This window comes from Noviherbaspirillum galbum, from assembly GCF_010974945.1.
Classification (GTDB): Bacteria; Pseudomonadota; Gammaproteobacteria; order Burkholderiales; family Burkholderiaceae_D; genus Noviherbaspirillum; species Noviherbaspirillum galbum.
Genome location: NZ_JAAIVB010000079.1, coordinates 1 through 55,530, shown reverse-complemented (window position 1 = coordinate 55,530; position 55,530 = coordinate 1). Strand labels below are relative to the sequence as shown.

General features: G+C 63.3%; 56 protein-coding genes, 1 pseudogene and 1 riboswitch (1 of these 58 only partly in view). Of the genes and pseudogenes, 20 read left to right on the top strand and 37 right to left on the bottom strand.

Annotation, left to right across the window (positions count from 1 at the left end):
* Positions 1-957: the 5' portion of a GGDEF domain-containing protein gene (locus G3574_RS24685; protein ID WP_163968223.1), read on the bottom strand. Its footprint begins 138 nt before the window's first position; only the first 957 of its 1,095 coding nucleotides appear in the window; it begins with the start codon at positions 955-957; its stop codon lies off the left edge, out of view.
* A gap of 247 nt (positions 958-1,204) precedes the next feature.
* Between G3574_RS24685 and G3574_RS24680 the strand changes: the two genes are divergently transcribed.
* Positions 1,205-1,534 (top strand): EF-hand domain-containing protein, encoded by a 330-nt coding sequence (locus G3574_RS24680; RefSeq protein WP_163968222.1) that lies wholly within the window; start codon positions 1,205-1,207, stop codon positions 1,532-1,534.
* A 27-nt stretch (positions 1,535-1,561) separates the two neighbouring features.
* Here G3574_RS24680 and phhA read toward each other — a convergent pair whose 3' ends face one another.
* A complete protein-coding gene (gene phhA / locus G3574_RS24675; RefSeq protein ID WP_163968221.1) occupies positions 1,562-2,455 on the bottom strand; it encodes a phenylalanine 4-monooxygenase in 894 nt (297 codons plus the stop codon).
* A 137-nt stretch (positions 2,456-2,592) separates the two neighbouring features.
* On the opposite strand from phhA, the gene G3574_RS24670 reads away from it, so the two are divergent.
* Positions 2,593-3,084, top strand: coding sequence for an Lrp/AsnC family transcriptional regulator (locus G3574_RS24670; protein WP_163968220.1), 492 nt, complete (start codon positions 2,593-2,595; stop codon positions 3,082-3,084).
* A 13-nt stretch (positions 3,085-3,097) separates the two neighbouring features.
* Here the strand turns inward: G3574_RS24670 and folE2 are convergent, their stop codons facing one another.
* The 4 genes from folE2 to G3574_RS24650 form a co-directional block, all read right to left on the bottom strand.
* The gene (folE2, locus tag G3574_RS24665) at positions 3,098-3,904 is read right to left on the bottom strand and encodes a GTP cyclohydrolase FolE2 (RefSeq protein WP_163968219.1); all 807 of its coding nucleotides are present in this window, start codon (positions 3,902-3,904) and stop codon (positions 3,098-3,100) included.
* A gap of 62 nt (positions 3,905-3,966) precedes the next feature.
* Positions 3,967-5,841 (bottom strand): 1-deoxy-D-xylulose-5-phosphate synthase, encoded by a 1,875-nt coding sequence (gene dxs, locus G3574_RS24660; protein ID WP_163968218.1) that lies wholly within the window; start codon positions 5,839-5,841, stop codon positions 3,967-3,969.
* A gap of 19 nt (positions 5,842-5,860) precedes the next feature.
* On the bottom strand, positions 5,861-6,760 hold the full coding sequence (locus tag G3574_RS24655) for a polyprenyl synthetase family protein (RefSeq protein ID WP_163968217.1): 900 nt from the start codon (positions 6,758-6,760) through the stop codon (positions 5,861-5,863).
* The gene (locus G3574_RS24650; protein ID WP_163968216.1) at positions 6,757-7,035 is read right to left on the bottom strand and encodes an exodeoxyribonuclease VII small subunit; all 279 of its coding nucleotides are present in this window, start codon (positions 7,033-7,035) and stop codon (positions 6,757-6,759) included. Before G3574_RS24650 ends, G3574_RS24655 begins: the two co-directional genes overlap by 4 nt.
* A gap of 429 nt (positions 7,036-7,464) precedes the next feature.
* Here G3574_RS24650 and G3574_RS24645 point away from each other — a divergent pair, with 429 nt between their 5' ends.
* The 3 genes from G3574_RS24645 to G3574_RS24635 all read left to right on the top strand — a co-directional run bounded on the left by G3574_RS24645 (position 7,465) and on the right by G3574_RS24635 (position 10,438).
* Positions 7,465-8,568 carry an aromatic ring-hydroxylating oxygenase subunit alpha gene (locus G3574_RS24645; RefSeq protein ID WP_163968215.1) on the top strand — a complete coding sequence of 368 codons (1,104 nt, stop codon included), beginning with the start codon at positions 7,465-7,467 and terminating at the stop codon, positions 8,566-8,568.
* 93 nt (positions 8,569-8,661) lie between these two features.
* Positions 8,662-9,585: a DMT family transporter gene (locus G3574_RS24640; protein WP_163968214.1), complete on the top strand. Its 924-nt coding sequence runs from the start codon at positions 8,662-8,664 to the stop codon at positions 9,583-9,585.
* Between the two features lies 1 nt (position 9,586).
* Positions 9,587-10,438, top strand: a complete 852-nt coding sequence (locus tag G3574_RS24635) for a sulfurtransferase (RefSeq protein WP_163968213.1) — start codon at positions 9,587-9,589, stop codon at positions 10,436-10,438.
* Positions 10,439-10,594: 156 nt separating this feature from the next.
* On the opposite strand, the gene G3574_RS24630 is transcribed toward G3574_RS24635, so the two are convergent.
* The 3 genes from G3574_RS24630 to polA form a co-directional block, all read right to left on the bottom strand.
* Complete coding sequence (locus G3574_RS24630; protein ID WP_328804847.1) at positions 10,595-11,305, bottom strand: ZIP family metal transporter; 711 nt, start codon at positions 11,303-11,305, stop codon at positions 10,595-10,597.
* A gap of 261 nt (positions 11,306-11,566) precedes the next feature.
* Positions 11,567-12,463 carry a dienelactone hydrolase family protein gene (locus tag G3574_RS24625; protein ID WP_163968212.1) on the bottom strand — a complete coding sequence of 299 codons (897 nt, stop codon included), beginning with the start codon at positions 12,461-12,463 and terminating at the stop codon, positions 11,567-11,569.
* Between the two features lie 24 nt (positions 12,464-12,487).
* Positions 12,488-15,262, bottom strand: coding sequence for a DNA polymerase I (gene polA, locus G3574_RS24620; protein WP_163968211.1), 2,775 nt, complete (start codon positions 15,260-15,262; stop codon positions 12,488-12,490).
* Between polA and G3574_RS24615 the strand changes: the two genes are divergently transcribed.
* The 4 genes from G3574_RS24615 to G3574_RS24600 all read left to right on the top strand — a co-directional run bounded on the left by G3574_RS24615 (position 15,263) and on the right by G3574_RS24600 (position 18,379).
* Positions 15,263-16,000, top strand: coding sequence for an LOG family protein (locus tag G3574_RS24615; RefSeq protein WP_163968210.1), 738 nt, complete (start codon positions 15,263-15,265; stop codon positions 15,998-16,000).
* Between the two features lie 111 nt (positions 16,001-16,111).
* On the top strand, positions 16,112-16,582 hold the full coding sequence (locus G3574_RS24610) for a DUF2782 domain-containing protein (protein WP_163968209.1): 471 nt from the start codon (positions 16,112-16,114) through the stop codon (positions 16,580-16,582).
* Between the two features lie 43 nt (positions 16,583-16,625).
* The gene (locus G3574_RS24605; protein WP_163968208.1) at positions 16,626-17,582 is read left to right on the top strand and encodes a homoserine kinase; all 957 of its coding nucleotides are present in this window, start codon (positions 16,626-16,628) and stop codon (positions 17,580-17,582) included.
* A 2-nt stretch (positions 17,583-17,584) separates the two neighbouring features.
* The gene (locus G3574_RS24600) at positions 17,585-18,379 is read left to right on the top strand and encodes a BPSS1780 family membrane protein (protein WP_163968207.1); all 795 of its coding nucleotides are present in this window, start codon (positions 17,585-17,587) and stop codon (positions 18,377-18,379) included.
* A 59-nt stretch (positions 18,380-18,438) separates the two neighbouring features.
* Here G3574_RS24600 and G3574_RS24595 read toward each other — a convergent pair whose 3' ends face one another.
* A complete protein-coding gene (locus tag G3574_RS24595) occupies positions 18,439-20,724 on the bottom strand; it encodes a UvrD-helicase domain-containing protein (protein WP_163968206.1) in 2,286 nt (761 codons plus the stop codon).
* A gap of 97 nt (positions 20,725-20,821) precedes the next feature.
* Between G3574_RS24595 and G3574_RS24590 the strand changes: the two genes are divergently transcribed.
* From G3574_RS24590 to G3574_RS24580, 3 genes are all read left to right on the top strand, one after another.
* Complete coding sequence (locus tag G3574_RS24590) at positions 20,822-20,986, top strand: hypothetical protein (RefSeq protein ID WP_163968205.1); 165 nt, start codon at positions 20,822-20,824, stop codon at positions 20,984-20,986.
* Positions 20,987-21,117: 131 nt separating this feature from the next.
* Positions 21,118-21,978, top strand: coding sequence for a 4-hydroxy-tetrahydrodipicolinate synthase (dapA, locus tag G3574_RS24585; protein WP_163968204.1), 861 nt, complete (start codon positions 21,118-21,120; stop codon positions 21,976-21,978).
* 54 nt (positions 21,979-22,032) lie between these two features.
* A complete protein-coding gene (locus G3574_RS24580) occupies positions 22,033-23,205 on the top strand; it encodes an aminotransferase class V-fold PLP-dependent enzyme (RefSeq protein WP_163968203.1) in 1,173 nt (390 codons plus the stop codon).
* 136 nt (positions 23,206-23,341) lie between these two features.
* Here the strand turns inward: G3574_RS24580 and thiE are convergent, their stop codons facing one another.
* The 6 genes from thiE to thiC form a co-directional block, all read right to left on the bottom strand.
* On the bottom strand, positions 23,342-23,959 hold the full coding sequence (gene thiE / locus G3574_RS24575) for a thiamine phosphate synthase (protein ID WP_163968202.1): 618 nt from the start codon (positions 23,957-23,959) through the stop codon (positions 23,342-23,344).
* A gap of 22 nt (positions 23,960-23,981) precedes the next feature.
* On the bottom strand, positions 23,982-24,776 hold the full coding sequence (gene thiD, locus G3574_RS24570; protein ID WP_163968201.1) for a bifunctional hydroxymethylpyrimidine kinase/phosphomethylpyrimidine kinase: 795 nt from the start codon (positions 24,774-24,776) through the stop codon (positions 23,982-23,984).
* Positions 24,773-25,567, bottom strand: coding sequence for a thiazole synthase (locus G3574_RS24565; protein ID WP_163968200.1), 795 nt, complete (start codon positions 25,565-25,567; stop codon positions 24,773-24,775). Before G3574_RS24565 ends, thiD begins: the two co-directional genes overlap by 4 nt.
* Positions 25,564-25,956 carry an endonuclease domain-containing protein gene (locus tag G3574_RS24560; RefSeq protein ID WP_163968199.1) on the bottom strand — a complete coding sequence of 131 codons (393 nt, stop codon included), beginning with the start codon at positions 25,954-25,956 and terminating at the stop codon, positions 25,564-25,566. The genes G3574_RS24565 and G3574_RS24560 overlap by 4 nt, the downstream gene beginning before the upstream one ends.
* Before the next feature lie 178 nt (positions 25,957-26,134).
* Positions 26,135-26,335 carry a sulfur carrier protein ThiS gene (gene thiS / locus G3574_RS24555; protein ID WP_163968198.1) on the bottom strand — a complete coding sequence of 67 codons (201 nt, stop codon included), beginning with the start codon at positions 26,333-26,335 and terminating at the stop codon, positions 26,135-26,137.
* A gap of 11 nt (positions 26,336-26,346) precedes the next feature.
* Entirely contained in the window at positions 26,347-28,260 is a 1,914-nt protein-coding gene (gene thiC, locus G3574_RS24550) for a phosphomethylpyrimidine synthase ThiC (RefSeq protein WP_163968197.1), read from the bottom strand.
* A gap of 58 nt (positions 28,261-28,318) precedes the next feature.
* Positions 28,319-28,418, bottom strand: a riboswitch (TPP riboswitch).
* A gap of 206 nt (positions 28,419-28,624) precedes the next feature.
* Here thiC and G3574_RS24545 point away from each other — a divergent pair.
* Together G3574_RS24545 and G3574_RS24540 are read left to right on the top strand one after the other, a co-directional pair.
* Positions 28,625-31,426: a valine--tRNA ligase gene (locus G3574_RS24545; RefSeq protein ID WP_163968196.1), complete on the top strand. Its 2,802-nt coding sequence runs from the start codon at positions 28,625-28,627 to the stop codon at positions 31,424-31,426.
* Positions 31,427-31,510: 84 nt separating this feature from the next.
* Entirely contained in the window at positions 31,511-31,975 is a 465-nt protein-coding gene (locus tag G3574_RS24540) for a DUF2147 domain-containing protein (protein ID WP_163968195.1), read from the top strand.
* An 82-nt stretch (positions 31,976-32,057) separates the two neighbouring features.
* On the opposite strand, the gene G3574_RS24535 is transcribed toward G3574_RS24540, so the two are convergent.
* From G3574_RS24535 to ruvA, 3 genes are all read right to left on the bottom strand, one after another.
* On the bottom strand, positions 32,058-32,876 hold the full coding sequence (locus G3574_RS24535; protein ID WP_205609909.1) for a 2-keto-4-pentenoate hydratase: 819 nt from the start codon (positions 32,874-32,876) through the stop codon (positions 32,058-32,060).
* A 335-nt stretch (positions 32,877-33,211) separates the two neighbouring features.
* A complete protein-coding gene (gene ruvB / locus G3574_RS24530; RefSeq protein ID WP_163968194.1) occupies positions 33,212-34,279 on the bottom strand; it encodes a Holliday junction branch migration DNA helicase RuvB in 1,068 nt (355 codons plus the stop codon).
* 3 nt (positions 34,280-34,282) lie between these two features.
* A complete protein-coding gene (gene ruvA, locus G3574_RS24525; protein ID WP_163968193.1) occupies positions 34,283-34,861 on the bottom strand; it encodes a Holliday junction branch migration protein RuvA in 579 nt (192 codons plus the stop codon).
* Positions 34,862-34,984: 123 nt separating this feature from the next.
* Between ruvA and G3574_RS24520 the strand changes: the two genes are divergently transcribed.
* On the top strand, positions 34,985-35,512 hold the full coding sequence (locus tag G3574_RS24520; RefSeq protein WP_163968192.1) for a hypothetical protein: 528 nt from the start codon (positions 34,985-34,987) through the stop codon (positions 35,510-35,512).
* 26 nt (positions 35,513-35,538) lie between these two features.
* Here G3574_RS24520 and ruvC read toward each other — a convergent pair whose 3' ends face one another.
* The 8 genes from ruvC to tyrS form a co-directional block, all read right to left on the bottom strand.
* Positions 35,539-36,081 carry a crossover junction endodeoxyribonuclease RuvC gene (ruvC, locus tag G3574_RS24515; RefSeq protein ID WP_163968191.1) on the bottom strand — a complete coding sequence of 181 codons (543 nt, stop codon included), beginning with the start codon at positions 36,079-36,081 and terminating at the stop codon, positions 35,539-35,541.
* Between the two features lie 57 nt (positions 36,082-36,138).
* Entirely contained in the window at positions 36,139-37,704 is a 1,566-nt protein-coding gene (gene purH, locus G3574_RS24510; RefSeq protein WP_163968190.1) for a bifunctional phosphoribosylaminoimidazolecarboxamide formyltransferase/IMP cyclohydrolase, read from the bottom strand.
* 121 nt (positions 37,705-37,825) lie between these two features.
* On the bottom strand, positions 37,826-38,059 hold the full coding sequence (locus tag G3574_RS24505) for a Fis family transcriptional regulator (protein ID WP_163968189.1): 234 nt from the start codon (positions 38,057-38,059) through the stop codon (positions 37,826-37,828).
* A gap of 69 nt (positions 38,060-38,128) precedes the next feature.
* A complete protein-coding gene (gene dusB, locus G3574_RS24500) occupies positions 38,129-39,145 on the bottom strand; it encodes a tRNA dihydrouridine synthase DusB (protein WP_163968188.1) in 1,017 nt (338 codons plus the stop codon).
* Between the two features lie 94 nt (positions 39,146-39,239).
* On the bottom strand, positions 39,240-39,908 hold the full coding sequence (locus tag G3574_RS24495; RefSeq protein WP_163968187.1) for a histidine phosphatase family protein: 669 nt from the start codon (positions 39,906-39,908) through the stop codon (positions 39,240-39,242).
* Positions 39,905-40,570, bottom strand: coding sequence for a YbhB/YbcL family Raf kinase inhibitor-like protein (locus G3574_RS24490; RefSeq protein WP_163968186.1), 666 nt, complete (start codon positions 40,568-40,570; stop codon positions 39,905-39,907). The genes G3574_RS24495 and G3574_RS24490 overlap by 4 nt, the downstream gene beginning before the upstream one ends.
* A gap of 64 nt (positions 40,571-40,634) precedes the next feature.
* Positions 40,635-41,084 carry a D-aminoacyl-tRNA deacylase gene (dtd, locus tag G3574_RS24485; protein WP_163968185.1) on the bottom strand — a complete coding sequence of 150 codons (450 nt, stop codon included), beginning with the start codon at positions 41,082-41,084 and terminating at the stop codon, positions 40,635-40,637.
* On the bottom strand, positions 41,084-42,346 hold the full coding sequence (gene tyrS / locus G3574_RS24480) for a tyrosine--tRNA ligase (RefSeq protein ID WP_163968184.1): 1,263 nt from the start codon (positions 42,344-42,346) through the stop codon (positions 41,084-41,086). Before tyrS ends, dtd begins: the two co-directional genes overlap by 1 nt.
* A gap of 364 nt (positions 42,347-42,710) precedes the next feature.
* Between tyrS and G3574_RS24475 the strand changes: the two genes are divergently transcribed.
* A complete protein-coding gene (locus G3574_RS24475) occupies positions 42,711-44,078 on the top strand; it encodes a M23 family metallopeptidase (protein WP_163968183.1) in 1,368 nt (455 codons plus the stop codon).
* A gap of 116 nt (positions 44,079-44,194) precedes the next feature.
* A complete protein-coding gene (locus G3574_RS24470) occupies positions 44,195-45,310 on the top strand; it encodes an anhydro-N-acetylmuramic acid kinase (RefSeq protein ID WP_163968182.1) in 1,116 nt (371 codons plus the stop codon).
* A gap of 82 nt (positions 45,311-45,392) precedes the next feature.
* On the opposite strand, the gene erpA is transcribed toward G3574_RS24470, so the two are convergent.
* From erpA to rplM, 6 genes are all read right to left on the bottom strand, one after another.
* Positions 45,393-45,743 carry an iron-sulfur cluster insertion protein ErpA gene (erpA, locus tag G3574_RS24465; RefSeq protein WP_163968181.1) on the bottom strand — a complete coding sequence of 117 codons (351 nt, stop codon included), beginning with the start codon at positions 45,741-45,743 and terminating at the stop codon, positions 45,393-45,395.
* An 82-nt stretch (positions 45,744-45,825) separates the two neighbouring features.
* Positions 45,826-46,215: a bactofilin family protein gene (locus G3574_RS24460; RefSeq protein ID WP_163968180.1), complete on the bottom strand. Its 390-nt coding sequence runs from the start codon at positions 46,213-46,215 to the stop codon at positions 45,826-45,828.
* An 11-nt stretch (positions 46,216-46,226) separates the two neighbouring features.
* Positions 46,227-46,985 carry a DUF6776 family protein gene (locus G3574_RS24455; protein ID WP_235953610.1) on the bottom strand — a complete coding sequence of 253 codons (759 nt, stop codon included), beginning with the start codon at positions 46,983-46,985 and terminating at the stop codon, positions 46,227-46,229.
* A 12-nt stretch (positions 46,986-46,997) separates the two neighbouring features.
* Entirely contained in the window at positions 46,998-48,041 is a 1,044-nt protein-coding gene (gene argC, locus G3574_RS24450) for an N-acetyl-gamma-glutamyl-phosphate reductase (RefSeq protein WP_163968179.1), read from the bottom strand.
* 138 nt (positions 48,042-48,179) lie between these two features.
* On the bottom strand, positions 48,180-48,572 hold the full coding sequence (gene rpsI, locus G3574_RS24445) for a 30S ribosomal protein S9 (protein ID WP_163968178.1): 393 nt from the start codon (positions 48,570-48,572) through the stop codon (positions 48,180-48,182).
* 9 nt (positions 48,573-48,581) lie between these two features.
* A complete protein-coding gene (rplM, locus tag G3574_RS24440) occupies positions 48,582-49,010 on the bottom strand; it encodes a 50S ribosomal protein L13 (RefSeq protein ID WP_163968177.1) in 429 nt (142 codons plus the stop codon).
* A gap of 330 nt (positions 49,011-49,340) precedes the next feature.
* Here rplM and G3574_RS24435 point away from each other — a divergent pair, with 330 nt between their 5' ends.
* Positions 49,341-49,796: an OsmC family protein gene (locus G3574_RS24435; RefSeq protein WP_163968176.1), complete on the top strand. Its 456-nt coding sequence runs from the start codon at positions 49,341-49,343 to the stop codon at positions 49,794-49,796.
* 33 nt (positions 49,797-49,829) lie between these two features.
* Here G3574_RS24435 and coq7 read toward each other — a convergent pair whose 3' ends face one another.
* Positions 49,830-50,456, bottom strand: coding sequence for a 2-polyprenyl-3-methyl-6-methoxy-1,4-benzoquinone monooxygenase (gene coq7, locus G3574_RS24430; RefSeq protein WP_163968175.1), 627 nt, complete (start codon positions 50,454-50,456; stop codon positions 49,830-49,832).
* 409 nt (positions 50,457-50,865) lie between these two features.
* On the opposite strand from coq7, the gene G3574_RS24425 reads away from it, so the two are divergent.
* Both G3574_RS24425 and G3574_RS24420 read left to right on the top strand, forming a co-directional pair.
* The gene (locus tag G3574_RS24425; protein WP_163968174.1) at positions 50,866-51,909 is read left to right on the top strand and encodes a porin; all 1,044 of its coding nucleotides are present in this window, start codon (positions 50,866-50,868) and stop codon (positions 51,907-51,909) included.
* Between the two features lie 351 nt (positions 51,910-52,260).
* The gene (locus G3574_RS24420; RefSeq protein WP_163968173.1) at positions 52,261-53,340 is read left to right on the top strand and encodes a porin; all 1,080 of its coding nucleotides are present in this window, start codon (positions 52,261-52,263) and stop codon (positions 53,338-53,340) included.
* A gap of 95 nt (positions 53,341-53,435) precedes the next feature.
* Here G3574_RS24420 and G3574_RS24415 read toward each other — a convergent pair whose 3' ends face one another.
* The 3 genes and pseudogenes from G3574_RS24415 to G3574_RS28550 all read right to left on the bottom strand — a co-directional run.
* Positions 53,436-54,233 carry a DUF3025 domain-containing protein gene (locus G3574_RS24415; RefSeq protein ID WP_328804843.1) on the bottom strand — a complete coding sequence of 266 codons (798 nt, stop codon included), beginning with the start codon at positions 54,231-54,233 and terminating at the stop codon, positions 53,436-53,438.
* Between the two features lie 3 nt (positions 54,234-54,236).
* The gene (gene pyrC, locus G3574_RS24410; RefSeq protein WP_163968172.1) at positions 54,237-55,316 is read right to left on the bottom strand and encodes a dihydroorotase; all 1,080 of its coding nucleotides are present in this window, start codon (positions 55,314-55,316) and stop codon (positions 54,237-54,239) included.
* 88 nt (positions 55,317-55,404) lie between these two features.
* Positions 55,405-55,530: pseudogene (locus G3574_RS28550) on the bottom strand (amino acid ABC transporter ATP-binding protein); the annotation flags it as partial.

Below are 55,530 nucleotides of genomic sequence, written 5' to 3'. Positions count from 1 at the left end.
GCCGGCTGAAAAATGTACGTCGAGTCCCGGCGCGATGCTGCCCCAGTCGTGATCGTTGACTGCCTCGCGCAGCCTCTCCATGGAGATCGTTCCTTCCTCGGCACGCGTGTCGGGAAGCAGGATTCCGAATTCCTCGCCGCCGAGGCGGCCGATGCGGTCGATTCCCCTCAGGGTCCGCACCGCGATGTCGCACACGGTCTTCAGCACCTCGTCGCCGACCGGATGGCCATGCGTGTCGTTGACCTTCTTGAAGTGGTCGATGTCCAGCATCACGAAGCAGAATGGCGCGCCGGTGCGCGCGCTGCGCTGCGCCTCGTCCTCCAGCATCTTCATGAATGTCCCGCGGTTATTGATGCCAGTCAGGTGATCGTGACTGGCGAGTTCCTCGATCTGGCGCAGCGAAGCTTCGAGCTGCCGGTTCTTTTCCGACAGCTTGGCGCGCAGCCGGAAGAAGCGCGCGCTGGCGAGCGTCAGGCTGCGCAGCGCGAGGAAGAAGAACAGCCAGGTGGCGAAGATTTCCAGCCCCGACGCGCCGGGAAAGCGGAATCGGTCGCGCACCAGCCAGATCGCCGCGCCGGTGAGCACGCCGAAGACGAGCCAGCCGTTCGTGAAGCTGCGCGGCGAAAACTCGGGTGCGGCATAACCCGAGAAGGCGATCATGGTCAGCATGAAGAAGACGGCGAGCTGCGGCGCCAGCATCAGGAAGATCAGTTGCGCGGCGGCGTTGACGGCGAGCTGGGGAACCAGCAAGCCTTTTTCCTTGAGCCTGAGGTTGAGCCCGATCCTGAACATCAGGTGAATGGCGATCGACACCGGCACGACGGTACCGGCGAACGCCACCACGATCCACGGCTTGATGGTGCCGGCCAGTGCGAACAGGCCCAGCATGCCGGTTTCGATCAGCATGTTGAATACCACCAGCCCCGACATGTAGATGCGGTGTGGCTGGCGGCGCATGTCCTTTTGATCGGGCGGATTGGCCTGCTGCGATTGCATTAGCTGGGAGTAAGGAAACGATACTGCCACTTTATAGTGCAAGTTTCTTTACGGCAAGTGAATCACGGTACGAGTCGTGGCGCAGCGCAGCATCCGCACCAGACTTGCCTCCTGTAAAACCTGTAACACAGGGTAAATCCGGTCAGCCACCAAATGTATATCCCGCAACATGAGGAGGCATCATGAGAAAGACATGAGGTAAAGGACCATGAAACCGATATTGATCTGCGCACTGCTCGGCGGCCTTCTTGGCAGCGGGCTTGCGTACACCCAGACCCAGGCCCAGGCTGATGGCGTGCCGCAAGCCACCCGCCCCGCGCAGGGATCGCCGGCCCGCGCATCAAAGCGCCTGGCAAAATTCGAAGAGCAATTCAGCGCGGCCGACACCGATCACGACGGCGCCTTGACACGCGAGGAAGCAGAGGCCGCGGGCCTGAAGCGCATCGTCGACAATTTCGACCGGCTCGATGCCAACAAGGATGGCAAGGTCACGCGCGAGGAAATCCGGGCCCTGATCCGCAGCCGGATTTCCAGCTGATCAAGCTGATCAAGCTGGTGCGGCGGATCAGCCGCCCGCCGCCGGATTGGGCGGCACGTTGCTCTCGCCCGGCAGCAAGGTATCTGCGGGCAGCGCCTCTTCCGTCTTCAGGATCTCGTACAACGGCGTAAAATCCGGTTCCGTAGTCGAAAACAGATGCGCGAAGTCGCGGATCACGAAATAGGTTTCCTGGTAGGAATCGATCTTGTAAAGCGTACGCATCGTGCGCTCCGCATCCAGCATGACCCGGCGCGGTTTGGGGCTGGTCAGGCAGTAGTCGATTTCGCCGCCGGACGACAGGATGCCGGCGCCGTAGGCCCGCAAGCCTTCCGGGCTCTGGATCAGCCCGAATTCCACCGTGTACCAGTAAAGGCGCGCCAGGTATTTCAGGGCATCGTGCTCCAGCGCCTTCATGCCGCCCCGGCCGTATTCCTGGAGGTAGTCGGCGAACAGCGGATTGAACAGCAGCGGCACATGGCCGAAGAAGTCATGGAAGATGTCGGGTTCGACGATGTAGTCGAACTCTTCGGGTTCGCGCAGCCACACCGTCACCGGAAAGCGTCGCGCGGCAAGATGCTCGAAGAAGGTCAGGTCGGGAATCAGGCCGGGAACGGCGACCAGTTCCCATTTCGTCGCGCGGTACAGCGATTCGCTCGCGCGCTGCAGGTCGGGGATGCCGCCCGAGGCATCCAGGCCGGCCAGCGCCTCGATGAAGACATCGCAGGCCCGGCCCGGCACCAGTTTCGCCTGGCGTTCGTACAGGCGCCGCCACAAGGCATGCTGCTCCGGCGTGTAGGCGTTCCAGTCCTGCTTCACGACATAGCGTTCATCGGCATTCTCGTAATTGCCGCGCAGCGTGCCGCCATCGGACTTCTCTTCCAGGGTCTTGAAAAAATCGGCGTGGTCAACGGTGGTATTCATGCCTGTCCCCTCGGCTCGGGTTGTTAGTGTATCCAGGAAGTATAGTCAAGCCGGGCAGGCATAAAATTGCGAAATATGGCTGACGCAAAGAAAAATTGGCAATAAAATTGCCGTATATTTTTCATCGAGGGCAGACCATGCCAAAACTGGAACTCGACAAGACGGATCGCAAGATCCTCGCGATCCTGCAGGCGGACGGCCGCCTCAGCAACCAGGAAATCGCGGAAAAGGTCAGTCTTTCGCCGTCACCCTGCCTGCGGCGCATCAAGCGCCTGGAAGATGCCGGCGTGATCCGGCAATACGTGGCCTTGCTGGATCCGGACAAGATCGGCCTCGGGCTGCTGGCCTATGTGAACGTGCGCCTGGAAAAGCATAGCGACACGCCGGGCAGCAGCAACCGGTCGCCGCGGGCGGCATTCGCCGCCGCGGTCGACACCTGGCCGGAAGTGGTGGCCTGCTATGCGATGACGGGAGAAATGGATTACCTGCTGCGGGTCCATGTGGAAGACATGGAGCACTTCTCCCACTTCATGATGGAGACGCTGCTCAAGCATCCCGTGGTGCTCGAGGTGAAATCCAGCTTCGCGCTGCAGCGCATCAAGGATACGACGGCGCTGCCGCTGGTCTGACGCCGGCCGCCGGTCACTTCACGCGCTTGTCGTTCTCGATCAACGCGTATGCCGAGTGATTGTGGATGGATTCGAAGTTTTCCGCCTCGAGCGTGTAGGCCAGGATGCGGGTCTCGCCATTGAGCATGCCGGCGACGTCGCGCACCAGGTCTTCGACGAACTTCGGGTTGTCGTAGGCGCGCTCGGTGACGTACTTTTCATCCGGGCGCTTGAGCAGGCCGAAGAGTTCGCAGGAGGCTTGCGCCTCGATGCCGGCGATGAGTTCGTCGACCGGCAGCTCGCCGTCCAGCAGGGCGCTGACGGTGATGTGCGAGCGCTGGTTGTGCGCGCCGTATTCGGAAATCTTTTTCGAGCAGGGGCAGAGGCTGGTGACGGGGACCAGTACCTTGAGCGTGATCTCGAGGCGGCCGTCGCGCATCTCGCCGACGTAGCCGACTTCGTAATCCATCAGGCTCTGCACGCCCGAGATCGGCGCGGTCTTGTTGATGAAGTAGGGAAAGCTGACCTCGATCCGGCCGGAATCGGCTTCCAGCAGCTTGACCATGTCCCGCATCAATGCGCCGAAGCGGGAGGCATCGAGCGGCACGCGGTTGTCCTCGAGCAGCGCGATGAAGCGGGACATGTGCGTGCCCTTCTGGTCTTCCGGCAGATGCACATACATGTTCCAGGTGCCCACCGTGGGCATGACGCCGGACGGGGAGGCGATCGTGACCGGATAGCGCACTCCCTTGACGCCGACGCGCTGGATGGCCAGGCGGCGGGTATCGACGGTGCTTTGCACGTCGGGGATGCTCATCAGGTTCAGGTCGCGGGTATTCATGTTCAGCCTATCGGTTGTGGCTGCCGGACCTTGCTGGACGAGGCTTGCGGCTGCCGGATTTCTCAGTGGTTGACGTTGTTCACGACGAGGCGCGGTTCGCCCTTGCCAAAGCGTTTCCTGATCGCGGCGGCGATGCCTTTCGCGTCCAGGCCGCAGGCGGCGAGCAACTGCGCCGCATCCCCGTGGTCGATGAAGCGGTCCGGCAGGCCGAGGTGAAGGATGGGCTTGACGATACCGGCATCGGCGAGCGCCTCGGCGACGGCGGAACCGGCGCCGCCCATAACCGCACCCTCTTCCACGGTGACCAGCGCCTCGTGGCTTTCGGCGAGCCGCTTCACCAGTTCGGTGTCGAGCGGCTTGACGAAGCGCATGTCGGCGACGGTGGCGCCCAGTTCCTCGGCCGCGCCCAGGCTGGGAGCGACCATCGTGCCGAAGGCGAGGATGGCGATGCCCTTGCCTTCGCGCCGGACGAGGCCCTTGCCCAGCGGCAGAGGCTGCAAGTCTTTCTCCACCTTGGCGCCGATGCCGGCGCCGCGCGGGTACCGGACCGCGGCCGGACCATTATATTGGAAAGCCGTGGTCAGCATTTGGCGGCACTCGTTTTCGTCGGAGGGCGCCATCACCACCATGTTGGGAATGCAGCGCAGGTAGGCCAGGTCGTAGTTGCCGGCGTGGGTTGCGCCGTCCGCGCCGACGAGGCCGGCGCGGTCGAGGGCGAAGGTCACGTCCAGGTTCTGCAGCGCCACGTCATGGATCAGCTGGTCGTAGGCGCGCTGCAGGAAGGTGGAATAGATCGCCACCACCGGCTTCATGTCTTCGCAGGCCAGGCCGGCGGCAAAGGTGACCGCATGCTGCTCGGCGATGCCGACGTCGAAGTAGCGGCCGGGGAAGCGGCGCTCGAACTCGACCATGCCGGAGCCCTCGCGCATCGCGGGCGTGATGCCGACGAGCCGTCGGTCCTTCTCGGCCATGTCGCACAGCCAGTCGCCGAAGACCTGGGTGTAGGTCTGCTTGCCCGCCGCCGCCGGCTTGATGCCTTCGGCCGGGTTGAACTTGCCGGGTCCGTGGTACAGCACCGGATCGGCCTCGGCGAGCTTGTAGCCCTGCCCTTTCTTCGTCACGACGTGCAGGAACTGCGGCCCCTTCAGGTCCTTCAGGTTCTGCAGCGTCGGGATCAGCGATTCCAGGTCGTGGCCGTCGATCGGGCCGATGTAATTGAAGCCGAATTCCTCGAACAGCGTGGCGGGAACGACCATGCCCTTGGCATGCTCCTCGATGCGCTTGGCCAGTTCCAGCATGGGCGCGGGCAGGACGGTCTTGCCGACGTTGCGCGCCGCCGCGTAGAACTTGCCGGACATCAGGCGGGCAAGATAGCGGTTGAGGGCGCCGACGGGCGGCGAGATCGACATGTCGTTGTCGTTGAGGATGACCAGCAGGTTGACGTCGTTGTAGACGCCGGCGTTGTTGAGGGCCTCGAAGGCCATGCCGGCGGTCATCGCGCCGTCGCCGATCACGGCGATCGCGTGCCGCTTCTCGCCCTTGGTGCGGGCGGCGAGCGCCATGCCGAGCGCGGCGGAAATCGAGGTCGAGGAGTGGGCGGTGCCGAAGGTATCGAATTCGCTTTCGACGCGGCGCGGGAATCCGGAAATGCCGTTGAGCTGGCGCAGCGTCGGCATGCGGTCGCGCCGGCCGGTGAGGATCTTGTGCGGATAGGTCTGGTGTCCGACGTCCCAGACGATGCGGTCTTCGGGCGTATTGAAGACGTAGTGCAGCGCGATGGTCAGCTCGACCGTACCGAGGTTGGACGACAGGTGCCCGCCCGTCTTGGAAACCGAATCGAGCAGGTAGGCGCGCAGCTCGTCGGCCAGCGGTTTGAGTTGGGTGCGCGGCAAGGCGCGCAGGTCAGCCGGGCTGTCGATCAGGTTGAGCAGGTTCATGGTGAGTGTCTTGTTTGCCTTATGCCTTGCGTTGCACGACCAGGTCCGCGATGTCGCGCAGCCGCCGCGCCTTGTCTCCAAAAGGTGCGAGCGCCTCGTGGGCGTCGCGCCGCAACCGTTCCGCCAGCGCCTGCGACCGGTCGAGTCCGAGGATCGACACATAGGTCGGCTTGTTGTCCGCCGCGTCCTTGCCGGCTGTCTTGCCCAGCGTCGACGAATCGGCGGTGGCATCGAGCACGTCGTCGACCACCTGGAACGCCAGACCGACCGCCTTCGCGTAGGCGTCCAGGGCGGCGGCCTCGGCGGTCGAGGGAAGCTTGGCGGCGAGCGCGCCGAGCACGACCGACACCCGCAGCAGCGCACCGGTCTTCATGCGGTGCATCCGTTCGAGCTCGTCCAGCGCCAGCGGCAGGCCCACGCTCGCAAGGTCGATCGCCTGGCCGCCGCACATGCCGAGCGAACCCGAGGCATGGGCCAGTTCGCGCACCATCGCCAGGCGGTTGGCCTCGGCCGCGCCGGCTTCGCCATCGGTCAGCACCAGGAAGGCCTGGGACTGCAGCGCGTCGCCCACGAGCAGGGCCGTGGCTTCGTCGTACTTCACGTGCACCGTCGGCTTGCCGCGGCGCAGGGCATCGTCGTCCATGCAGGGCATGTCATCGTGCACCAGCGAATAGGCATGGATCATTTCCACGGCGGCGGCGGCGCGTTCGAGCATCTCCGGGGCCGCACCGAAAAGGTCGCCGGCCGCGAAGACCAGCAGCGGGCGCACGCGCTTGCCGCCGTCGAGGACCGCGTAGCGCATGGCCTCGTGCAGCCGCGCGGGTGTCTCGACCGGGGCGGGCAGGAAAGCGGCGAGCGCATCTTCCATGCGCGCCTGGACCTGCTTCATCCAGGCGCCGAAATCGGATTGCGATGTCATTCGTCCGCCTCGTCGTCGGTCTGTGCCGTGCCCGCGTCGCCGCCAAACGGGCGAAGCAGATCGCCTTCGAGCACCTTGACCTGGCTTTCCACCTTGTCGAGCTGGCTGGCGCAGAATTTCACCAGTTCCGAACCGCGCTTGTATGCAGCGACAGAAGCCTCGAGCGGCAGCTCGCCGGCTTCCATCCGGGCGACGAGTTCTTCGAGCTCGGCCATCGCCTGTTCGAACGATACCGGCTGACCGGCAGTTTCCGCGGCCATCGCTTTCTTGGACATAGTGAACAAAATTGAAGTGTAGCCCGTTATTTTAGAACAAAGTCTCTTAACCGGCCCGTCGCGGGCCTGCCTTTGCGCAAGGCATCGGCGGGCGCAATCATATCCACCGGGAAAGCGGGTGCATTGCTCAACCACAATGTTTCATCGCGGCACGCGGGCAAATATGGGAAGAAAGACGAAGTTTTTTAGTCCTGGCGCAGATTTTTCCTTGAATCCCCCGGGTCAAACCCCATAACCCAGGCGGAAGCGCGGGGAAGCGGGGTACAACTGCCCCGATTTTCGTTAGATCCTTTTGATTCGAGGTGGAAAAATCGTTGTCTCGGGTATAATCGCCCGTTCTGTCCAAAATTTCCGTTTCATCTTTTTTGAATACTGGTTTTTGCGGATTCTTTCTCTCTTAGGTTGGTGCAAATTAATTTGGGGGTGGGGATGTCCGATCTGGCTCATATGGCCAAGCTCGCGCGGTCCAACGCGCAGCTTCCTGTCAACGTCTACTTCGACGACGCGCTGCTGCAGCAGGAAATCAAACAACTTTTTCAACAGGGTCCGCGCTACGTCGGCCATGAGCTCATGGTTCCGAACGCGGGCGACTATGCCACGCTGGCATGGGAAAACGAGGGCCGCATGCTGGTCCGCGGCCAGCAAGGCATCGAACTGCTGTCCAACGTGTGCCGTCATCGCCAGGCCAAGATGTTCGACGGCCGCGGCAATGCGACCAACATCGTCTGCCCGCTTCATCGCTGGACCTACGACCTCAAGGGCGAGCTCATCGGCGCGCCCCATTTCAACGACACGCCCTGCCTGAACCTGTCGCGCACGCCGCTGCAGGGCTGGAACGGGCTGCTGTTCGAGCAGAACGGCTTCAACGTGGCGCAGGCGATGTCCCGGCTTTCCGTCACCCGGGATCTCGACTTCACCGGCTACATGCTCGACCACGTGGAAGTCCACCAGTGCGACTACAACTGGAAGACCTTCATCGAGGTCTATCTCGAGGACTACCACGTCGAGCCCTTCCATCCCGGCCTCGGCAACTTCGTCACCTGCGACGACCTGAGCTGGGAATTCGGCGAGAACTACAGCGTGCAGACGGTGGGCGTGAACCATGCGCTTTCCCGCTTCGGCACGCCGAAGTACAAGAAGTGGCAGGAACAGGTCATGCAATTCCGCAACGGCGTGCCGCCGCCCTACGGCGCGATCTGGCTCACGCTGTACCCGAACATCATGGTCGAGTGGTATCCGCACGTGCTCGTGGTGTCCACCGTCTGGCCCGACGGTCCGCAGAAAACCACCAACGTCGTGGAGTTCTACTATCCCGAGGAAATCGTGCTCTTCGAGCGCGAGTTCGTGGCGGCGGAGCGCGAAGCCTACATGGAGACCTGCATCGAGGACGACGAGATCGGCATACGCATGGACCAGGGCCGTCGCATCCTGCTCGACCGCGGCGTGAACGAGGTCGGTCCCTACCAGTCGCCGATGGAAGATGGCATGCAGCACTTCCACGAGTGGTATCGCGGCAGGCTGGAGGTTCGCTAGGCGCTTGCCGGGCGCGCACGCGGTTTTGCGCGTATCATTTCCGATTCTTCCCTCATGCGGCCGCCGGTTCGTCCGGCGGCTTTCTGTTTTCCCATGCAATCCCTTTGGATGCTCTTCGCCAGCTTCGCCTTCTCCATCATGGGAGTGTGCGTGAAGATGGCTTCCTCGCTCTATTCCACTTCCGAAATCGTGATGTACCGCGGCATCGTCGGCATGCTGTTCACCTTCACCCTGGTGCAGTGGAAAGGCGGCACCTTCCGCACGCGCTATCCCTGGCATCACGCCTGGCGCGGCTTCATCGGCGTGGTGGCGCTGTGGCTGTGGTTCTTCGCGCTGGGCAAGCTGCCGCTGGCCGCCGGCATGACGCTCAACTACATGTCGCCGATCTGGATCGCGGCCATCCTGTTCTGCGCCGGCTGGTGGAGCGGCCGTGGCAAGTTCGAATGGGGCCTGACCGCCGCGATCCTGTTCAGCTTCGTCGGCGTGACCCTGCTGCTGCGCCCAAGCTTCCAGGCAGAACAATGGTTTCCCGCGATGGTCGGGCTGGTGTCGGGTTTCCTGTCGTCGCTCGCCTACCTGCAGGTGCGCAAGCTGGGACAAATGGGCGAGCCGGAATACCGCGTGGTGTTTTTCTTTTCCATGACCGGGCTGATTGCCGGCATCATCGGCCAGGTCGGCGAACACGGCAACGCCTTCCATGCGCACAGCCTGCAGGGCATGGCGCTGCTGCTGTCGATCGGCATCACCGCGACCGCGGCGCAGATGGCCATGACGCGGGCCTACCGCCTCGGCAAGACGCTCGTGACCGCCAACCTGCAGTACACCGGCATCGTCTTCGCGTCGATGTGGGGCGTGCTGATCTGGGACGAACGCCTCGGCCTGCCGGGCTGGGCCGGCATAGCCATCATCCTCGCCAGCGGCCTCGCGGCGACCTACTACAATACGCGCAGCGCCACCGCAACGGCGGTCAAGCCCACCGTCACCCAAGCGAACGATCCCATCGCCAACGAGGTCTAGCATGCACACCACCCTGATTTCCGCCGAGCAGCTTGCGCAGCACATCCACGATCCCTCCTGGGTCATCCTCGATTGCCGGCACGACCTGATGAACCCGCGCGCCGGACGGGAAGCCTTCGACGCCGGCCACCTGCCGGGCGCGCAGTTCGCCGACACCGACACCGACCTGTCGGACAAGTCGCCCGGCCCGGACGGCGCGTTCCGCGGACGACATCCCCTGCCCTCCCGCGACGCCTTCATCGCCACGCTGCGCCGCTGGGGCGTGAACGACGGCACGCAGGTCGTCGCCTACGACGCCCACGGCGCCATGTTCGCGGCACGCCTCTGGTGGATGCTGCGCTGGGTCGGCCACGAGGCGGTGGCGGTGCTGGATGGCGGTTTGCCGGCATGGCAGGCCGCGGGTCAGCCCTTGGTGACCGAAGTCGCGGCGCGTCCCGCCGGCGGGATCACTGCCAAGGCTTCGCGCGTGCCGATGGTCGGCGTCGATGAACTCGTCGCCAGCCTCGGCACTGGCGGCAGGCTGGTGGTCGACGCCCGCGCGCCCGACCGCTTCCGCGGAGAAAACGAAATCATCGACCCGGTCGCCGGGCACATCCCGGGCGCGGTCAATCGCTTCTTCAAGGACAACCTCGCGGCCGACGGCCGCTTCAAGCCGGCTTCGCAACTGCGCAACGAACTGGGCGCCATCGTCCCCGACGTGGAGAAGGCCGTCATGCAGTGCGGCTCGGGGGTGACCGCCTGCCATAACCTGCTGGCGCTCGAGGTCGCGGGCATGACGGGCGCGAGCTTGTATCCTGGCTCCTGGAGCGAATGGTGCGCTGATGCGAAGCGTCCGGTTGCGACTGGAAGTTGAGGGGTGCTGGTGTCGGGTGCGGGGGATGGGCAGGCAAAATGGGATTCCCGCCTTCGCGGGAATGACAGAGCATTGTAGGGATGACAGAGCGTTGCAAGACGACAGCGGTTAGCGCAAACGCCAGCGGGTCGCGGGACACCCCTCGCTACACTCCCCTCAATGCAAATGCATTCTCCCCGTCAAGAACAACACCACACAAACCCCCACCGTCACAAGCAAGACCTGCGGAATGGTCTCGCGCACCGTCGCCCGACGCTGCATCTGCGGCATCAGATCGCTGACCGCGATGTAGATGAACCCCGAGGAAGCAAACACCAGCACATAGGGAATCCAGCCGCTCGCGCGGTCGAGCATGAGGTAGCCGACGATGCCGCCGACGACCGCCATCAGGCTGCATATCAGGTTGTAAGCGTAAGCCCGGACCCGGCTGAAACCGGCATTCAGCAGCACGATGAAGTCGCCGATCTCCTGCGGGATTTCATGCGCGACGATGGCCAGCGCGGTGATGATGCCGAGGTTGGGATTGGCCAGGAAGGCGGCGGCGATCAGGATGCCGTCGGTGAAGTTGTGCAGGCCGTCGCCCACGAGGATCATCCAGCCGGAGCGGCCGGCCTCGTGCTTGTCATGCCCGTGTTCGTGGCCATGGCCGTCGCCTTCGTGATGATGGGAATGACGCAGGATGGCGAATTTTTCCAGCAGGAAGAATCCGAGCAGGCCGCCCAGCAGGGTGGCAAACAAGGCATGCGTATCCGCGCCAGACTCGAAGGCCTCGGGCAGGGCATGCAGCAGCGAGGTCGACAGGAGAATACCGACCGACAGGCTGACCATGCGTTCGACCATGCGGGACAGGAAGGCGAAGGAAAACACCGCCGCGGCGGAAATGCTGATCGCGCCGGCGATGAGGGTCGCAAGCAGAATGGATGAAAAGGTGGAGTTGATTTTCTTGCCCCTGGCGATACGGTGGCGCCGCCGCGGCCGCGACTTTGCAACAAAGTTGCAAATTAAAGCATAGTCGACTGCTTTCGGCAAACCAAGAATGGGGCTGGACTTGACTTCGCGCAGGCACCGGGGCCTGCGCGAAGTCGCTGCGGACGTGACCAGGCGTGGCCAGCCCGGGATCAACCGGGATCAGCCATTGTCGGCCGCAACGCCGTGCTGCCTGAACCAGGCCAGGCATTTGCTCCAGCCTTCCTTGGCGTCCGCCTCGACGTAGCTCGGCCGGTAGTCGGCGTGGAAGGCATGGCCGGAATTCGGGAACACCACGAATTCGGACTTGCTGCTGCCCTTGGCGAGTTCCGCCTTCATCTTGTCGACGGTATCGAGGGGAATGCCCTGGTCCTTGCCGCCGTACAGGCCGAGCACCGGCACCGTCAGCGAGGCGGCGATGTCGACAGGATGCTGCGGGGCCAGTGCGGTCTTGTCCCCGACCAGGCGTCCGTACCAGGCGACGCCCGCCTTGACCTTGGGATTGTGGGCCGAGTAAAGCCAGGTGATGCGGCCGCCCCAGCAGAAGCCGGTGATGCCCAGCTTGTCGGTATTGCCGCCGTTCGACTTCGCATAGGCCACCACGGCATCGAGGTCGCCCATCACCTGCTCGTCGGGCACCTTGGAAACGACTTCCTTCATCACGTCGGCGATGGCCGGATATTTCGCCGGGTCGCCCTGGCGCACGAAGAGGTCGGGCGCGAGCGCGAGATACCCCAGCTTGGCGAAGCGGCGCGCGACGTCGGCGATATGCTCATGCACGCCAAAGATTTCGGACACCACCAGGATCACCGGCAGGTTGGACTTGCCTTCCGGCTGGGCGCGGTAGACCGGCACCTTCTGCCCCTTGACGTCGATCTGCACCGTGCCCGCCGTCAGGCCGGCGGTGTCGGTCTTGATCATGGTCTGCGCCGCCACGGGCATGACTGCCGCGGCGAAGCCGGTGCCCAGCGCCACCTTCATGAAATCCCGGCGGTCCACGCCCTCCGACAGCGTGGACTTGCCCACGAGGCTATCGAAGTCATCCTTGAAATTCCGCATCTGCTACCTCCATTCGCGAGTTGTTCAGTGTGCTTCTTCCCAATTCCTGCCGACGCCGACTTCGGCGAGCAGCGGCACCTTGAGGCTTGCCACGCCGCTCATCAATTTCGGCAGATTGTCACGAATATACGACAATTCCTGTTCCGGCACTTCGAGCACCAGTTCGTCGTGCACCTGCATCACCATCTTCGATTGCATCTTCTGCGCTTCCAGCCAATCCTGCACCGCGATCATCGACAGCTTGATGAGGTCGGCCGCCGTGCCCTGCATGGGCGCATTGATCGCCGCACGTTCGGCGGCCTGGCGGCGCGGGCCGTTGGGCGAATTGATCTCGGAGAGCCAGAGGCGGCGGCCGAACACGGTCTCGACGAAGCCATGCGCCTTGGCCTCGATGCGCGTGTCCGCCATGTAGCGCGCCACCGCGGGGTAGCGCTGGAAGTACTTGTCGATGTACATCTGTGCGGCGGAGCGCTCGATGCCGAGGTTGCTCGCCAGGCCGAAGGCGCTCATTCCATAGATCAGGCCGAAGTTGATGACCTTGGCATAGCGGCGCTGCTCGCTCGTGACCTCTTCCGGCGCCACGCCGAAAATCTCGGACGCCGTTGCCCGGTGGATGTCTTCGCCGGCGGCGAAGGCGCGCAGCAGGCCTTCATCCTCGGAGATGTGCGCCATGATGCGCAACTCGATCTGCGAATAGTCGGCCGACACGATCACGCTGCCCGGCGGCGCGATGAAGGCTTCGCGGATGCGCCGCCCCTCGGCGGTACGCACAGGGATGTTCTGCAGGTTGGGGTCGTTGGACGCGAGGCGCCCGGTCACGGCGACGGCCTGCGCGTAGTTGGTGTGCACGCGCCCGGTGGCGGGATTGACCATCTTCGGCAGCTTGTCGGTGTAGGTGGACTTGAGCTTCGACAGGCCGCGGTAATCCAGCAGGACCTTCGGCAGCGGATAGTTTTCCGCCAGCTTCTGCAGGACTTCCTCGTCGGTGGAGGGCGTGCCGGACGGCGTCTTCTTGACCACCGGCAGCTTGAGCCGGTCGAAGAAGATCTCGCCGATCTGCTTCGGCGAATTCAGGTTGAAGGGCTGGCCGGCGAGGTCGTAGGCCTGGCGCTCCATCTCGAGCATGCGCACGCCGAGCTCGTGCGACTGGGCAGCCAGCAACTGGGTATCGATCAGCACGCCGTTGCGTTCGATCTTCTGTAGCACCACCGCCGTCGGCACCTCGATCTTTTCGTAGATGAAGGTCAGGCCCTTGTCCTCGGCCACGTGCGGCCACATCGCCTGGTGCAGCTGCAGGGTGACGTCGGCGTCCTCGGCCGCATATTCGGTGGCGCGGTCCAGCGCGACCTGGTCGAAGCCGATCTGCGAGGCACCCTTGCCGCAGACTTCCTCGTAGGTCACCGTCTTGCGGTTGAGGTGGCGCAGCGCGAGGCTGTCCATGTCATGGCTCTTGTGGGACTCGAACACATACGACTCGAGCAGCGTATCGTGCGCCACGCCCTGGATGCGGATGCCGTAGTTCTGCAGCACGTGGCTGTCGTACTTCATGTTCTGGCCGACCTTGCGCTTCTCCGGGTTTTCCAGCCAGGGCTTGAGCCTGGCGAGCACCATGTCGCGATCGAGCTGCGGCGGCACGTCCTGGTAGCGGTGGCCGACCGGAATGTAGGCGGCCTGCCCAGGCGTGCAGCACAGGGAAATGCCCACCAGTTCGGCGCGCATGGCATCCAGCGACGTGGTTTCTGTATCCACCGAGGTCAGTTCGGCGGCGTCGATCGTGCCCAGCCACTTGTCGAGCTGCGCCTCGGTCACGACGGTTTCATAGTCGCTCGTCAGAGGAGCGGACGCCTCGCCGTCGAACAGGCCGGCCTGCGGGTCCGCGCGCGGATGGACCGCGCCCGACCCGGCATGCACCTGGGCCGCCGGCCGCTTCCCGCCGGCTTCGCCGGTCATCTCGCGCAGCCAGGTCTTGAACCCGTACTTGCGGTAGAAGTCGATCATCGCCTGGTCATCCGTGGGCTTGGCCATGAGCGATTCCTCAATGGATCGAACGTGCGGCGCCAGGTCGCAGTCGGTCTTCACGGTCAGCAGGAACCGCGCCTGCGGCAGCCAGTCGAGCGCGTTCCGCAGGTTCTCGCCGATCGCGCCGCCGATCTCGGCGTTGCGCGCGATGATCTCGTCGAGCGAACCGAACTGGGTGATCCATTTCACGGCGGTCTTGGGGCCGACCTTGGCCACGCCCGGCACGTTGTCGACGGCGTCGCCCACCAGCGTGAGGTAATCGACGATGCGCTCCGGCGGCACGCCGAACTTGGCGATCACGCCCTCGCGGTCGAGCGTCTCGTTGCTCATGGTGTTGATGAGGGTGACCTGCCCGTTCACCAGCTGGGCCATGTCCTTGTCGCCGGTGGAGACGATGGCGTTCATGCCGACCTGCGCCGCCTGCACCGCCAGCGTGCCGATCACGTCGTCTGCTTCCACGCCCTCCACGCACAGGATGGGCCAGCCCATGGCGCGCACCGCCTCGTGGATGGGCTCGACCTGCTTGCGCAGGTCGTCGGGCATGGGCGGGCGATGGCCTTTGTAATCCGGATAGATGTCGTCGCGGAAGGTCTTGCCTTTTGCGTCGAATACACACGCGATGTATGCTGCGGGATAGTCGCTGCGCAAGCGCCGCAGCATGTTGATGATGCCGTAGATCGCGCCGGTGGGCTGGCCTTCCGCGTTGCGCAGGTCAGGCATGGCATGGAAGGCGCGGTAAAGGTAACTCGAGCCGTCAACCAACAACAGGGTCTTGTTCATATGGTGTCAAATGGAAAAAACGTGCCGCGATTGCATCAGCTCGCGGACGATGAGCGCGCCACCGCGAAGAAGGCGCGCGAATCATGGCATATGTTGACGATTATGGCAGAGTTTATCGATGCCACCGAAAGGCTGTCCGAACTGCGGCCGGCGGTCTCGGTCTTCGGCTCGGCGCGCATCAAGCCCGGCGATCCCTATTACGAAACCGCCGTCGACATCGCGCGCCGGCTGTCGGATGCCGGCCTGGCCGTCATTTCCGGCGGCGGGCCGGGCATCATGGAAGCGGCGAACAAGGGCGCCTTCGAAGGGAAGTCCGCGTCGGTTGGACTTAACATTGAATTGCCGCGCGAACAGACCGCCAACGCCTGGCAAAACATTTCCATCAGTTTCCGGCATTTCTTCGCGCGCAAGGTCGCCTTCGTGAAGTACGCAGATGCGTACGTGGTGCTGCCCGGCGGCTTCGGCACGCTGGACGAACTGACCGAGGCGCTCACCCTGATCCAGACCGGCAAGTCGCGCCGCATTCCCGTCATCCTCGTGGGCACCCGCTTCTGGGCCGGCCTGATCGACTGGTTCCGCGGCAGCCTCGCGGCCAACGGCCTGATCGCTCCGGGCGATCTCGACATCGTGCAACTGATCGACGAACCCGCGAACGTGGTCGACGCCATCTTCGCCTTCTATGAAGCGCGCAACGACCTGCTTACGCCCGAGAGCAAGGAAGCAGGCGCTTATCTCTAGGAATCCGCAGAATCCGCGGAATGCGCGGGTGCGTTTGATAAAATGACGGCATGGCCGGACCTGCCCCGGCCTGCCGTTTTCTCAACGCAGCCAACGTAGCCCAAGGACATCATGCCTCCCCTCTCCCATCGCCTGGCAACCGGCCTCGCCGCCGGCCTGCTCGCCGGATTTGCCAGCCTGGCAGCCGCCCAGGCGCAACGAAACGACGCGCCGCCCCCGCCCCGCCTCGAAAAGCTCGAGGAAGGCGAACAGCCGGCGGTCACCATCCGCAAGCCGCCGGAGCGGCAGATCGAGGAACGCCGCGCTCCCGGAGGCAAGGTCACCGAAGTCAAGGTGACCAGCGGCAAGAGCACCTATGTCGTGAAGCCGAACGAACCGGCCGGCAGCGCCCAGCCCGGCGACCAGGAAGGCACCTCGAATCGCGGCGCCCAGTGGGAGGTGTTCCAGTTCGACCTGTTCAACCATCCGCGCGATGCCAAGCCGGGGGAACAGCCCGAGCAACCGGCCGCCGGGCAGGCCGCACCCGTTCCGCCGCCGCCCTCGACGCCTGCATCTGCCCCATCAGCGCCTGCAAAGCAGTAAGATAGCGCCCGACCCGACCTTCAGACCACTTTCAATTTCGCTCATGGCAGTTTTTACACCGGTCACCCTTGATGACCTCTCGCAATGGATCACCCAGTTCAACCTCGGACGCGCGCTTGCCATCAAGGGCATCTCTTCCGGCATCGAAAACACCAACTTTTTCCTGACAACGGAAACGGGCGAATACGTCCTGACGATCTTTGAAAAGCTGACGGCGGAGCAACTGCCCTTCTATCTTCATCTCATGCGCCACCTGGCCGAGCGCGGCGTGCTGGTGCCGGCGCCGATCGCCAACCTGGAAGGCGACATCCTGCATACGCTCAAGGGCAAGCCGGCGTCCATCGTCACCAAGCTGGAGGGCGAGTCCCAGCTCGATCCGAAGCCGGTGCATTGCGAGGCCGTGGGCGCGATGCTGGCGCGCATGCACATCGCCGGCGAGAACTTCCCGATGCACCTGCCCAACCTGCGCGGCCTCGACTGGTGGCTGAAGACCACGCCGGTGGTCCTGCCCTACCTGCCGGACGGACCGAAGGAACTGCTGCGCGCCGAAATCCACGCCCAGGACGCCTTCGCCGCCTCGCCTGTCTACCGCGCCCTGCCGCGCGGCCCCATCCATGCCGACCTGTTCCGCAACAACGTCATGTTTTCCGGGGACAGGCTGACCGGGTTCTTCGATTTCTACTTCGGCTGCTGCGATACCTGGCTGTTCGACATCGCCGTGACCGTCAACGACTGGTGCATCGACCTGCGGACCGGCGCGCTGGACCTGGATCGCGCCAAGGCCATGCTCGACGCCTACCATGCGGTGCGCCCCTTCACCGAGGCGGAACGCGACGCCTGGCAACCCATGCTGCAGGCGGGCGCGCTGCGCTTCTGGCTGTCGCGGCTGTACGACTTCTACCTGCCGCGCGAAGCGGAGATGCTCACGCCGCACGATCCGACGCATTTCGAGCGCATCCTCCGCCAGCGCATCGACCATCCCGCCCCCCTCCTGTTCTGACCATGCAAAAACTCCCCGCAAGCGTCGGCTGGCTCTGGGTGAAGGAAGGCTTCTCGCTCTTCCGCAAGCAGCCCTTCGAAATGGCCACGCTGTTCCTGAGCTACATGTTCCTGATGCTGGCGCTGGGCATCCTGCCGGTGATCGGGCAACTGCTGCCGCTGCTGCTGGTGCCGGTGTTTTCCATGTCCTTCATGCAGGCCTGCCTGCAGGTGGAACAGGGCAAGAAGGTCTATCCCAACCTGCTCGTGACCGGATTCCGCTCGCCGTCGCTCGTCCCCTTGCTGAAGCTGGGCGTGCTGTACGTGGTCGCGGCCATCGTCGCGGTCCTGGCCTCGGCGCCGGTCGACGGCGGCCTGTTCCTCGAAGTCATGAGCGGCCGCAAGGCGCTCGACGCCGAGACCCTGCGCGGCTCGAACATGACGCTGGCGATGATGTTTTCCGCGCTGGTCTATACGCCGGCGACCATGGCGTTCTGGTACGCCGCGCCCCTCATCGCCTGGCAGCGCATGGGCGTGGGCAAGGCGCTGTTCTACAGCTTTTTCGCGGTGCAGCGCTCGGGGCGCGCCTTCCTGGTCTACGGCCTGGCCTGGGTGCTGGTCGGCGTGCTGCTGCCCGCCATCCTCAGCAGCGTCGTGGCCTTGATCTTCGGCCGCCTGCTGGTGGTGTCGCTGGTGCTGATTCCGCTGTCGCTGGTGCTGACGGTGGTGATGTACTGCTCGTTCTATCCGACGTACACCCATGTGTTCGGGCGGCCTGGAGAGACGCCGCAGCCGGGACAAGACAAGTTGGAAGCTTGATGTGAGATCCCCCTCCCCTCGAAGGGGAGGGAGCGAGGTAGCCGGCGCGCCTTACACCCTCACGCCTTCGCCACTCTCTCCAGCTTCGCGATATTCAAGTCCAGCAGCTTCATCCCATGCTTGCCGAAGTTGATATGCGCCCGGCAATTCGTGCCGCTGCCCTCGATGCTGACGATCACGCCTTCGCCGAACTTGGCATGGGCCACGCTTTCGCCGATGCGCCAGCCGGCATCCTTGCGGGTGAAGCTCTGCGCGATGGCGTTGACGCCCGCTTCCGGCACGTCGTCCCAGGCGGTCTTGCGCTGGGCGAACCAGCTGTGCTGCTGCACCCGGGGTGACAGCCACTTGAGCGAGGCATCGGGCAATTCATCGAAGAAACGCGAACGCATGTTGTAGCGCGACTGGCCGTGCAGCATGCGTGTCTGGGAGAAGCTCATGTAGAGCCGCTTGCGGGCACGGGTGATGGCGACGTACATCAGCCGCCGCTCCTCTTCCAGGCCGCCTTCTTCCTGCGTGCTGTTCTCGTGCGGGAACAAGCCTTCTTCCAGGCCGGTGATGAACACCGCGTCGAATTCCAGTCCCTTGGCCGAGTGCACGGTCATGAGCTGCAGCGCATCCTGGCCCGCCTGGGCCTGGTTGTCGCCCGCTTCCAGCGAAGCATGCGACAGGAAGGCGGAGAGCGGCGACATGACGGTGGGCAGGGGCGCATCGGCGTCGATGACTTCCACTTCCTCGCCGTCGACCAGCGCCGGCCCGGCGACGGCTTGCGCCTTCGGCCCGGCGAAGGCCGGCGCATCGATGCCGAAGCCTTCCTCGGACACGAACAGCATGGCCGCGCTGACGAGCTGCTCCAGGTTCTCGATGCGGTCCGCGCCTTCCTTTTCGGTCTGGTAATGCGCGATCAGGCCGCTCGCGTCGAGCATCGCCTTGACCACTTCTTGCAGCGGCATGGTCTGGTTCTCGAAGCGCATGCGCTCGACCAGCCTGACGAAGCCGCCCAGCGAACTGCCCGCCTTGCCGCTGACGTGCGGCACGGCGGCGTACAGCGACATGCCGTGCTGGCGCGCCGCGTCCTGCAGCTGCTCGATGGAGCGCGCGCCGATGCCCCGCGCCGGGAAGTTCACCACCCGCAGGAAGGCTGAATCGTTGTGCGGATTGTCCATGAGCTGCAGGTAGGCGATCGCATGCTTGATCTCCGCGCGCTCGAAGAAGCGCTGGCCGCCATACACCCGGTAGGGAATGCCTGCGGTGAACAGCGCGTGCTCGATCACCCGCGACTGGGCGTTGGAACGGTAGAGCACCGCGATCTCGCTGCGCATCCAGCCTTCGTTGAGCAGGCTCTTGACCTCCTCGATCAGCCACTGCGCTTCCTGGAGATCGCTGCTGGATTCGAAAATCCGCACCGGCTCGCCGTGGCCCGCGTCGGTGCGCAGGTTCTTGCCGAGGCGGCGGGTATTGTGCGCGATCAGGGTATTGGCCGCATCGAGGATGTGGCCGTGGGAGCGGTAGTTCTGCTCCAGCTTGATCAGGTTCTGCACGCGGAATTCGCGCTCGAAGGCGGCCATGTTGCCGACGTTCGCGCCGCGGAAGGCATAGATGCTCTGGTCGTCGTCGCCCACCGCGAACACCGCGTTGCTCTGGCCCGCCAGCAGCTTGAGCCACTTGTATTGCAGGTCGTTGGTATCCTGGAACTCGTCGACCAGGATATGCCGGAAGCGCGCCTGGTAATGCTCGCGCAAGGGTTGGCTGCGCGACAGCAGTTCATAGGTGCGCAGCAGCAGTTCGGCAAAGTCCACCACGCCTTCGCGCTGGCATTGCTGGTCGTAGATGTCGTACAGCTCCACGAACTTGCGGTTGTAGTCGTCGTAGGCCTCGACGTCCTGCGCGCGCAAGCCCTGCTCCTTCGCGTTGTTGATGAAATACATCAGGTTGCGCGGAGGATATTTTTCGTCGTCGACGTTCAATGCCTTCAGCATTCGCTTGATCATGGAAAGCTGGTCGCCCGAGTCGAGGATCTGGAAGGACTGCGGCAGCGCGGCGTCGCGGTAATGCGCGCGCAGGAAGCGGTTGCACAGTCCGTGGAAGGTGCCGATCCACATGCCGCGGGTATTGATGGGAAGCATGGCGCCGAGGCGAGACGTCATTTCCTTGGCCGCCTTGTTGGTGAAGGTCACCGCCAGGATGCCCGCCGGCGAGACCTGTCCGGTCTGGATCAGCCAGGCGATGCGGGTGGTCAGCACCCGGGTTTTGCCGGACCCGGCGCCGGCCAGGATCATGGCATGCTGGGAGGGAAGCGTGACGGCGGCGAGCTGCTCGGGATTGAGGTTGTGGAGGAGATTTTGCATCAGGAGATTATAAGCCCGCACCGCTTCCGGCACCCCGGGCCATCATCGATTCGTTCAACGATTCCTGCACCGATTCTGGCGCGAACGCCGGACACGGTTGACGATCCGGCAAGCCTTGGCCATACTTGCCGGACGCCTTGTTATCGACGCCATGATCCACGCCACGCCAACAGCCATGCAATCCATCGTTGCCGCCCCCGGGCGCGGCACGGCGTGCGCGCGCGTCACCGGCAGCAAATCCAAAAAACAGCCGCTCATCTGACCGGGGCGCGCTGTCCCGTCAGGTGGGCTGACAGGACAGCAGGCGCAAAGGCGGATGTCTCGTTCTCCCTTTCCCGGTTTTCCTGCACGCTCCCTGGCGGTGACCCGACGGTCTCAGCTTAGGAGAAATGCATGTCCAGTTTTTCAGGCATCTGGGTCGCTTTGGCGACACCGTTTCGCGATGGCGAAATCGACTTTCCGGCCTTGCGCCGGCTGGCACGGCAAATGACCGACGCCGGCGTCGCCGGCATCGTCGTCTGCGGCTCGACCGGCGAAGCCGCCGCCCTCGACGAAACGGAGCAGCTCGCCGTCCTCGACGCGGTGCTCGATGCGGTGCCCGGCGCGGCCATCGTGATGGGCCTGTCCGGCAGCAACCAGCGCGAGGTGCTGGCCCGGCTCGACCGCATCCAGTCGCGCCGGGTCGCCGGCGTGCTCGTTCCGCCGCCGCCCTACATCCGCCCCTCGCAAGCCGGGCTGCTCGGCTTCTTCACCACACTGGCCGACCGGGCCGAGGTGCCGGTCCTGCTCTATAACATTCCTTACCGCGCCGGCGTGGGCATCGAGTTCGACACCTTCGCAGCGCTCGCCCGGCATCCCCGCATCGATGGCGTGAAGGACTGCGGCGGCGATGCCATGCTGACCATGCGCCTGATCGCCGAGACCGGCCTGCAGGTGCTGACCGGCGAGGACGCGCAACTCCTGTCCACGCTTGCCCTCGGCGGCGCCGGAGGCATCCTCGCGTCCGCCAACCTGCGGCCCGCCTGCTTCGTGCGCGTGCATGCGCTCGCCGCCGCCGGCCGGCTCGACGAGGCGCGCGCCCTGTTCTATCGTCTGCTGCCCCTGGTGCGGCTGATGTTCGCCGAGCCCAATCCCGGTCCGCTGAAGGCTGGGCTAGCGGCGTCGGGATGGATGACGAACGAATTGCGGGCGCCGATGCTTCCCGCTTCGCCCGACCTGGCGCAGCGCATCGCGCGAACGATGGACGCGCTGTGACATGCTTGCCACCGCCACGTACAATTCCCTTATCTTTCTGACAGCGAGGTCAATGTGCCCCCGGAAAACACGCAGCGTATCGCCCCGGACGACGAAGCCTACTGGTCCGGCATCCGCGCCCAGTATCGTCTTTCGAACGAATTCATCAACCTGGAAAACGGCATGTTCGGCGTGCCCGCCGCGCCGGTGCTCGACGCCTGCGCCGCGCACGAGCGCGCGGTATATGCGGAAGGCACGTACTTCCTGCGCAACCGCTATCCGGAGCGGCTGCGGCAGGTGACGCGCAGCCTCGCCGAATTCGCGGGCGTCTCGCCGGACGAAGTGGCGGTGGTGCGCAATCCCACGGAAGGCATGAACATCCTCATCCAGGGCTATCCTTTCCGCGACGGCGACGAACTGCTCATCGGCAACCAGGACTACGCGAGCGTCGAGGAAACGGTGAAGATGATGGCGCAGCGCGGCCGCTTCACCATCAACCAGGTCGTCCAGCCCTTCCAGGTGGACAGCGACGAACAGCTCGTCAGCCTCTACGAGCGCGCCATCACGCCGCGTACGCGGGCCATCATCCTCACCCACGTCCTGCACCGCACCGGGCAGATCCTGCCGGTGGCAAGGATCGCCGCCATGGCAAGAGCGCGCGGTGTGGACGTGCTGCTCGACGCCGCGCATTCCTTCGCCCACCTCGCCTACCGCATCCCCGACCTGGGCTGCGACTTCGTGGTCGGGCACCTGCACAAGTGGCTGGGCGTACCGCTCGGCGCCGGCCTGCTCTACGTGCGCAAGGAAAGGATCGCCGACATTTCGCCGCTGTTCGGCGACGTCAGCCATGCAGCCGGCGACATCGGCAAGCTCGCGCACTTCGGCACCACGCCGCCAGGGCCGGTGCTCGCGATCGAGGATGCGATCGCCTTCCACCTGGCCATCGGCAGCGCCAACAAGGAAGCGCGCCTGCGTTACCTGAAGGATTGCTGGGTGGACCGGGTGCGCAGCTTCCGGCGCATCGAGATGCTGGTGCCCGAGGCATCGGCGCGCTCAGGCGCGATCGCCGCGTTCCGCGTCGCGGACATGGATGGACAAGCTGTGGTGAATTACCTGATGGAACAGCATCGGATCTTTACCTGCGCGCCGGAGCTTGGCGGGGAGCGGTTCGTGCGGGTGACGCCGGCCTTGCATAACGGGCCGGAGGATCTTGAGAAGCTGGTGGTGGCGCTGGAGAGGTTTGATTAGGTTCCCTTCAGACCCCCTCCCCTTCAAGGGCAGGGTTGGGGTAGGGATGGGTTTCCGGTGCGAGCAAAGGACAGCGTAGATATCCGGAGCGAACGAGATGCCGTTCTTTGCATGTGACCGAAACCCTTCCTCACCCTCATCCCTCCTTCGCAAACAACCCCGCGAATCCGCGCGCCGCAGCTTCGACCTCTTCCACCATGTACACGCTGCTGATCACCGCCACCATGTCGGCCCCCAGCGCGACCAGCGGCGCCGAGTTCTCCTGCGTCATCCCGCCGATCACGACGTTCGGCAGGGGGATCTCCGCCTTCGCCTGCGTGACGATCTCGGGCCGTGTCGCGACCTCGTATTTCTTCACCCGAGACGGATAGAATCCGCCGAAGGCAACATAACTCGCCCCCGCCTGATGCGCCTGCCGCGCCAGATCCAGGCTGCCGTAGCAGGACGCGCCGACGATCCTGGACGGACCCACCGCCTTGCGCACGTCGGCCACCGCCATGTCCGTCCCGCCGACATGGATGCCGTCGGCATCAAGCTCCAGGCACAAATCGATGAAGTCGTTGACGATGAAAGGCACGCCATGGCGCTTGCACAGCGCCTGCAGACGTCCGGCCTGTTCGCGGCGCAGCGCCGGCGACGCCGTCTTGTGGCGATACTGCACGACGGCGGCGCCGCCGCGCAGTCCGGCCTCGGTGGCGGCAAGCATTTTTTCCGTGTCATCCCAGTCGGGCGTGACGAGATACAGTCCCTTCATGCGGACTCCTGTCAGTGTTCGGTTAAGTGTCGATGGAAACGAAGCGCTGCGGCATGCGCTGCCCATCGGCGACCGCATATGCCTCGGCGAGCGCCTGGTGGCAGTAGGCCTGCGCATCTTCGATGGCCTGCGCCATGGGCTTGCCGCAGGCGAGCAAGGCGGCAATGGATGACGCCAGGGTGCAGCCGGTGCCATGAAAGCTGCCTTCCAGGCGCGGCCAGGTCCAGGTGAGATGCTTCTCGCGCGAGAACCAGCCATTGACGATCAGCTCGCCGCTGCCATGCCCGCCCTTGATCAGCACATGGGGGGCATGTTCCAGCAGCATGCCGGCCTGGGCTTCGATGCGGGTTTCGCCGCCGCACAACGAACGCGCCTCGGGAAGATTGGGCGTGAGCAGCGTGGCCAGCGGCAGCAAGGGAGAGATCGCCTGTACGGCATTCTCCGCCGCCAGCGGATCGCCGTTGCCGCTGGCGAGCACCGGGTCGAGCACCACCAGAAGGTCCGGCCGGCGCTGGCGCAGCAGCCTGATGAGGCCGGCGATCGCTTCCGCGTTGGCGCGGTTGCCAACGATGCCGATCTTCACCGCCGCGATGTCGATCTTCCCGATCAATGCGTCGGCCTGCCTGCGCACCAGTTCGGCCGGCACGGGATGCACTTCATACACGCGGTCGTTGTCCTGCACCGTCAATGCGGTGATCACCGTCAGCGGATGCGCGCCGCAGGCGTTGACGGCCTGCATGTCCGCCTGGATGCCCGCGCCGCCGCTCGGATCCGAGCCGGCGAAGATGAGCACCGCCGGCCGGGTGCCCGATGTCATGTTGCCCGGCCTTCCATCGGCGAGGACGGTGAGGCGGCGAATTTCTTTGGAATGCGTCCGGCGAGATAGGCTTCTCGGCCTGCTTCCACCGCCAGCTTCATCGCTCGCGCCATGCGGATCGGGTCCTTCGCGCCAGCGATGGCGGTGTTCATCAGCACGCCGTCGCAGCCGAGTTCCATGGCGATGGCCGCGTCCGAGGCGGTTCCCACGCCCGCATCTACCAGCACCGGCACCTTGGCCTGCTCGATGATCAACTTCAGGTTCCAGGGATTGAGGATGCCCATGCCGGAGCCGATCAGCGACGCCAGCGGCATCACCGCCACACAGCCGATCTCTTCCAGCATGCGCGCCTGGATGGGATCGTCGCTGCAATACACCATGACGTCGAAGCCATCCTTGACCAGCGTCTCGGCCGCCTTGAGCGTCTCCGGCATGTTGGGGAACAGGGTCTTCTCGTCGCCCAGCACTTCCAGCTTCACCAGCTTGTGGCCGCCCAGCAGTTCGCGCGCGAGCTGCAGGGTATAGACCGCGTCCTTGGCGTTGTAGCAGCCCGCGGTGTTGGGCAGGATGGTGTACTTCGTCGGCGGCACCGCGTCGAGCAGGCTGGGCGCATTCGGGTCCTGCCCGATGTTCACGCGGCGGATCGCCACGGTGATGATGTCCGCGCCGCTGGCCTCGGTGGCCAGGCGGGTCTGCTCGAGGTCGCGGTACTTGCCGCTGCCGACCAGCAGGCGGGAGCGGTAGGTCTTGCCGGCGATCGTGAGGCCTTCATTGCTTGTGTCTTGGGTCATGATCTTGAGATCTCCTTGACCTTCTCCCCGGGAGGAAAAGTTCGTGGGTTTAAGGCGTTCCAGATGGCCTGCAGCACGGCATCCGGTTGGCTGAGTACTTCGTTGTTCCAGAACCGCAGGGTGTGGAAACCTGCTTGCTCCAATGCGATGCTGCGTGCATCGTCGTAGAGCCTGTTCTCCGCATGCTGGGAGCCGTCGACTTCGATGACGATCCTTTGTTCGAGGCAGACGAAGTCCAGGATGAAATTGCGGAACGGGTGCTGCCTCCTGAACTTCACGCCAAGCTGCTCTCCTCGTATCAGATGCCAGAGTTTTCGCTCTGCGTCGGTCATCGTGCGTCGAAGCTGTCGTGCGGCCGTCGTTAGCTTGGCATTTGTCTGTCCGTGCATGGCATCCCCTAAGATCGACCCTGGAAGCTCCTTCCCCTTGAAGGGGAAGGCGGGGATGGGGATGGGTTTCCTTCGCAAGCAAAGAACATTCTTTGATCGCTTCGGAACCCCATCCCCACCCTAGCCCTCCCCTTGAAGGGGAGGGAATCCTCCTTGGTGTCGCTCAGGGAGCCAACGCTCACCCGCCCCCGATGGCCTTGACGATATCCACCTTGTCGCCCAGCCGCAGCACGCGCTCATTCCACCGGGCGCGCGGCACGATCTCGCGATTGATCGCGACCGCGAGCGACTTGTTGGCCAGGTCCAGCGAGGCGATCAGGTCCTGCACGTTCTGGTTCTCCGCCACCGCGTGCGGCGCGCCGTTCAGTTCGATGTCCATCGCGTTGCGCTTCACTGCTTGCGATACAGCTCGGCGCCGGACTTCACGAATTCCACCGCCTTGACTTCCATGCCTTTCTTCAGGGCCTGCTCGTCGGTCAGGCCTTGGCTGGCCGCGTAGTCGCGCACGTCCTGCGTGATCTTCATCGAGCAGAAATGCGGACCGCACATTGAACAGAAATGCGCGACCTTGGCGGAATCCTTGGGCAGGGTCTCGTCGTGGAAATCGCGCGCCTTGTCGGGGTCGAGGCCGAGGTTGAACTGGTCTTCCCAGCGGAACTCGAAGCGCGCCTTGGACAGCGCGTTGTCGCGGATCTGCGCGCCGGGATGGCCCTTGGCGAGGTCGGCGGCATGGGCGGCGAGCTTGTAGGTGATGATGCCTTCCTTGACGTCGTCCTTGTTGGGCAGGCCGAGGTGTTCCTTGGGCGTGACATAGCACAGCATCGCGGTGCCATACCAGCCGATCATGGCCGCGCCGATGCCGGAGGTGATGTGGTCGTAGCCGGGCGCGATGTCGGTGGTCAGGGGGCCGAGCGTGTAGAACGGCGCTTCGGCGCAATCCTTCAGCTGCAGGTCCATGTTTTCCTTGATCAGGTGCATGGGCACGTGGCCGGGGCCTTCGATCATCACCTGCACGTCGTGCTTCCAGGCGATCTGCGTGAGTTCGCCGAGCGTCTTGAGTTCGCCGAGCTGGGCTTCGTCGTTGGCGTCGTAGATCGAGCCGGGGCGCAGGCCGTCGCCGAGCGAGAAGGACACGTCGTAGGCCTTCATGATCTCGCAGATGTCTTCGAAGTGCTCGTACAGGAACGATTCCTTGTGGTGCGCGAGGCACCACTTGGCCATGATGGAGCCGCCGCGCGAGACGATACCCGTCATGCGCTTGGCGGTCAGGGGCACGTACTGCAGGCGCACGCCGGCGTGGATGGTGAAGTAGTCCACGCCCTGCTCGGCCTGTTCGATGAGGGTGTCGCGGAAGATTTCCCAGGTCAGGTCCTCTGCCTTGCCGTTGACCTTTTCCAGCGCCTGGTAGATCGGCACGGTGCCGATGGGCACCGGCGAATTGCGGATGATCCACTCGCGGGTTTCATGGATGTGCTTGCCGGTGGACAGGTCCATCACGGTGTCGCCGCCCCAGCGGATGGCCCACGTCATCTTCTCGACTTCCTCGCCGATGGAGGAGGTCACCGCCGAGTTGCCGATGTTGGCGTTAATCTTCACCAGGAAGTTGCGGCCGATGATCATGGGCTCGCTTTCAGGGTGGTTGATGTTGGCGGGAATGATGGCGCGGCCGCAGGCGACTTCGGAACGCACGAATTCCGGCGTGATCTCGGCGGGAATGGCGGCGCCGAAGGACTGGCCGGGATGCTGGCGGCCCATCAGGTCGGCGAGTTTCTGGCCCATGGGACCGGAGGCCTTGAGGCCTTCGAGGTATTCCTTGCGGCGCAGGTTTTCGCGGATGGCGATGTATTCCATCTCGGGCGTGATGACACCCTGGCGCGCGTAGTGCATCTGGCTGACGTTCTTGCCGGCGACGGCGCGGCGCGGCTTGCGGTGCAGGTTGAAGCGCAGCTCGGCCAGCTTGGGGTCGTTCAGGCGTTCGACGCCATACTGCGAGGTGGGACCGGACAGTTCCTCGGTGTCGCCGCGCTCGGCGATCCAGGCGGCGCGCAGGGCGGCCAGGCCGGAACGGATGTCGATCTTGACGCTGGGGTCGGTGTAGGGGCCAGAGGTATCGTAGACGTAGATCGGCGGATTCTTTTCGGCGCCGAAGGAGGCCGGGGTGTCGGACTGGCTGATCTCGCGCATCGGCACCTGGATGTCCGGACGGGAACCCTCGACGTAGATCTTTCGGGAATTCGGCAGCGGCTGGATGGCAGCTTCGTCCACCTTGGCGGTGGCGGCGAGGAATTGCGGGTTGGCGTTCATGATGCTCCTTTGTCGGTGATGCGAAAGGAGCAAGAAGAAGTGGGGTCGAGATGCGCGGACCGCGTTCCGGATGCTTCCCTTCGCTGGCATTACCCAGATCAGGTTCGAGGGTATTTCTCACCCGGCCGCGCTGCTGGCCAGGACCCCTAGCGTGTTGTTCGATCGATGCCGGCTGCTTAAATACAAGGCAATCCACGAGGCAATCGATGGTGGCGTGATCGGCGGCAAGTGCCTGAAACTGCTTGAAACAGCGACAATGCCGCGACCGCGATGGCCGAATTATACGCCTCGATCCGCGAATGTCATCCCCGTGCTCGCTTATAATCGGAAGTTTCGCCCGAACATAATCTTTCCCCAGGCCATCATGGAATTAGCAAAGTCTTTCGAGCCCGCCGAGATTGAAAAACACTGGCGCACCGTATGGGAACAGCGCGGCTACTACACCGCCAAGACCGATCCCGACAAGCCGGCCTTCTGCATCCAGCTGCCGCCGCCCAACGTCACCGGCACGCTGCACATGGGCCACGCCTTCAACCAGACGGTCATGGATGGCCTGACGCGCTACTACCGCATGCGCGGCTTCAACACCGCCTGGATTCCCGGCACCGACCACGCCGGCATCGCCACCCAGATCGTTGTGGAGCGCCAGCTCGACGCGCAAAAGGTTTCGCGCCACGACCTCGGCCGCGAGAAGTTCCTCGAGAAGGTCTGGGAATGGAAGGAGCATTCCGGCTCCACCATCACCGGCCAGATGCGCCGCATGGGCGCGTCCACCGACTGGAGCCGCGAATACTTCACCATGGACGCGAAGATGTCCAAGGCGGTGACCGAGGTCTTCGTGCGCCTGCACGAGCAGGGCCTGATCTACCGCGGCAAGCGCCTGGTCAACTGGGACCCGAAGCTGTTGACCGCCGTGTCCGACCTGGAAGTGGTGTCGGAGGAAGAAGACGGCTACATGTGGCACATCCGCTATCCGCTGGCGGACGGCTCGGGCCACATCACCGTCGCCACCACCCGCCCGGAAACCATGCTGGGTGACGTCGCCGTCGCGGTGGATCCGACCGACGAACGTTACCTCCACCTCGTCGGCAAGATGCTGACCCTGCCGCTGACCGGCCGCGAGATTCCCATCATCGCCGACGACTACGTCGACAAGGAATTCGGCACCGGCTGCGTGAAGATCACGCCGGCGCACGACTTCAACGACTACGCCGTCGGCCAGCGCCACGACCTGCCGCAGATCAGCATCTTCACGCTGGACGCAAAAATCAACGAGAACGGCCCGGCCAAGTATCAAGGCCTCGACCGCTACGATGCCCGCAAGCAGATCGTTGCCGACCTGGAAGCCGGAGGCCTGCTGGAACTCGTCAAGCCGCACAAGCTGATGGTGCCGCGCGGCGACCGCACCAACGCGGTCATCGAACCGATGCTGACCGACCAGTGGTTCGTCGCCATGAGCAAGCCGGCGCCCGAAGGCACGCATTTCCCCGGCAAGTCGATCGCCGAGGTCGCCCTGGAAAAGGTGTCCGGCGGCGAGATCCAGTTCATCCCCGAGAACTGGACCACGACCTACAACCAATGGCTCAACAACATCCAGGACTGGTGCATCTCCCGCCAGCTCTGGTGGGGCCACCAGATCCCGGCCTGGTATGACGACGAAGGCAACATCTACGTCGCGCGCAACGAAGAGGACGCACAGAAGCAGGCCGGCGGCCGCGCCATCCGCCGCGACAACGACGTGCTCGACACCTGGTTCTCGTCGGCGCTGGTGCCCTTCTCCGCCCTCGGCTGGCCGGAAGAAACGCCGGACTACTCGATGTTCCTGCCCTCTTCGGTGCTGGTGACGGGTTTCGACATTATCTTCTTCTGGGTGGCGCGCATGGTCATGATGACCACGCACTTCACCGGCAAGGTGCCGTTCGAGAAGGTCTACGTGCACGGCCTGGTGCGCGACGCCAGCGGCCAGAAGATGTCCAAGTCCAAGGGCAACACTCTCGACCCGATCGACCTGATCGATGGCATCGACGTCGAATCGCTGGTGGGCAAGCGCACCACCGGGCTGATGAACCCGAAGCAGGCGGAAAGCATCGCAAAGGCGACGCGCAAGGAATTTCCGGATGGCATCCCGGCCTTCGGCACCGACGCCCTGCGCTTCACCATGGCGAGCTACGCCTCGCTCGGGCGCAACATCAACTTCGACCTGAACCGCTGCGAAGGCTATCGCAACTTCTGCAACAAGCTGTGGAACGCGACGCGCTTCGTGCTGATGAACACCGAGGGCAAGGATTGCGGATTCGATGCCGGCACCTGCGGCGAAGGGTTGCGCGATTTTTCCCAGGCCGACCGTTGGATCGTGTCGCAGCTCCAGCGCACCGAGGCGGAAGTGGAAAAAGGCTTCGCCGACTACCGCTTCGACAACATCTCCTCCGCAATCTACAAGTTCGTCTGGGACGAATACTGCGACTGGTACCTGGAAGTCGCGAAGGTGCAGATCCAGACCGGCACCGAGGCCCAGCAGCGCGCCACCCGCCGCACCCTGCTGCGCGTGCTCGAAACCGTGCTGCGGCTGGCGCATCCGGTGATTCCCTTCATCACCGAGCAACTGTGGCAGACGGTGGCGCCGCTGACCGACCGCAAGCTCGATCCGGCCGGCGATTCCATCATGGTCCAGGCGTATCCGCGCCCTGACATGGAAAAGCTCGACGAGGAAGCCGAGGGCTGGATGGCCCAGCTCAAGGCCATGACCGACGCCTGCCGCAACCTGCGCGGCGAGATGCAGTTGTCGCCGGCGCAGAAAGTGCCTCTCGTCATCGAAGGCGACAAGGCGCTGCAATCCTTCGCGCCCTACCTGCAGGCGCTGGCCAAGCTGTCGGACGTGCAGGTGGTCGAGGCGCTGCCGGAATCGCCCGCGCCCGTCTCGGTGGTCGGCACCGCCAAGCTGATGCTGAAGGTGGAGATCGACGTTGCCGCCGAGCGCGAGCGCCTGAACAAGGAGATCACCCGCCTCGAGGGCGAGATCACCAAGGCCAACGCCAAGCTGTCCAACGAAAGCTTCGTCGCGCGCGCGCCGGCCCAGGTGGTGGCGCAGGAAAAGGAACGTCTGTTGACCTTCGGGGCCACGCTCGAAAAACTGCGCGAGCAGTTTGCGAAACTGCAAAAAGCCTGAGTTTGGCCCGCGCGACACTGTGATCCGCCCTTACCCCTTACCCGGTGCAACACCTGGCGGATCACACGATCTCAGGAGACAACCATGACCCTAGCAAGATTTGCCATCGGCGTCGCCGCGCTCGCGTTCGGCGCCGCCGCATGGGCACAGGAGACGCCGGTCGGCCTGTGGAAGACGATTGACGACCAGAGCGGCAAGCCCAAGTCGCTGGTGCGCATCACCGAAGTCAACGGTGAGCTGCGCGGCAGGATCGAGAAACTGTACCGCGAGCCGGGCGAGGATCCGAATCCGCGCTGCGATGCCTGCGACGGCAACCTCAAGGACCAGCCCATCCTCGGCATGACCATCCTCACCGGCCTGAAGAAGGACGGCGACGAGTACAACGGCGGCAAGGTACTCGACCCCGCCAACGGCAAGGTCTACAACAGCAAGCTGAGCCTGGCCGACGGTGGCAGGAAGCTCAACATGCGGGGTTACATCGGCGTGCCGATGCTCGGCCGGACCCAGACCTGGCTGCGGATGGACCAGGGAGCAAGTTCCGGACAGTAAGCCGGCGACTTGGATTCGGCAAAGAAAAAGGCGCCTCGTGGCGCCTTTTTTCATGCTTGCTGAAAGGTTTGCGTGCCAGTCGTCAGACGAAGGACACCGTCAGGCCTGGCAAGGACACGCCGGAAAATGCCGAGGTCCAGGTTTCGCCTGCCTTGATCGGACAGACATCGGTCCAGGTGCCGGTAGTCACGACCTCGCCTGCGGTCAGGGGCGTGAACTGGTCCTGGGCGTTGAGCTGCTGGTGCAGGTGCCAGAGGGCGTGCAGCGGGCTGCCCAGCACATCACTGCCGAAACCGGCGGAACGCAATTCGTCGCCGCAGGACAGGGACAGCGAGGCGTAGGCCAGCACCTGCCCGAGGTTGCGGCGGCTCGCCGAGGACAGCATCTTCGGCTCGCCGACGATCAGCGAACCGTGCAACCCGAACGCGGCGATCGAATCGGCCGCTTCGAATTTCCATTCGGGAAAGGGACAGACCACGATCTCGAAGGCATGGGCCATCCATTCGATGCACTCGGCCAATTCTTCCATCGTCGCGTCGCGCTCCGGGGTGTGGCCAAGCTTGAAGACGATTTCCGGACCGATCCGCGGCTGGACCGCACCAACCAGGCTTTGCAAGCCACGGTTTTCATCGGTATAGCGGACGGTTTCGTTAAAGATGGGCGTCCAGATGGGCGCGTCGACGCCGTATTTGGACCAGATCTTGCGATTGGCGAAGCCGACTTTGCGGCCGACAAGTGTTTCGCCCTGGGCGGTACGGATGTCGATCAGGCTGCGAACGATCTCGTAGCTGTCGTCGACCGACAAGGGGGAACGGCTCGACAGCGTAGGGATTTGTTCGGCCTGTGCCCGGGCATCGAGCAAGAGATGCGCATAGCGGCTGGCTTGCGTAGACATGAGCATGGCGAGACTCGATCGGAAACGGACCGGATTAGGAATCAGGCCGGAAAGGACTCGCCCGCCGCGGCAATGAACGCCCGGCGTGTCGCCTCCCCGGAAAAAAGTGCGACCGTTCTAAAAACAGGCATTATACGGGCAACTTTTAACTTTTCTAACAACCACGGGGTAAATATCGTAATACTACTGATGAAAAAGGAGCAACTTCACTTCCGCATTGACCGCCGGATTCGAAAAAGATTGCAGGCCGGCAGAGACGGCGGTGCCGCGCCGGACCTGTATGAAACAACGCATTTCCGGCGAGCACAGATCCGGCATTTCATTCCTTGCCCGATGCATCTTCAGGCGGCCGGCGAGGCATCCCAGAGGTCACCGACTGCGCCGGTCTTCGGCGCGGTAACGCCGAAGTGCGCGTAGGCGGTCGGCGTGGCGATGCGGCCGCGCGGCGTTCTTTGCAGATAGCCTTGCTGGATCAGGTAGGGTTCCAACACGTCTTCGATGGTGTCGCGCTCCTCCCCGATGGCCGCGGCCAGATTGTCCAGGCCGACCGGGCCGCCGTTGAACTTGAAGAGCACCGCCTCGAGCAGCTTGCGGTCCATGATGTCGAAGCCCACCGGGTCGACGTCCAGCATTTTCAGCGCGGCATCGGCCATGGCCTTGGTGATTTCCCCGTTGCCCTTGACCTCCGCGTAGTCGCGCACCCGGCGCAGCAGCCGGTTGGCGATGCGCGGCGTACCGCGGCTGCGCTTGGCGATTTCCAGCGCGCCTTCGTCGACGATGGCCGCATTGAGCAGGTGGGCGCTGCGGGTGACGATGCGCGCGAGTTCCTGGGGCGTGTAGAACTCGAGCCGGGCGACGATGCCGAAGCGGTCCCGCAGGGGATTGGTCAGCATGCCGGCGCGGGTGGTGGCGCCGACCAGCGTGAACGGCTGCAGGTCCAGGCGCACCGAGCGCGCCGCCGGTCCTTCGCCGATCATGATGTCGATCTGGTAATCCTCCAGCGCCGGGTAAAGGATTTCCTCGACCACGGGTGACAGCCGGTGGATCTCGTCGATGAAAAGCACGTCGTTGGGCTCGAGGTTCGTGAGCAGCGCGGCGAGGTCGCCGGCGCGCTCCAGCACCGGGCCGGAAGTTTGCCGCAGGTTCACGCCCATCTCGCGGGCAATGATGTGGGCCAGCGTGGTCTTGCCGAGGCCGGGCGGCCCGAACAGCAGGGTGTGGTCGAGCGCTTCGCGGCGGTTGCGGGCGGCGGCGATAAAAATTTCAAGCTGGCTGTGTATCTTTGCCTGCCCCACGTATTCGTCGAGTTGCTTGGGGCGCAAGGCACGCTCGATGGCTTCCTCGTTGGGAGACGCCGGCGTGGGAGCGATGATCCGCTGCTCCGTCAGGTTGTCGGTCTGGATGCTCATGGATTAGCCTTTCGACAGCGCCTTGAGCGCCATCTTGATTCCTTCGGAAACCCCGGCTCCCGCCGGCACCTGCTTCAACGCGAGCGCGGCTTCCTTCTCGGAGTAGCCGAGCGCGATCAGCGCATTGAGGACGTCGGCAGAAACATCATTGTGGGCCGCTCCGCCGGCCGGGCCGAGGTCGGCGCCCAGCTTGCCTTTCAGCTCGAGCAGGAGGCGCTCGGCGGTCTTCTTGCCGATGCCCGGGACGCGCGTGAGACGGCCCGCTTCTTGCAAGGTGATCGCCTGGGACAGGTCGGCCACCGACATGCCCGAGAGGATGGACAAGGCGGTGCGTGCACCGATACCCGAGATCTTGATCAACTGCTTGAACACATTGCGCTCTTCCGTGGTCCCAAAGCCATACAGCAGATGCGCGTCTTCACGCACGGCGAGATGGGTAAGCAGGACGACCTTTTCGCCCGTGGCGGGCAGATTGTAAAAGGTACTCATCGGGACATCGACTTCGTAGCCGACGCCATTGCAGTCGACCAGCAGCTGGGGGGGATTCTTCTCGAGCAGGGTTCCGGAGAGGCGACCGATCATGATGGATTGAACTTGGGGAGTTACTGGAATCATACAGCAATCAGCGCTGTCTTACCCTAAAAACACTGTGTCGATATCCAGTATTTTACCCGGCGCGCCTGCGCCGGCGCCAAGGATGAAGGTATGAAAGATTCACTGAGAAAAGGATTGCCGGAGCGGGACTTCCGGCAGCAGCCGGACAGAGCCAGCCTTCGGCATTCCACGCGCAAGCTCTTGCGCAATCCGTTGTTTCGCGGCCCGATGTCCTGGCTGGCCGGCGCGTTCGGCATGGTGTGGGCGCTGCCGCTGACCCTGGCCGGCGTGGCGCTGGCGCTGCCCGTGGCATTGTGGCGGGGAAAGGTCAGCGTGGTGCGCGGCCGCAGCGTGGCCTTGCTGGTGCGCGGTCCTTTGGCCGACTTCCTGCTGGGGCATCATCCCTTCGGTGCCATGACCGCGATGGCGCTGGGCCATGTCATCGTGTCGGAAGCCCAGGGCTTGTCGGCGCGGGTGTTGGCGCATGAACTCGTGCACGTGCGGCAGGCCGAGGTCTGGGGACCGTTCTTCCCCATCGCTTACCTTGCATCCAGCGCCCTTGCGGCCTTGCAAGGCAAGGACGCCTACTGGCACAACCACTTCGAGATTGCCGCCAGGAAGGCGGAAAAGCACATCTGAGGTGAATTGGACGCGCGCCCTGACGCCTAGCCGATCAGCCTGCCGCGCCGCACCCGCACGCCCTTCCGCGCCAGGGCAGGCGCCAGCCCCGTCAGCGTGGTCAGGGCGTCGCCGCTATGGGCATGGCAGATCGCCACGCCCAGCGCATCGGCCGCGTCCGTGCCAGGCGCGCCCGACAGCATCAGCAACCGCTGCACCATGTCCTGAACCTGTTGTTTTTGCGCCCGGCCGTGGCCGGCCACCGCCTGCTTGATCTGCAGCGCGGTGTACTCGGCCACCGCGAGCTCGGCATTGACCAGCGCGCAGATGGCCGCGCCGCGCGCCTGACCGAGCAGCAGGGTGGATTGCGGATTGACGTTGACGAACACCTTCTCGATCGCCGCGCAATCGGGCGAGTAGGTGCGGATGATTTCGGACACGCCGGACAGGATGGTCTTCAGCCGCTGGGGAAGATCCGTGTCCGGCGTCTTGATCGTGCCCGAGGCCACGTAGGAGAGCCGGGAGCCCTGCTTCGTGATGATGCCGAAGCCGGTGGTGCGGAGGCCGGGGTCGATGCCTAGGATTTTCATGCAGCTCGCTATGCCTGCCCGCTGTCCTGGCGCGGGCGGACGAGCGGGCTGGTGATGTTAGTGACGGAAGTGGCGCGTGCCGGTGAACAGCATGACGACGCCGCGTTCATCCGCAGCGTCGATGACTTCCTGGTCGCGCATCGACCCGCCGGGATGGATGACGCAGCTTGCACCAGCGTCCACCACCACGTCAAGTCCGTCGCGGAACGGGAAGAAGGCATCCGACGCCACGGCGGAGCCCGCCAATGTCAAACCGGCATTTTGCGCCTTGATGGAGGCGATGCGCGCGGAATCGACGCGGCTCATCTGGCCGGCGCCCACGCCCAGCGTCATGCCGTTGGCGCAGAAGACGATGGCGTTGGACTTCACGAACTTGGCGACGCGCCACGCGAACATCAGGTCCTGCATCTGCTGCGGCGTGGGCTGCTTCTTGGTCACGACCTTCAGCTCGGCCACCGCGACGTTCTTCGAATCCGGCGATTGCAGCAGCAGGCCGCCGCCGACGCGCTTGAAGTCGTAGGCATTGACGGCGCTGTCGAGCGGGATTTCCAGGAGGCGCACGTTCTGCTTGGCGGCGAAGACCTGCTTCGCCTCGGCGGTGAACGCGGGCGCGATCAGCACTTCGACGAACTGCTTGGCGACCGCCTCGGCGGCCTTGCCGTCGAGCTCGCGGTTGAAGGCGATGATGCCGCCGAACGCGGAGGTCGGATCGGTCTTGAAGGCCTTGCCGTAGGCATCGAGCGGATCGGCGCCGATCGCCACGCCGCAGGGATTGGCGTGCTTGATGATGACGCAGGCGGTCTCGTCGAAGGTCTTGACGCATTCCCAGGCGGCGTCGGCGTCGGCGATGTTGTTGTAGGAAAGTTCCTTGCCCTGCAGCTGGCGGTAGTTGGCGAGCGAACCGGGCAGCGGCGCGATGTCGCGGTAGAAGGCGGCCGACTGGTGCGGGTTCTCGCCGTAGCGCATTTCCTGCACCTTCTCGAAATGCAGGTTCAGGGTTTGCGGGTAGGCGCTGCGGGTGGTGTGCTGCTTGTCTTCGCCAAGCGAGGTCAGGTAGTTGGTGATGGCGCCGTCGTACTGGGCGGTATGGGCGAAGACCTTGGTGGCGAGCGCGAACTTCGTGGCGTAGCCGACGTCGCCGCCGGACGCGTTCATTTCATCGAGCACGCGGCCATAGTCGGCCGGATCGCAGATCACGACCACGTCCTTGTGGTTCTTGGCGGAGGACCGCAGCATGGTCGGGCCGCCGATGTCGATGTTCTCGATGGCGTCTTCCAGCGAGCACTGCTCCTTGGCGACCGTCTGCTGGAAGGGATACAGGTTGACGACCACCATGTCGATGGTCGGAATGCCGTGCTTCTCCAGGGCGGCGACGTGCTCGGGCAGGTCGCGGCGCGCGAGGATGCCGCCATGGACCTTGGGATGCAGGGTCTTGACGCGCCCGTCCAGCATCTCGGGGAAGCCGGTGTAGTCGGCGACCTCGGTGACCTTCACGCCGTTGTCGGCCAGCAGCTTGGCGGTGCCGCCGGTGGACAGGATGTTGACGCCTTTGGCCGCGAGGGCCTTGGCGAAGTCAAGGACGCCGGTCTTGTCCGACACCGAGATGAGGGCTTGTCTGATCATGATGAATTACCGTCTGAGATGAAAGATAACGGAAATGGCGCGGGCCGCGGAAACGGCCGGCGCCACTTGCGTTATGTCTCATGCGCCGCCCGCCCGCGTCCGCGGGACGGGGCCATGCGCCTCACAGCAGGCCGTGCTGCTGCAGCTTCTTGCGCAGGGTGTTTCGGTTGATGCCCAGCATTTCCGCGGCCAGCGACTGGTTGCCGTCGGCGCGCGCCATCACTGCCTCGAGGACAGGTTTTTCGACCGTGAAGACAACCATCTCGTAGACGTTCGACGGTTGCTGCTCGCCCAGATCACGGAAGTACTTATCGAGGCTCTTCCTGACGACGTCCTGGATATTGTCTTTGCTCATTGCGTATGTCTTGTGGCTTGGTGTCTTGGTATCCCGGGAGGGGCGGCGTGCTTTCCTGCGCTTGGGCGTTCAGGCGGCGAGCCGGTTTTCGGCAAGGCGGTATTGTAACCTTTCGCCAAGCATTGCCTGCTCCTGGAAAAATGCGTCGACCGCCGCCAGCTGCGCCTCGCAGCTTTCGAGCTTGTTCATGCGCTGGCGGAAATCCTCGCCGCCGGCGAGGTCGCGCACATACCAGCCGATGTGCTTGCGCGCGGTGCGCAGGCCCATGAATTCTCCGTAGAAGGCATAGTGGGCCTGCAGGTGTTCGCGCATCAGGACGCGGACCTCGCTCACCATCGGCGCGGGCAGGTGCGTGCCGTGGCGCAGGTAATGATCGATCTCGCGGAAGATCCACGGACGGCCCTGCGCGGCGCGGCCGATCATGACGGCGTCGGCGCCGGTCCTGTCGAGCACGAAGCGGGCTTTCTCGGGCGTGGTGATGTCGCCGTTGGCCACGACGGGAATGCCGACCGCCGCCTTGACGGCGGCGATGGTGTCGTACTCGGCATCGCCGCTGTAGCCGTCGGCTCGGGTGCGTCCGTGCAGGGTCAGCATCGCGATGCCGCTGGCTTCGGCCATGCGGGCGATGGTGAGCGCGTTCTTGTGCTGGCGGTCCCAGCCGGTGCGGAACTTCAGCGTGACCGGCACGTCGACCGCGCCGACCACGGCCTCGAGGATGCGCGCCACCAGCGGCTCGTCCTGCAGCAGCGCCGAGCCGCACCAGCTGTTGCAGACCTTCTTGGCGGGGCAGCCCATGTTGATGTCGATGACCTGCGCGCCGCGGTCGACGTTGAACTTCGCGCAGCCGGCGAGGATCTCGGGGTCGGCGCCGGCGATCTGCACCGCCTTGGGTTCCATCTCGCCGTCGTGGTTGATGCGGCGCGAGGTCTTTTCGCTGGCCCAGAGGCGCGGGTCCGATGCCGCCATTTCGGAGACGGCATAGCCGGCGCCGAGCTGCTTGCAGAGCTGGCGGAAAGGACGGTCCGTCACTCCCGCCATGGGAGCGACGAAGACATTGTTGCGGAGTAGATGGGGACCGATTCGCACGGCAGGACGCTGGCTGAAGGCAAACCGGTATTTTAGCCGGTTCGCCGCGGGATGGGGATGCCGCCGGAACGGCCGGCGGCCGGCCAGGGGATGGTCAGCGGTCCGCCGCGGCGCGGTCGATCTCGTCCAGGGCCAGCGATTCCCCGGCTTCCAGGTGGGCAATGTCTCCCCACTGCACCATTTTCAGCCGGCCCTGCTCGAGCACGAAGCGGTTGATGCTGGCGTTGAGGATGTCGAAATCGCGGGCATGATCGAAACCCAGTCCCTGCGCCGCCCGGTAGGCGCATTCCAGCACCCCGCCGTGCGCCACCAGGGCGATGCGCCGGTACGGCTTTGCCGTCGCGATGCGCACGATGGCATCGACGGTGCGCCCGGAAAACTCGCGCAGGGTCTCGGCGACATGCACGCCCTCCGGGAAACGGTAATCGATTTCCCGCGCCTGCCAGGCGCGATAGGCCTCGGGATAGCGCGCGCCGATGTCGGCATACAGCATGCCTTCGAAGGCGCCGTAGCAGCGCTCGCGCAGGCCACGGTCGACCTGCACCGGCATGCCGCGCGGCAACGCCACCGCCTGCGCGGTCTGGTAGGCGCGGTGCAGGTCGCTGGAAAAGATGGCGTCCAGCGGTTCGTCGCGCAGCACCTGGCCCAGCAGCGCCGCCTGGCGCAGGCCTTCCTCGCTGAGGGGGATGTCGAGGTGGCCTTGCAGCCGGCGGATGGCGTTCCAGGCGGTTTCGCCGTGGCGGATCAGGAGGATTTCAGTCAATCGGGAGCCTGTGTTTTCGATGCGCTGTTGCCAACGACGTTGGGGTTCAGGGTATAGGTGCCGGTGATGGCGGCCTCGGCCAGCACGTGGCCGCGTACGGCGTCGCGCACCTGCTGGCCTGTGAACTGGCCGTCGACCGGCAGGCGGTCCACGTCCAGCGCGTAGAGCGTGAAGACATAGTGATGCACGATGGAATCATTCCAGGGCGGGCAGGGACCGTCGTAGCCGAAGTAATTGCCGGACATGTCCTTGTCGCCGGCGAACCAGCCGGTGTAGTCGTTGAGGCCGTGGCGCCCCGGGCCGCCAGCGCCGATGTCCGGCCCGCCCTTGCCGCGCGCGGTGATGCCGTTGCTGTACTGCCCGGGAGTGATCTGCGCCAGCGATGGCGGCAGGTCGACCAGGGTCCAGTGGAAGAAATCGACGCGCGGCAGGTCGGCGGGCACCGCCTTGCCTTCCTGGTTGACGTCATCGCCGCGCGAGGGCACGTCGTAGTCATGGCAGACCAGGGCGAGGGACTTCGTGCCGGCCGGCACGTCGCTCCACGCGAGGTGCGGATTGCGGTTCGAGGACATCGCCACGTGCGACACGGGATCCATCACGCAGAAGGCGAACTCGCCGGGGATCGCGCTGCCATCCTTGAAGGAATCACTCCAGAGCTTCATTGTTGTTTCTCCTGATGAGCGGGGTTGGACAAGATCAATCGCAAGGAGGTATTGTCCGGCATCTTCAGGCCGGCGGCTTGACCTGCAGCCAGAAAGTCACCGGCCCGTCGTTGGTCAGCGAGACCTGCATGTGCGCGCCGAAGCGCCCGGTCTCTACCCGCGCATGCCGCTGGCGGGCCTGCGCAACGAAGTAGTCGAAGAGGCGCTGCCCGTCCGCAGGCGCGGCGGCCGGGGTAAAGGACGGGCGCGTGCCCGAGCGCGTGTCGGCTGCCAGCGTGAACTGGGGAACCAGCAGCAATCCGCCCTGCACGTCGGCCACGCTGCGGTTCATCTTGCCGGCGTCGTCGGCGAACACCCGGTAGCTCAGCAGCTTGCCCAGCAGGGCGTCGGCTTCTTTTTCCGAATCGCCCCGCTCTGCGCACAGCAGCACCATCAGGCCGGCGCCGATGGCACCCACGGTTTCGCCATCGACCACGACGTCGGCGCGCGCGGCCCGTTGCAGCAGGCTGATCATCAGCTCAGCGTGACGCGGGCGAACTTGCGCTTGCCGACCTGCACCACGAAGGTGCCCGCCTCGACCTTGAGCGCCTTGTCGCTCACCGCCGCGCCGTCGATGCGCACGCCGCCCTGCTCCACCATGCGCAGCGCCTCGGACGTGGACGGACACAGATTGGCCTGCTTGAGCAGCTGGCCGATGCCCAGAGGCGCACCGCCCAGGCTGACTTCGGGGATGTCGTCGGGAATGCCGCCCCGTGCGCGGTTGTTGAAGTCGGCGAGCGCTTCCTCGGCCGCGCTTGCCGAATGGAAGCGGGTAACGATCTCCTGCGCCAGCAGAACCTTGATGTCGCGCGGATTGCGGCCCTCTTCCACTTCGCGCTTGAAGCCATTGATTTCCGCCATGGAACGGAAGGACAGCAACTCGTAGTAGCGCCACATCATGACGTCGGAGATGCTCATCAGCTTGCCGAACATGGTGTTGGGCGGCTCGGTAATGCCGACGTAGTTGTTCTTGGACTTGGACATCTTTTCCACGCCGTCCAGGCCTTCCAGCAGCGGCATGGTCAGGATGCATTGCGGTTCCTGGCCGTAGTCCTTCTGCAGTTCGCGTCCCACCAGCAAGTTGAATTTCTGATCGGTGCCGCCAAGCTCAAGATCGGACTTGAGCGCCACGGAATCGTAGCCCTGCATCAACGGATACAGCAGTTCGTGCACCGAGATCGGCGTGCCGGCCTTGAAGCGCTTTGTAAAGTCTTCACGCTCGAGGATGCGCGCGACGGTATATTTTGCAGACAGCTGGATCATGCCGCGCGCGCCCAGCGGGTCGGACCACTCGGAGTTGTAGCGGATTTCGGTGCGCTGCGGGTCGAGCACCAGGCTGGCCTGCGCGAAGTAGGTTTTCGCGTTTTCCTCAATCTGCTCGCGGGTGAGCGGCGGACGGGTAATGTTGCGGCCGGACGGATCGCCGATCATGGACGTGAAGTCGCCGATCAGAAAGATGACGTTGTGGCCCAGATCTTGCAATTGCCGCATCTTGTTGAGCACGACGGTATGGCCGAGATGCAGGTCGGGCGCCGTCGGATCCAGCCCCAACTTGATGCGCAGCGGCGTTCCGGTCTTTTCCGAGCGCGCCAGCTTTTGCGCGAATTCCGATTCGATGAGCAATTCATCGACGCCGCGCTTCGCGACGGCGAGCGCTTCCCGGACCGCGTCCGACAGCGGCAAGGCCGTTGCGGACGGCGGCGTATTGTTGTTTTGCAATGACTGGGAGAGGTCCATGTCGTGAGAAAAATTAAAGTCCATCAATGATTTTTGACTACCATCGTTTTGGTATAATCGCTGCTTATTTTTTCAAGCTTGCAGCGCAGAAACGACAGCAACTTGGAAAGTGAAGCGCTTGCAGGCAGTTTCGAGCAACCTTCCACATCAGCGCGAACGGCATGCGCAGGCGGACGAGGCCAGGCTTCCCGCACCATGCCGCTTGCGCCGGTCTGCTGGCTGGCCCCTCGCCTCGAATCCGCCGCATCATGGCAAGCTTCCCGGTGTTGCCGAAACAGGCTTCCGGCGCGCGAACGGCAATCGTTCCCCGGAGGTTGCGCTTTCGGCAGCGGTGCCGCAAAAACAGCAGATTTTAACTTATTGCATGCTCTCCACAGACAAAAACCTTCGCCTGAGCTCGAGCAGCAACACGACAGCCGGATCGTCCCGCAAGCGGCGCATCATCGCGGCATCGGCAATTTTCCTGGCGATCTGCGCCTTCGGCGCGGCCGGCGTGGTGCCCATGGCGCCCGACGCATCCGACCTGCCGGTCAAGTCCATCGTCCACGAGCTGGAGATCCCCAGCCTCTCCGAACAGGTCGCCGCCCTCCAGGCCGATGAGCAAACCTTCCTGCGCGAAGAACGCGTCCGGCCAGGCGACTCCCTGGCCACCCTGCTCTCCCGTCTCGGCGTGCGGGATGACGAGGCGGCCAGCTTCATCAAGTCCGACCGCGTCGCCAACAACGTCATGCAGCTCAAGCCCGGCCGGGCCGTCCAGGCGCAGACCGGCCGTGACGGCAAGCTCCAGCGGCTGCTCGCCACGGTAGCCGACAGCACCGGCGCTCCCGTCAAGAACATCGTGGTGGCGCGCAACGGCAACCAGCTCAGCGCCAGCGAAGGCGCGGCCAAGCTGGAGCGTCGCATTGAGATGCATTCCGGCGAAATCCGTTCCTCCCTGTTCGCCGCCACCGACGCCTCCCAGATTCCCGACAGCGTGGCGATGCAGATCGTCGACATGTTCTCCACGAACATCGACTTCGCGTCCGACCTGCGCCGCGGCGACCGTTTCAATGTCGTCTATGAAACCTTCTGGCAGAACGGCGAATTCGTGCGCGGCGGCCGGGTGCTCGCCGGCGAATTCATCAACGGCAACAACGTCTACCAGTCCGTCTGGTTCGACGAGCCGGGCACGAAGCAGGGCGGCGGCTACTACAGCCTGGATGGCAAGTCCCTCAAGAAGGCGTTCCTGAAATCGCCCCTGGAATTCTCCCGTATCTCTTCCGGCTTCTCGATGCGCATGCATCCCATCTCCGGCCAGTGGAAACAGCATCAGGGCGTCGATTTCGCGGCGCCGATCGGCACGCCGATCCGGGCGGCGGGCGACGGCGTGGTCGACTTCGTCGGCGGACAGAATGGTTACGGCAACGTCGTCATCATCAAGCACTGGAACAATTATTCGACGGTATATGCGCACATGAGCCGGTTTGCCAATACCGTGCGCAAGGGCAGCAAGGTGAACCAGGGCGACCTGATCGGCTACGTCGGCATGACGGGTTGGTCCACCGGCCCGCACCTACACTACGAATTCCGTGTCAACAACCAGCCCCATGATCCCATGGCCATTTCCGTCCCCAACCAGCAACCGCTCGCGGGCGCGGACCTGGACCGCTTCCGCAAGGTGGCCGGCGACATGAAGCATCGCTTTGCCTTGCTGAACGCGCGCGACAACAATATCAAGCTGGCTTCCCGCTGAGCCTTCTTTCCGGCGGGGCGGCCGAAGTGTCGCTTCCACGCCGCCAGCCTCGGCTGGCGCGCGACGAACCGTTCGGGCGCAGGTAGAATTTCAGACCTCGCCCCAACGGTTTTTTCATGTCTGCTTCCTCTCTCTTCATCGGACTGATGTCCGGCACCAGCCTGGACGGCGTGGATGGCGTGCTTGCGCACATCGACGCCGGCGACATCCGGACGCTTGGCGCCGCCTACCTGCCGTTTTCCGACGGCTTGCGCGCGGACCTGATGGCCCTGCAGCAGCCGGGCGAAAATGAAATCCATCGCGAAGCGCTTGCCGCCAACGCCCTGGCGCTCCGTTATGCGCAATGCGTTGGCGACCTGCTAGTCAGCACCGGCAGGACAGCGGCGGATATCCGCGCGATCGGCGCGCATGGGCAAACCATCCGGCACCGCCCCGAACTCGGCTACACCCGGCAGACCGGCAATCCGGCCCTGCTCGCCGAGCTGGCAGGAATCGATGTGGTGGCCGATTTTCGAAGCCGCGACATAGCAGGCGGCGGCCAGGGCGCACCCTTGGTGCCAGCCTTCCATCAGGCCGTATTCAGCGATCCCGGCGAATGCCGGGTCGTCGCCAACATAGGCGGCATCAGCAATATCAGCGTGCTCGATCCCAAGGGACCGGTGACGGGTTTCGACACCGGCCCCGGCAACCTGCTCATGGATGGCTGGATTGCGCGGCACCTTGGCAATGCGTATGACGCGGCAGGCGCATGGGCGGCGAGCGGCCAGGAAATCCCGGCCCTGCTGCAGCGCCTGTGCGAGGAACCCTACCTTGGCTTGCCGCCGCCGAAAAGCACCGGGCGCGATCTTTTTCACCTCGAATGGCTGGATGCGCGCCTGGCCGGCTTGTCCGCGGCGCGGCCGGAAGATGTGCAGGCGACGCTGGCGGCGTTCACCGCCCTGACTCTTGCGCGGGACATCGCCCATCATGCGGCTTCGGCGAAACGCGTGTTCGTCTGCGGCGGCGGTGCCTGCAACACTCACCTGATGCAGCGACTTCAACAGCGGTTGCATGAATGCGGACAAACGGCCACGGTGCAGTCTACCGACGCGCTGGGCGTATCACCCAATCATGTAGAAGGGCTTGCCTTCGCCTGGCTGGCCTACCGGCAGGTGAACCGCTTGCCCGGCAACCTGGCTTCCGTCACCGGCGCGGCCGGCGCGCGTGTCTTGGGCGCCTTGTATCCTGCGTGATCGCCGTTGTCCCGGATACAAAACCCGGGACGAAAAAAAACGCAGGTCGGAACCTGCGTTTTGTAGCGCGTGATTGGAAGAATCAGGCGGAGAAGGAAGAACCGCAGCCGCACGTGGTGGTGGCGTTCGGGTTCTTGATGACGAATTGCGCGCCTTCCAGATCATCCTTGTAATCGATTTCCGCGCCAACCAGGTACTGGTAGCTCATGGAGTCGATCAGCAGCTGGACACCATTCTTGGTCATGGTGGTGTCGTCTTCGTTGACGATTTCATCGAAGGTAAAACCGTACTGGAATCCGGAGCAACCGCCGCCCTGGACGAAAACACGAAGTTTCAGGTCGGGATTGCCTTCTTCAGCAATCAATTGCGCAACTTTATCCGCTGCACTGTCGGTGAAGACGATCGGCGCGGGCATTTCGGTGACGGCGTTCATTCAGGGCTCCTGCAAAGCAAACATGCATCGATTATATACGTTTAGACGAGATGCCGTGTTCCGGAATCGTCACTGTCGGGAATCAGCCACCCGACATGGCAAGTTTCAGCACCGGCTCGCCAATCTGGTCGTGCGTCAGTTTTCCCGACACGAGGGCGCCGCCATGCATTTCCAGCGCCTTGTAGTACACATCTCCAGTTATGCGTGCTTTCGGCTGTAATTCAAGGAGCTCGGAAGAATGTACCGGGCCGATGATTTCGCCATTGACCACGAGATGGGCAACGCGCACCTCGCCTTCGATCCTGGCGTGTTCGGAAATGACCAGCATGCTGGGCTCCTCCGGATCGGCGATGACGTTTCCCTTGATGCTCCCGTCGAGCCGCAGGCCGCCCTTGAAATGCACGTCGCCGACGATGCTCGTGGAAATGCCGATAAGACTGTCAATCGTTCCTTTGTTCTTGCGGCCTAGCATGATGTGCTCCCTTACAAATTCGCGGATTGCTGCGCCTTCAACTGCCCTTTGTCGAGGACCCTGGCTTGAACGGCCTTGACGCTCGTGCCTTCCGGCAGCCTCAGCACGCCTTCCACGCGCTGGTAATGACGGAAATTCAGCTTGAATTTCTCCTGCTCTACCGCCGTCGCGTCAGGGAAATTGATCAATGAACTCTTTCCCCCTTGCCAGGCAGTCACGGTCAATTGCAGATTGCCCTTGAAATCCTGGTCGCCTTTTCCGCCTTGCATGATCAACAAGCGATAACGCAACTGGTTTGGCGCAACCGGATCGATCTTCAAGCGACGGATCGCGATGCCTTGCGCGCCGGCGGCATTCGGAAGAAGGCTTTCAAAGAAAGCCAGGTCCTCCTTCAGCCGCATGTTGTCCGCCTCGAGTTGCTTCACTTGGGCGGCCAGTTGCCGCTGCGCGGCGCGTTCCATGTTGAGCTGGCTTTCAGCGGCATTCACGGTGCTGTTGAAGCGGTCCCGCTCTGCGGTCAGCTTGCCGATCTGCCCCTCGTACGCCGCCAATTGCTCTTTGGAATTATGCGTCTGTCCGCCGGACATGCCATGAGCAAAGTCATAAAACCACATCAGCCCCGCGCCGATTGCAACAAAAGCGAGACACTGCGCGACGCGCATTGGCCATGAAACGATTGCCTTGATGGCAAGCTTCGGGGCGGACTCGATGCGCCGCCGACGCCAGCGCTGCAACCTCCCCGCGTTCACGGAAGACTCGGGACGAGACATGTCCGAAAAGGCTTATGGCAGCACGGGCACGTGCATCAAACCGGCCGACTCTTCCAGTCCGAACATGATGTTCATGCACTGGACGCCTTGCCCGGCCGCGCCTTTCACCAAGTTGTCTTCCACGACCAGAATCACCAGCAGGTCGCCGCCGCCGGGACGATGGACCGCAATTCGCAGCTTGTTCGAGGCACGTACCGAGCGCGTCTCGGGATGGCTTCCGGGCGGCATCACATCCACGAAGCGCTCGCCTTCGTAGTGCTTCTCATACAGGGCCTGGAAATCGGTGTCGCGCGCTTCCGGGAGGATGTGCGCGTACAGGGTGGAGTGGATACCGCGGATCATGGGAACGAGGTGCGGCACGAAGGTCAGGCCGATGCGGCGCCCGGCGATGGCTTCGAGGCCCTGGGTAGTTTCGGGCAGGTGCCTGTGTCCCTTGACGCCATACGCCTTGAAATTGTCCGAGGCTTCCGCGAGCAGGGTATGGACCTCCGCCTTTCTTCCCGCACCTGAAACGCCGGACTTGCAGTCAGCGATCAACATCGCTTCGTTGACCAGTGCCTTGCCTTGGGCCAACAGCGGGGCATATCCCAACTGCATCGAGGTAGGATAGCAACCGGGCAGTCCGATGATACGGGCTTTCGCGATGGCGTCGCGATTCACCTCGGCCAATCCGTAGACGGCTTCCTCCAGGATGTCCGGGCAGGAGTGCGGCATTCCATACCATTTCTCGAAGACGGCGGTATCTTTCAGGCGGAAGTCCGCGGCGAGGTCGATTACCTTGACGCCGGCCGCGAGCAGTTCGCGCGCCTGCGCCATGGCCACCCCGTGAGGCGTGGCAAAGAACACCACGTCGCACTCCGTCAACCTCGCCTTTTCCGGTGCCGAAAACGCTAGGGAAACCACGCCGCGCAGCGAAGGGAACATGTCGGCAACGGGCATGCCATCTTCCTTGCGGGAAGTGATTGCGGTCAGCTCAACGTTGGGATGCGCGGCAAGCAACCGCAGCAGCTCGACGCCCGTGTACCCCGTTCCACCTACGATACCAACCTTGATCATGTCTTGTCCTTGCTAAAAGCTTGAATGCCAAACCGGCATTGTAGCAGTCCGCCTCACCAGCCCCGGAGCGGCCTGCCGCAAAAGAAAAAAGCCGCCAGGCGCGAACCTGGCGGCTTTTCGGTGTTCTGAAAACGCAGATTAGCGCTTGGAGAACTGCTTGGCGCGGCGTGCTTTGCGCAGGCCGACCTTCTTACGTTCGACTTCACGTGCATCACGGGTCACGAAGCCTGCCTTGGACAGTTCGGACTTCAGGCCTGCATCGTAGTCGATCAGCGCACGGGTGATGCCGTGACGGACCGCGCCTGCCTGGCCGGACTCACCGCCGCCGTGGACGTTCACCAGAATGTCGAAGCGCTCGACATTGCCGGTCAGTTCCAGCGGCTGACGAATGACCATCAGACCCGTTTCACGGGAAAAGTATTCCGCTGCGGGCTTGCCATTTACGACGATGTTGCCCGTACCGGCCTTGATGAATACACGAGCCACTGCACTCTTGCGACGGCCGGTTCCGTAGTTGTAGTTACCGATCATGTCCGTTCCTTAAAACGTGAGTGGCTTGGGTTGCTGAGCAGAATGCGGGTGCGTGCCATCTGCGTACACCTTCAGCTTCTTGATCATGGCGTAGCCGAGCGGACCCTTGGGCAACATGCCCTTGACCGCCTTTTCCAGCGCGCGGCCCGGATGCTCTTGCTGCATCTTGCGGAAATTCGTTTCGTAGATACCGCCCGGGTAGGTGGAGTGGCGGTAGTACTTCTTGTTCAGGTCCTTGTTGCCGGTCACGCGCAGCTTGCCTGCGTTGACGACGACGATGAAGTCGCCCGTATCGACGTGGGGAGTGAACTCGGGTTTGTGCTTGCCGCGCAGTCGGCGTGCCACTTCGCTGGCAACACGTCCGAGGACCATGTCCGTTGCGTCAATCACGAACCACTCGCGCGTCACCTCTTGAGGTTTTGCGGAAAAGGTTTTCATGATGGATCTTCCTAGATGATTGAAAAGCGCTCAAATGTGGCGGTTCGGCTGCGGGGTTGCCCCCATTGCTGCAGCAGACGCATCCTTGTTGTTTCTTCCTGAGCGGACGGAAAGCCTGAAAGTATAGCGTTTTCAAAGACTTGGCGTCAAACGATATCTTCGGAGACGTCACGGGAGCAATTTGCCAAGCCAATCCAAGACAGATGTTCACCGCCCCCGGCCTCACTGAGCCCCCCCTCGCGCCGGTCCCGCCCGCCCCGGGGACGCGCCTGCAATCCAAGTTAAAATGCCGATTCGTCAATCCACCAACTTTTCAAGGATTCAACCGTCATGGAATGCACTGTTCGCTGGGCCGGCTCGTCGGGAATGACATTTATCGCGGAGACAGGATCCGGCCATATCGTCACCATGGATGGCGCACCTGAGGGCGGCGGAAGGAATCTCGCGCCGCGTCCGATGGAGGTGGTTCTTGCCGGAACCGGTGGCTGCACGGCCTACGACGTCGTCCTCATCCTGCGCAAGAGCCAGCAGGATGTGCGTGGATGCGATGTCACGCTTCGTTCCGAGCGCGCTGAAAAGGATCCCAAGGTATTCACCAAGATCCATTTCCATTTCACCGTCACCGGACGGAACCTCAAACCCAATCTCGTGGAGCGGGCGATCAAGCTGTCCCACGAAAAGTATTGCTCTGCCTCGATCATGCTGGAGAAGACCGCGGAGCTCACGCACTCGTTTGAAATTATTGACGACGCAGTCACTGCATCCGCCACGTCAGCCAACGCTTGAAACGATTCCGGGTCAGTCCGGTCCGCGACGGCGTCAGATGTAATACGCTGTCGCCGTCATGATCTTCGCCATTCCCCGCATCGCCGTCCGGACGAGGGCCGGCGTTTCGGAAGCGCCCATCGATTTTGCCGCTTCGCCATGGGCAATCTCATCGAGGCGCATCTGTTCGACGATCGCGCGCGACTTGTTGTCCGCCGCCGGCAAAGTTTCAAGGTGGCCGGCAAGATGGGCTTCGACCTGGCGTTCCGTCTCCACCACGAAGCCCAGGCTGTGCGCGTCTCCCAGCTTGGCGGCCACGGAACCAAGGACGTAGGCGCCGGCATACCACAACGGATTCAGCAGGCTGGGTCTCGAGCCCAGCTCCCTCAACCGTTCTGCCGTCCACGCCAAGTGATCCTCCTCCTCCTTGCCCGCCTCGCGAAACTGGATGCGGGCGGCCGGCGCCTGCGCAAAGCGGCTTTGCGATTCGTACAAGGCCTGCGCGCATACCTCACCCACGTGATTCACCCGCATCAATCCTGCGCTGTGCGCTCGCTCGCTCGGGGACAGCATGCCATCCGGGAGTTCAATGGATGGGTTAGGCCGCGCTGCAGCGGACAAGCCCGCAATCACGCGAAGCTTGCGGTCAAAGTTTGAAATCAGTGAGTCGATGGAGAGCATGTCGGCTTTTACTTGTTACGAAGGCAAGGCAATCCAGGCTTGGCAAGCAACATGCCTGCGGTGATTGGTGGAAATCTTCACTCCAGATGCGAGGAGATCGCTTTATTTAGCGCAACTTTTCCTTATCCAGCTACCGGCTCTTGGTTTTAATCACGCCCTATACGTGAGCCCGGCAGATTTTCCCGCACCCTGAGCCAAGGCAACTTTGTTGTTCACAAACTACATAAATGGTGGCTAAGTGACAAAAATACCAAATACTCTTTGCCCAAACGCGGCACTTTTGATGAAATCCGAATTAGCTTCTTAACCAACTTTGTTCAGAAGTCTCGGCAGGGACGTTACCACTAGTGGCCTTGCTGAAAAGTGACCAAAAAAAATTTTAGCACGCCAACCCTTGGAGATTTATTCGATGAAAAAATCGCTTCTCGCACTGGCAGTTCTGGGTGCATTCGCAGGTGTCGCGCAAGCGCAAACCGCGGTTCAGATTTACGGCTCCTTCGACGGCGGCCTCCGTCAGACGACGAACGTTGACGCAGCCGGCAACAGCCGCCTGTCCATGGGTTCGACCGGAACCTACAACTCCAACCGTATCGGTTTCAAAGGCGTGGAAGACCTGGGCGGTGGCATGAACGGCCACTTCACCCTGGAAACCGGCTTCAACACCGGCACCGGCGCGCTGAACAACGCAACCAACCAGCTGTTCGAGCGTACCGCAGCAGTCGGCCTGGGCTTCGGCGCCAACTCCCTGGACCTCGGCCGCCAGTACACGGTCGCGTTTAAGACGATCGCCGCTTACGATCCGTTCAGCTACAAGTACCCCGGCATCGCCCTGGCAGTTCCGGCAACCGCTGGCACCCGCTACAACAACGACATCCAGTACACCGGCACCTTTGGCCCGGTTACCGCACGTGCTGAATACGCCCTCGGTGAAGTTGCTGGCGACCGTACCGCCGGTTCCAACCGCGCAATCGGCGTGAACTATGCTAATGGCCCGCTGGCCCTCGGCGGCGCATACACCCAGCGCTTTGGCGATGCACCGACCGACTTCCGCACCAAGCACTGGACCGTCGGCGGCGCATACAAGTTCGGCCCGGCACGCCTGGCCGTCGGTTACGCCGATCAGAAGGCTGAAACCGCTGCTGGCATCGACACCACGAACAAGTGGTACTGGGTTGGCCTGAACTACGCCATCTCCCCGGCTGTGGAAATCACCCCGGCCTTCTACCGCCAGAAGCAAGGTGGCGGCACCGGCGCATCCGGCGCGGCAACGTCGCTCGAAGGCAAGAAAGATCTGTACATGTTGTCCGTGACCTACGCTTTCTCCAAGCGCACGAACTTCTACGCACTGATCGACCAGTCCCGTCTGGACAACGCCCTGCGTGTCGGTGGCAACGCTGCTGCAAACCAAGACCGACAGCGTGACATCGCTGTCGGTATCAACCACCTGTTCTAACCTCGGTTGAAACGGTCGATCATCGACTGTGCATCTGTAGCAAAAAAGGCCCGCTTCGCGGGCCTTTTTTCTTTGATTTCGTAATTTAGCCCAACCTTTTATAAGGCCCGGATTTGCACCAAATTGGTGCGAAATTGCCGTTTCCGCACGTAAACTCGTTGTGGGCGAACCACATTTTTCGAAAACGTCCGCCTAAAACGCAAAATCCGTTTGTTCTCTGCAGCGGAATTTGATGAAATACCCCTCATCTTCTTGATCAAATGATTAGGGAGTACAGGCTAAGGCTTCTCGATAAGTCTAGCCAAAAGCAATCAAAATAATTTAGCTCGATAACCTTTGGGGATTTATTCAATGAAAAAATCGCTTCTCGCGCTCGCAGTGTTCGGCGCATTCGCAGGCGCTGCCTCTGCGCAATCGAACGTTACCATCTACGGCGTGGTTGATGCCGGCATCACCTACGAGAGCCGCGGCGCTGTTCCCGCTGGCCAAACCGGTGATTCCGCATGGAAGCTGGCAACCGGCGTTCAGTCCGGTAACCGTATCGGCTTCAAGGGCACCGAAGATCTGGGCAGCGGCCTCAAGGCCAACTTCCAGTTGGAAAACGGCTTCAATGGTGACACCGGCACGATCCGTCAAGGCGGCGCGCTGTTCGGCCGTCAAGCTTGGGTCGGTCTGAGCGGCGGCTTCGGCTCCGTCAGCCTGGGTCGTCAATACGATCCGCTGTTTATCGGCCTGGATTCCATCGATCCGTTCGGCACCGGCCTGACCGGCGCTTCCACGAACCTGATGGCTGGTGGTACCGCTGGCGCATCCGCCGCTGCTCAATCCGGCGACGTTCGCATCAACAACTCCATCGTCTACAGCACCAACAACCTGGGCGGCTTCACTGGTAACCTGGCTTACGGTCTGGGCGAAGTTCCGGGCGCAAATTCCGCTGGCCGCACCTACGCTCTGTCGGGTAACTACGCAAACGGCCCGATCAATGCCGTTCTGGCCTACAGCAACAACAACAATGGTACGGCTGCTGCTCCCGCAGTGACCAACACCACCAAGGTTTGGCTGCTGGGCGGTACGTATGACTTCGGTGTTGCGAAAGCTCACCTGGCATACGAAACCGAAAAGAACGACGTTGGCCTGAACTATCGCGACTGGCTGCTCGGCGTTTCCGCTCCGCTGGGTCAAGGCACCGTGATGGCTTCCTACATCAACAAGAACGACCGCTCCGCCGCTGGCAATGCTGGCGCCAAGCAGTACGCTCTGGGCTACACCTACGCTCTGTCGAAGCGCACCAACCTGTACACGTCGTACTCCCGCGTGAACAACGACGGCGCAGCAGCATTCTTCGCTGGCGACGCATCGAGCGGCGGCCTGGCTCCTGCAGCAGGCAGCAACTCCAACGCATTCACCGTTGGCGTTCGTCACAAGTTCTAATTCTTGGCAGGCGAAAGCCTGCTGAAATTGAACAAAAAGGCACCTTCGGGTGCCTTTTTCTTTTTCATGCGCTGATTGGAACGATGGGCAGCCAGTTACGGCTTGATGCGCTGCGGGCGGAAAACCAGGTCATCCTCATAGAATGACGCATCTTGCGCTGGCCACCATCCTGGCAGTCCCGCGACCGGAAGCGGCAGGAAATGGCGTGTGGTCAATGACTCGTTCAGCATCGACGCCGCAGCGCGATCAATTCGCGCGATCTGCGAGGCGGACTCTTCTCCGAAAAAAGAATCTTCAACCAGGATCGGCCAGGCGTGTGCGGTGATGGCCTTGAACGGCGTGACGAGCTTTTCCATCAACGCATGGCCAAACAGTAGAACCGACCATTCGGTGCCGAACGTACTCCTGCGTTTCAGGAAGGCATCAGTCCACGCATGGCGTCTTAGATCATCCACCAGCGACGCGTCCGATGTGACGAGGAGAGCCGCGTTTTCATCGAAGATGGTAGCCGCATCCCTCAACGTTCCGCGCGCCCCTTTCTCCGCCTGCCTGTGATGTATGTACCAGGCTTGCAGTGCGTTCAGCCGTGCTTTCGTTCGCGGGAGATGCAACCAGACTAGGGCATTGAAGAAGTCATGCAGGTTTTCCCTGGTCGGCACCTTGCCGGAGTGCGCGATGTACGCTTCGTAAGCGGTCCCGAATGGCAAGCACTCTTGGGGGACGAATGCGATGGGATGCCCCGTCTCCGTCTGCAAACATGCATCTTCGGCGTGTCGATTCAAGGCGACACGCCAGTCTGGCGAAGCACAAAGCCGCTTCCCAAGAGAAGCAAAGGGCTGCAGCCAGGGTGCCTGCCAATCGATCCGTTCGCCGAATGAAAGGCCTTCGCCCACTGCTCAGGCCATTTTCCAACGCAGATCGTCGCCGCCATTCAATGGAACGAGAACGGTATCGCCAAACGGAATTTCGGCAGGCAGGGTCCAGGATTCCCGGACGAGGGTGATCGTGTCCTGGTTTCTCGGCAGGCCGTAGAATGCCGGACCGTGGACACTGGCAAAGCCCTCGAGCCGATCCAAGGCCCCAGCATCTTCGAATGCCTGCGTATAGAGTTCCATGGCATGCAAGGCGGTATAGCACCCGGCGCATCCGCAGGCGTGTTCCTTGAGGCCCTGAGGATGGGGCGCGGAATCGGTACCCAGGAAAAATCGTTCGCTTCCCGAGACAGCGGCCCGCACCAAGGCTTGGCGATGCTCTTCGCGCTTGAGGACGGGTAGGCAGTAGAAATGGGGACGGATGCCGCCCTTGAAGATTTCGTTGCGGTTGTAGAGCAGGTGATGCGCCGTGATTGTCGCCGCGGTCGGACCGGATGCCTCCTGCACGTAATCCGCTGCCTGCTTGGTCGTGATGTGTTCGAACACCACCTTGAGTTCCGGCATGTCGCGGCGGAGAGGCTGCATGACCCGATCGATGAAAACGGCTTCGCGGTCGAAGATGTCGACGGCGGGATCGGTCACTTCGCCATGCACGAGCAGCGGCATGCCGACTTCCTGCATCACCTCCAACGTCCTAGTGCAGTTCGCCAGCGACGTGACGCCCGCATCCGAGTTCGTGGTGGCGCCGGCAGGATAGAGCTTGACCGCGTGAACGAACCCGCTGTCCCGCGCGCGGCGAATTTCATCGGGTGGCGTATTGTTCGTGAGATACAGGGTCATCAACGGCTCGAATGCCATGCCATCTGGCAATGCCGCCAGGATTCTGTTCCGGTACGCGGCCGCCTGTTCGGTCGTCGTGACCGGCGGCTTGAGGTTCGGCATCACGATGGCGCGCTTGAATTGGCGCGCGCTGTGAGGCAGCACGCTCGCCATGGCGAGACCATCACGCAAATGAAGGTGCCAGTCGTCAGGGCGGGTGATCGTAATCCTGGCGGGGGAAGATGAGGGGTTGGAAGCGGGGGAAGTCAGAGTGGAAGTAGACATGGCGGCTCTCGAGACAGACAGCCGCTATTCTAACCGCTCGCGAATCCCGTGCGGGCCGTAGCCGGCCCGCCGAAGTACGCGAAGGTTTTCAGTGAATGATCTTGGCCAGGAAGTCGCGGGCGCGTTCCGAGCGCGGCGCGCCGAAGAACTCCTCCTTGCTGCAGTCCTCCACGATCTGCCCCCGGTCCATGAACACGATCCGGTTCGCCACCCG

Coding starts and splice junctions, on each gene's coding strand:
- coq7 (WP_163968175.1), bottom strand. CDS start 50,456: ATGCTCTCCATCGACTCACTGATTTCAAACTTTGACCGCAAGCTTCGC.
- polA (WP_163968211.1), bottom strand. CDS start 15,262: ATGAACAAGACCCTGTTGTTGGTTGACGGCTCGAGTTACCTTTACCGC.
- G3574_RS24610 (WP_163968209.1), top strand. CDS start 16,112: ATGCCTCCCCTCTCCCATCGCCTGGCAACCGGCCTCGCCGCCGGCCTG.
- pyrC (WP_163968172.1), bottom strand. CDS start 55,316: ATGTCTACTTCCACTCTGACTTCCCCCGCTTCCAACCCCTCATCTTCC.
- argC (WP_163968179.1), bottom strand. CDS start 48,041: ATGATCAAGGTTGGTATCGTAGGTGGAACGGGGTACACGGGCGTCGAG.
- G3574_RS24540 (WP_163968195.1), top strand. CDS start 31,511: ATGACCCTAGCAAGATTTGCCATCGGCGTCGCCGCGCTCGCGTTCGGC.
- dapA (WP_163968204.1), top strand. CDS start 21,118: ATGTCCAGTTTTTCAGGCATCTGGGTCGCTTTGGCGACACCGTTTCGC.
- G3574_RS24645 (WP_163968215.1), top strand. CDS start 7,465: ATGTCCGATCTGGCTCATATGGCCAAGCTCGCGCGGTCCAACGCGCAG.
- G3574_RS24435 (WP_163968176.1), top strand. CDS start 49,341: ATGGAATGCACTGTTCGCTGGGCCGGCTCGTCGGGAATGACATTTATC.
- dtd (WP_163968185.1), bottom strand. CDS start 41,084: ATGATCAGCCTGCTGCAACGGGCCGCGCGCGCCGACGTCGTGGTCGAT.
- thiS (WP_163968198.1), bottom strand. CDS start 26,335: ATGGACATCGAACTGAACGGCGCGCCGCACGCGGTGGCGGAGAACCAG.
- G3574_RS24535 (WP_205609909.1), bottom strand. CDS start 32,876: ATGCTCATGTCTACGCAAGCCAGCCGCTATGCGCATCTCTTGCTCGAT.
- erpA (WP_163968181.1), bottom strand. CDS start 45,743: ATGAACGCCGTCACCGAAATGCCCGCGCCGATCGTCTTCACCGACAGT.
- G3574_RS24425 (WP_163968174.1), top strand. CDS start 50,866: ATGAAAAAATCGCTTCTCGCACTGGCAGTTCTGGGTGCATTCGCAGGT.
- G3574_RS24680 (WP_163968222.1), top strand. CDS start 1,205: ATGAAACCGATATTGATCTGCGCACTGCTCGGCGGCCTTCTTGGCAGC.
- rplM (WP_163968177.1), bottom strand. CDS start 49,010: ATGAAAACCTTTTCCGCAAAACCTCAAGAGGTGACGCGCGAGTGGTTC.
- thiC (WP_163968197.1), bottom strand. CDS start 28,260: ATGAACGCCAACCCGCAATTCCTCGCCGCCACCGCCAAGGTGGACGAA.
- tyrS (WP_163968184.1), bottom strand. CDS start 42,346: ATGGACCTCTCCCAGTCATTGCAAAACAACAATACGCCGCCGTCCGCA.
- ruvB (WP_163968194.1), bottom strand. CDS start 34,279: ATGAGCATCCAGACCGACAACCTGACGGAGCAGCGGATCATCGCTCCC.
- G3574_RS24475 (WP_163968183.1), top strand. CDS start 42,711: ATGCTCTCCACAGACAAAAACCTTCGCCTGAGCTCGAGCAGCAACACG.
- G3574_RS24640 (WP_163968214.1), top strand. CDS start 8,662: ATGCAATCCCTTTGGATGCTCTTCGCCAGCTTCGCCTTCTCCATCATG.
- G3574_RS24625 (WP_163968212.1), bottom strand. CDS start 12,463: ATGCGGAATTTCAAGGATGACTTCGATAGCCTCGTGGGCAAGTCCACG.
- G3574_RS24505 (WP_163968189.1), bottom strand. CDS start 38,059: ATGAGCAAAGACAATATCCAGGACGTCGTCAGGAAGAGCCTCGATAAG.
- phhA (WP_163968221.1), bottom strand. CDS start 2,455: ATGAATACCACCGTTGACCACGCCGATTTTTTCAAGACCCTGGAAGAG.
- G3574_RS24490 (WP_163968186.1), bottom strand. CDS start 40,570: ATGAAGCTCTGGAGTGATTCCTTCAAGGATGGCAGCGCGATCCCCGGC.
- G3574_RS24650 (WP_163968216.1), bottom strand. CDS start 7,035: ATGTCCAAGAAAGCGATGGCCGCGGAAACTGCCGGTCAGCCGGTATCG.
- G3574_RS24455 (WP_235953610.1), bottom strand. CDS start 46,985: ATGTCTCGTCCCGAGTCTTCCGTGAACGCGGGGAGGTTGCAGCGCTGG.
- rpsI (WP_163968178.1), bottom strand. CDS start 48,572: ATGATCGGTAACTACAACTACGGAACCGGCCGTCGCAAGAGTGCAGTG.
- G3574_RS24600 (WP_163968207.1), top strand. CDS start 17,585: ATGCAAAAACTCCCCGCAAGCGTCGGCTGGCTCTGGGTGAAGGAAGGC.
- G3574_RS24615 (WP_163968210.1), top strand. CDS start 15,263: ATGGTGTCAAATGGAAAAAACGTGCCGCGATTGCATCAGCTCGCGGAC.
- purH (WP_163968190.1), bottom strand. CDS start 37,704: ATGATCAGACAAGCCCTCATCTCGGTGTCGGACAAGACCGGCGTCCTT.
- ruvA (WP_163968193.1), bottom strand. CDS start 34,861: ATGATCGGTCGCCTCTCCGGAACCCTGCTCGAGAAGAATCCCCCCCAG.
- folE2 (WP_163968219.1), bottom strand. CDS start 3,904: ATGAATACCCGCGACCTGAACCTGATGAGCATCCCCGACGTGCAAAGC.
- G3574_RS24655 (WP_163968217.1), bottom strand. CDS start 6,760: ATGACATCGCAATCCGATTTCGGCGCCTGGATGAAGCAGGTCCAGGCG.
- G3574_RS24635 (WP_163968213.1), top strand. CDS start 9,587: ATGCACACCACCCTGATTTCCGCCGAGCAGCTTGCGCAGCACATCCAC.
- ruvC (WP_163968191.1), bottom strand. CDS start 36,081: ATGAAAATCCTAGGCATCGACCCCGGCCTCCGCACCACCGGCTTCGGC.
- G3574_RS24470 (WP_163968182.1), top strand. CDS start 44,195: ATGTCTGCTTCCTCTCTCTTCATCGGACTGATGTCCGGCACCAGCCTG.
- G3574_RS24545 (WP_163968196.1), top strand. CDS start 28,625: ATGGAATTAGCAAAGTCTTTCGAGCCCGCCGAGATTGAAAAACACTGG.
- dxs (WP_163968218.1), bottom strand. CDS start 5,841: ATGAACCTGCTCAACCTGATCGACAGCCCGGCTGACCTGCGCGCCTTG.
- G3574_RS24520 (WP_163968192.1), top strand. CDS start 34,985: ATGAAAGATTCACTGAGAAAAGGATTGCCGGAGCGGGACTTCCGGCAG.
- G3574_RS24460 (WP_163968180.1), bottom strand. CDS start 46,215: ATGCTAGGCCGCAAGAACAAAGGAACGATTGACAGTCTTATCGGCATT.
- G3574_RS24560 (WP_163968199.1), bottom strand. CDS start 25,956: ATGCACGGACAGACAAATGCCAAGCTAACGACGGCCGCACGACAGCTT.
- G3574_RS24420 (WP_163968173.1), top strand. CDS start 52,261: ATGAAAAAATCGCTTCTCGCGCTCGCAGTGTTCGGCGCATTCGCAGGC.
- G3574_RS24670 (WP_163968220.1), top strand. CDS start 2,593: ATGCCAAAACTGGAACTCGACAAGACGGATCGCAAGATCCTCGCGATC.
- thiD (WP_163968201.1), bottom strand. CDS start 24,776: ATGACATCGGGCACCCGGCCGGCGGTGCTCATCTTCGCCGGCTCGGAT.
- G3574_RS24565 (WP_163968200.1), bottom strand. CDS start 25,567: ATGACCCAAGACACAAGCAATGAAGGCCTCACGATCGCCGGCAAGACC.
- G3574_RS24595 (WP_163968206.1), bottom strand. CDS start 20,724: ATGCAAAATCTCCTCCACAACCTCAATCCCGAGCAGCTCGCCGCCGTC.
- G3574_RS24605 (WP_163968208.1), top strand. CDS start 16,626: ATGGCAGTTTTTACACCGGTCACCCTTGATGACCTCTCGCAATGGATC.
- thiE (WP_163968202.1), bottom strand. CDS start 23,959: ATGAAGGGACTGTATCTCGTCACGCCCGACTGGGATGACACGGAAAAA.